61 protein-coding genes, 6 tRNA genes, 1 rRNA gene and 1 riboswitch (1 of these 69 running past the window's edge) are annotated in these 57,671 nt (G+C 33.9%); of the genes, 60 read left to right on the top strand and 8 right to left on the bottom strand.

Features of this window, described 5'->3' with window-relative positions; genetic code table 11:
- The first annotated feature begins 10 nt into the window (after nt 1-10).
- The 12 genes from rrf to HS848_RS11490 all read left to right on the top strand — a co-directional run bounded on the left by rrf (nt 11) and on the right by HS848_RS11490 (nt 7,493).
- Nucleotides 11-125, top strand: a 5S ribosomal RNA gene (gene rrf, locus HS848_RS11435).
- Nucleotides 126-137: 12 nt separating this feature from the next.
- A tRNA-Asn gene (locus HS848_RS11440) sits at nt 138-212 on the top strand.
- Nucleotide 213: 1 nt separating this feature from the next.
- A tRNA-Glu gene (locus HS848_RS11445) sits at nt 214-288 on the top strand.
- A gap of 7 nt (nt 289-295) precedes the next feature.
- Nucleotides 296-371 (top strand) — tRNA-Val (locus tag HS848_RS11450).
- Nucleotides 372-381: 10 nt separating this feature from the next.
- Nucleotides 382-465, top strand: a tRNA-Tyr gene (locus HS848_RS11455).
- A gap of 9 nt (nt 466-474) precedes the next feature.
- Nucleotides 475-549 (top strand) — tRNA-Gln (locus tag HS848_RS11460).
- A gap of 3 nt (nt 550-552) precedes the next feature.
- Nucleotides 553-625, top strand: a tRNA-Lys gene (locus HS848_RS11465).
- A 159-nt stretch (nt 626-784) separates the two neighbouring features.
- A complete protein-coding gene (cdaA, locus tag HS848_RS11470; RefSeq protein WP_198612420.1) occupies nt 785-1,591 on the top strand; it encodes a diadenylate cyclase CdaA in 807 nt (268 codons plus the stop codon).
- Nucleotide 1,592: 1 nt separating this feature from the next.
- Entirely contained in the window at nt 1,593-2,525 is a 933-nt protein-coding gene (locus HS848_RS11475; protein WP_198612421.1) for a CdaR family protein, read from the top strand.
- A gap of 28 nt (nt 2,526-2,553) precedes the next feature.
- Complete coding sequence (gene glmM, locus HS848_RS11480; RefSeq protein WP_198612422.1) at nt 2,554-3,906, top strand: phosphoglucosamine mutase; 1,353 nt, start codon at nt 2,554-2,556, stop codon at nt 3,904-3,906.
- 713 nt (nt 3,907-4,619) lie between these two features.
- Nucleotides 4,620-6,425, top strand: a complete 1,806-nt coding sequence (glmS, locus tag HS848_RS11485) for a glutamine--fructose-6-phosphate transaminase (isomerizing) (RefSeq protein WP_198612423.1) — start codon at nt 4,620-4,622, stop codon at nt 6,423-6,425.
- A 207-nt stretch (nt 6,426-6,632) separates the two neighbouring features.
- On the top strand, nt 6,633-7,493 hold the full coding sequence (locus HS848_RS11490) for an HAD family hydrolase (RefSeq protein ID WP_198612424.1): 861 nt from the start codon (nt 6,633-6,635) through the stop codon (nt 7,491-7,493).
- Nucleotides 7,494-7,596: 103 nt separating this feature from the next.
- Here the strand turns inward: HS848_RS11490 and HS848_RS11495 are convergent, their stop codons facing one another.
- Nucleotides 7,597-8,721: a DUF6681 family protein gene (locus HS848_RS11495; RefSeq protein WP_198612425.1), complete on the bottom strand. Its 1,125-nt coding sequence runs from the start codon at nt 8,719-8,721 to the stop codon at nt 7,597-7,599.
- Between the two features lie 131 nt (nt 8,722-8,852).
- Between HS848_RS11495 and HS848_RS11500 the strand changes: the two genes are divergently transcribed.
- Nucleotides 8,853-9,584: a metallophosphoesterase family protein gene (locus HS848_RS11500; RefSeq protein WP_198612426.1), complete on the top strand. Its 732-nt coding sequence runs from the start codon at nt 8,853-8,855 to the stop codon at nt 9,582-9,584.
- A gap of 49 nt (nt 9,585-9,633) precedes the next feature.
- On the opposite strand, the gene czrB is transcribed toward HS848_RS11500, so the two are convergent.
- Entirely contained in the window at nt 9,634-10,584 is a 951-nt protein-coding gene (gene czrB, locus HS848_RS11505) for a CDF family zinc efflux transporter CzrB (protein WP_232806182.1), read from the bottom strand.
- A 1-nt stretch (nt 10,585) separates the two neighbouring features.
- Nucleotides 10,586-10,906: an ArsR/SmtB family transcription factor gene (locus HS848_RS11510; RefSeq protein WP_198612428.1), complete on the bottom strand. Its 321-nt coding sequence runs from the start codon at nt 10,904-10,906 to the stop codon at nt 10,586-10,588.
- Nucleotides 10,907-11,052: 146 nt separating this feature from the next.
- Here HS848_RS11510 and HS848_RS11515 point away from each other — a divergent pair, with 146 nt between their 5' ends.
- The 6 genes from HS848_RS11515 to HS848_RS11540 all read left to right on the top strand — a co-directional run bounded on the left by HS848_RS11515 (nt 11,053) and on the right by HS848_RS11540 (nt 16,179).
- Nucleotides 11,053-11,709: an NAD(P)-binding oxidoreductase gene (locus HS848_RS11515; protein ID WP_198612429.1), complete on the top strand. Its 657-nt coding sequence runs from the start codon at nt 11,053-11,055 to the stop codon at nt 11,707-11,709.
- Nucleotides 11,710-12,020: 311 nt separating this feature from the next.
- The gene (locus tag HS848_RS11520; protein WP_198612430.1) at nt 12,021-12,953 is read left to right on the top strand and encodes a type I phosphomannose isomerase catalytic subunit; all 933 of its coding nucleotides are present in this window, start codon (nt 12,021-12,023) and stop codon (nt 12,951-12,953) included.
- 54 nt (nt 12,954-13,007) lie between these two features.
- The gene (locus tag HS848_RS11525) at nt 13,008-13,241 is read left to right on the top strand and encodes a hypothetical protein (RefSeq protein WP_107508501.1); all 234 of its coding nucleotides are present in this window, start codon (nt 13,008-13,010) and stop codon (nt 13,239-13,241) included.
- 363 nt (nt 13,242-13,604) lie between these two features.
- Nucleotides 13,605-14,978 (top strand): EVE domain-containing protein, encoded by a 1,374-nt coding sequence (locus tag HS848_RS11530; RefSeq protein ID WP_198612431.1) that lies wholly within the window; start codon nt 13,605-13,607, stop codon nt 14,976-14,978.
- Between the two features lie 124 nt (nt 14,979-15,102).
- Complete coding sequence (locus HS848_RS11535; RefSeq protein ID WP_198612432.1) at nt 15,103-15,498, top strand: thiol-disulfide oxidoreductase DCC family protein; 396 nt, start codon at nt 15,103-15,105, stop codon at nt 15,496-15,498.
- Between the two features lie 240 nt (nt 15,499-15,738).
- Nucleotides 15,739-16,179, top strand: coding sequence for a Dps family protein (locus HS848_RS11540; protein ID WP_107508498.1), 441 nt, complete (start codon nt 15,739-15,741; stop codon nt 16,177-16,179).
- Between the two features lie 418 nt (nt 16,180-16,597).
- Here the strand turns inward: HS848_RS11540 and deoD are convergent, their stop codons facing one another.
- Nucleotides 16,598-17,308 carry a purine-nucleoside phosphorylase gene (gene deoD / locus HS848_RS11545; protein ID WP_107508497.1) on the bottom strand — a complete coding sequence of 237 codons (711 nt, stop codon included), beginning with the start codon at nt 17,306-17,308 and terminating at the stop codon, nt 16,598-16,600.
- A gap of 165 nt (nt 17,309-17,473) precedes the next feature.
- Between deoD and deoC the strand changes: the two genes are divergently transcribed.
- The 4 genes from deoC to HS848_RS11565 are packed head-to-tail and all read left to right on the top strand — an operon-like array spanning nt 17,474 to nt 21,040.
- Nucleotides 17,474-18,136 (top strand): deoxyribose-phosphate aldolase, encoded by a 663-nt coding sequence (gene deoC, locus HS848_RS11550; RefSeq protein WP_198612433.1) that lies wholly within the window; start codon nt 17,474-17,476, stop codon nt 18,134-18,136.
- A gap of 52 nt (nt 18,137-18,188) precedes the next feature.
- Nucleotides 18,189-19,490, top strand: coding sequence for a pyrimidine-nucleoside phosphorylase (locus tag HS848_RS11555; RefSeq protein WP_198612434.1), 1,302 nt, complete (start codon nt 18,189-18,191; stop codon nt 19,488-19,490).
- Nucleotides 19,491-19,502: 12 nt separating this feature from the next.
- Nucleotides 19,503-20,690: a phosphopentomutase gene (gene deoB, locus HS848_RS11560; protein WP_198612435.1), complete on the top strand. Its 1,188-nt coding sequence runs from the start codon at nt 19,503-19,505 to the stop codon at nt 20,688-20,690.
- Nucleotides 20,690-21,040 carry a DoxX family protein gene (locus tag HS848_RS11565; protein WP_198612436.1) on the top strand — a complete coding sequence of 117 codons (351 nt, stop codon included), beginning with the start codon at nt 20,690-20,692 and terminating at the stop codon, nt 21,038-21,040. The genes deoB and HS848_RS11565 overlap by 1 nt, the downstream gene beginning before the upstream one ends.
- Nucleotides 21,041-21,198: 158 nt before the next feature.
- On the opposite strand, the gene HS848_RS11570 is transcribed toward HS848_RS11565, so the two are convergent.
- Entirely contained in the window at nt 21,199-21,669 is a 471-nt protein-coding gene (locus HS848_RS11570; RefSeq protein WP_107508492.1) for an S-ribosylhomocysteine lyase, read from the bottom strand.
- A gap of 295 nt (nt 21,670-21,964) precedes the next feature.
- Between HS848_RS11570 and HS848_RS11575 the strand changes: the two genes are divergently transcribed.
- The 3 genes from HS848_RS11575 to HS848_RS11585 all read left to right on the top strand — a co-directional run bounded on the left by HS848_RS11575 (nt 21,965) and on the right by HS848_RS11585 (nt 25,258).
- A complete protein-coding gene (locus HS848_RS11575; RefSeq protein WP_107508491.1) occupies nt 21,965-23,149 on the top strand; it encodes a M20 family metallopeptidase in 1,185 nt (394 codons plus the stop codon).
- Nucleotides 23,149-24,339 carry an L-aspartate--L-methionine ligase LdmS gene (gene ldmS, locus HS848_RS11580; RefSeq protein ID WP_198612437.1) on the top strand — a complete coding sequence of 397 codons (1,191 nt, stop codon included), beginning with the start codon at nt 23,149-23,151 and terminating at the stop codon, nt 24,337-24,339. The genes HS848_RS11575 and ldmS overlap by 1 nt, the downstream gene beginning before the upstream one ends.
- 253 nt (nt 24,340-24,592) lie before the next feature.
- A complete protein-coding gene (locus HS848_RS11585; protein WP_107508489.1) occupies nt 24,593-25,258 on the top strand; it encodes a DUF2750 domain-containing protein in 666 nt (221 codons plus the stop codon).
- Nucleotides 25,259-25,389: 131 nt separating this feature from the next.
- Here the strand turns inward: HS848_RS11585 and coaW are convergent, their stop codons facing one another.
- Entirely contained in the window at nt 25,390-26,190 is an 801-nt protein-coding gene (gene coaW / locus HS848_RS11590) for a type II pantothenate kinase (protein ID WP_107508488.1), read from the bottom strand.
- A gap of 190 nt (nt 26,191-26,380) precedes the next feature.
- Here coaW and HS848_RS11595 point away from each other — a divergent pair, with 190 nt between their 5' ends.
- The 3 genes from HS848_RS11595 (at nt 26,381) to HS848_RS11605 (ending at nt 29,697) form a co-directional block, all read left to right on the top strand.
- Nucleotides 26,381-27,241, top strand: a complete 861-nt coding sequence (locus tag HS848_RS11595; RefSeq protein WP_198612438.1) for a GNAT family N-acetyltransferase — start codon at nt 26,381-26,383, stop codon at nt 27,239-27,241.
- Nucleotides 27,242-27,355: 114 nt separating this feature from the next.
- Complete coding sequence (gene rpoE / locus HS848_RS11600) at nt 27,356-27,892, top strand: DNA-directed RNA polymerase subunit delta (protein ID WP_107508009.1); 537 nt, start codon at nt 27,356-27,358, stop codon at nt 27,890-27,892.
- A gap of 197 nt (nt 27,893-28,089) precedes the next feature.
- The gene (locus tag HS848_RS11605; RefSeq protein ID WP_198612439.1) at nt 28,090-29,697 is read left to right on the top strand and encodes a CTP synthase; all 1,608 of its coding nucleotides are present in this window, start codon (nt 28,090-28,092) and stop codon (nt 29,695-29,697) included.
- 73 nt (nt 29,698-29,770) lie between these two features.
- On the opposite strand, the gene HS848_RS11610 is transcribed toward HS848_RS11605, so the two are convergent.
- Entirely contained in the window at nt 29,771-30,292 is a 522-nt protein-coding gene (locus tag HS848_RS11610) for a DUF2529 family protein (RefSeq protein ID WP_107508007.1), read from the bottom strand.
- A 205-nt stretch (nt 30,293-30,497) separates the two neighbouring features.
- Here HS848_RS11610 and fdaB point away from each other — a divergent pair, with 205 nt between their 5' ends.
- The 27 genes from fdaB (at nt 30,498) to fabZ (ending at nt 54,419) form a co-directional block, all read left to right on the top strand.
- Nucleotides 30,498-31,355 (top strand): class IIb fructose-bisphosphate aldolase FdaB, encoded by an 858-nt coding sequence (gene fdaB, locus HS848_RS11615; RefSeq protein WP_103166228.1) that lies wholly within the window; start codon nt 30,498-30,500, stop codon nt 31,353-31,355.
- A 378-nt stretch (nt 31,356-31,733) separates the two neighbouring features.
- Nucleotides 31,734-33,005: a UDP-N-acetylglucosamine 1-carboxyvinyltransferase gene (locus HS848_RS11620; RefSeq protein ID WP_198612440.1), complete on the top strand. Its 1,272-nt coding sequence runs from the start codon at nt 31,734-31,736 to the stop codon at nt 33,003-33,005.
- A 128-nt stretch (nt 33,006-33,133) separates the two neighbouring features.
- Nucleotides 33,134-33,469 (top strand): winged helix-turn-helix transcriptional regulator, encoded by a 336-nt coding sequence (locus HS848_RS11625; RefSeq protein ID WP_103166226.1) that lies wholly within the window; start codon nt 33,134-33,136, stop codon nt 33,467-33,469.
- Nucleotides 33,470-33,688: 219 nt separating this feature from the next.
- Nucleotides 33,689-35,116, top strand: coding sequence for an aldehyde dehydrogenase family protein (locus tag HS848_RS11630; RefSeq protein ID WP_198612441.1), 1,428 nt, complete (start codon nt 33,689-33,691; stop codon nt 35,114-35,116).
- A gap of 267 nt (nt 35,117-35,383) precedes the next feature.
- A complete protein-coding gene (gene rho, locus HS848_RS11635) occupies nt 35,384-36,700 on the top strand; it encodes a transcription termination factor Rho (protein ID WP_103166224.1) in 1,317 nt (438 codons plus the stop codon).
- Nucleotides 36,701-36,820: 120 nt separating this feature from the next.
- Complete coding sequence (locus HS848_RS11640; RefSeq protein WP_103166223.1) at nt 36,821-37,078, top strand: type B 50S ribosomal protein L31; 258 nt, start codon at nt 36,821-36,823, stop codon at nt 37,076-37,078.
- 232 nt (nt 37,079-37,310) lie between these two features.
- Complete coding sequence (locus HS848_RS11645; protein ID WP_198612442.1) at nt 37,311-37,910, top strand: thymidine kinase; 600 nt, start codon at nt 37,311-37,313, stop codon at nt 37,908-37,910.
- Nucleotides 37,910-38,986, top strand: a complete 1,077-nt coding sequence (gene prfA / locus HS848_RS11650) for a peptide chain release factor 1 (protein ID WP_107508002.1) — start codon at nt 37,910-37,912, stop codon at nt 38,984-38,986. The genes HS848_RS11645 and prfA overlap by 1 nt, the downstream gene beginning before the upstream one ends.
- Entirely contained in the window at nt 38,973-39,809 is an 837-nt protein-coding gene (gene prmC / locus HS848_RS11655) for a peptide chain release factor N(5)-glutamine methyltransferase (protein ID WP_198612443.1), read from the top strand. Before prfA ends, prmC begins: the two co-directional genes overlap by 14 nt.
- A 91-nt stretch (nt 39,810-39,900) precedes the next feature.
- Nucleotides 39,901-40,944, top strand: coding sequence for an L-threonylcarbamoyladenylate synthase (locus tag HS848_RS11660; protein ID WP_198612444.1), 1,044 nt, complete (start codon nt 39,901-39,903; stop codon nt 40,942-40,944).
- Nucleotides 40,941-41,357 carry a low molecular weight protein arginine phosphatase gene (locus HS848_RS11665; RefSeq protein ID WP_198612445.1) on the top strand — a complete coding sequence of 139 codons (417 nt, stop codon included), beginning with the start codon at nt 40,941-40,943 and terminating at the stop codon, nt 41,355-41,357. Before HS848_RS11660 ends, HS848_RS11665 begins: the two co-directional genes overlap by 4 nt.
- 109 nt (nt 41,358-41,466) lie before the next feature.
- A complete protein-coding gene (locus HS848_RS11670; protein WP_198612446.1) occupies nt 41,467-41,991 on the top strand; it encodes a TIGR01440 family protein in 525 nt (174 codons plus the stop codon).
- A 24-nt stretch (nt 41,992-42,015) separates the two neighbouring features.
- A complete protein-coding gene (gene glyA / locus HS848_RS11675; RefSeq protein WP_198612447.1) occupies nt 42,016-43,254 on the top strand; it encodes a serine hydroxymethyltransferase in 1,239 nt (412 codons plus the stop codon).
- A 28-nt stretch (nt 43,255-43,282) separates the two neighbouring features.
- Nucleotides 43,283-43,912, top strand: coding sequence for a uracil phosphoribosyltransferase (gene upp, locus HS848_RS11680; RefSeq protein WP_107507996.1), 630 nt, complete (start codon nt 43,283-43,285; stop codon nt 43,910-43,912).
- An 18-nt stretch (nt 43,913-43,930) separates the two neighbouring features.
- Nucleotides 43,931-45,064 (top strand): non-hydrolyzing UDP-N-acetylglucosamine 2-epimerase, encoded by a 1,134-nt coding sequence (gene wecB, locus HS848_RS11685; protein WP_198612448.1) that lies wholly within the window; start codon nt 43,931-43,933, stop codon nt 45,062-45,064.
- Nucleotides 45,065-45,222: 158 nt separating this feature from the next.
- Complete coding sequence (locus HS848_RS11690) at nt 45,223-45,573, top strand: ATP synthase subunit I (RefSeq protein WP_107507994.1); 351 nt, start codon at nt 45,223-45,225, stop codon at nt 45,571-45,573.
- Between the two features lie 26 nt (nt 45,574-45,599).
- Nucleotides 45,600-46,325, top strand: a complete 726-nt coding sequence (atpB, locus tag HS848_RS11695; protein ID WP_103166212.1) for a F0F1 ATP synthase subunit A — start codon at nt 45,600-45,602, stop codon at nt 46,323-46,325.
- A gap of 29 nt (nt 46,326-46,354) precedes the next feature.
- Nucleotides 46,355-46,567 (top strand): F0F1 ATP synthase subunit C, encoded by a 213-nt coding sequence (gene atpE / locus HS848_RS11700; protein WP_011275238.1) that lies wholly within the window; start codon nt 46,355-46,357, stop codon nt 46,565-46,567.
- An 86-nt stretch (nt 46,568-46,653) separates the two neighbouring features.
- Entirely contained in the window at nt 46,654-47,184 is a 531-nt protein-coding gene (locus HS848_RS11705; protein ID WP_198612469.1) for a F0F1 ATP synthase subunit B, read from the top strand.
- Nucleotides 47,184-47,723, top strand: a complete 540-nt coding sequence (locus tag HS848_RS11710) for a F0F1 ATP synthase subunit delta (protein WP_198612449.1) — start codon at nt 47,184-47,186, stop codon at nt 47,721-47,723. The genes HS848_RS11705 and HS848_RS11710 overlap by 1 nt, the downstream gene beginning before the upstream one ends.
- A 21-nt stretch (nt 47,724-47,744) precedes the next feature.
- Nucleotides 47,745-49,253 carry a F0F1 ATP synthase subunit alpha gene (gene atpA, locus HS848_RS11715; RefSeq protein ID WP_107507991.1) on the top strand — a complete coding sequence of 503 codons (1,509 nt, stop codon included), beginning with the start codon at nt 47,745-47,747 and terminating at the stop codon, nt 49,251-49,253.
- Nucleotides 49,254-49,284: 31 nt separating this feature from the next.
- The gene (atpG, locus tag HS848_RS11720) at nt 49,285-50,151 is read left to right on the top strand and encodes an ATP synthase F1 subunit gamma (protein ID WP_198612450.1); all 867 of its coding nucleotides are present in this window, start codon (nt 49,285-49,287) and stop codon (nt 50,149-50,151) included.
- A gap of 20 nt (nt 50,152-50,171) precedes the next feature.
- Nucleotides 50,172-51,584: a F0F1 ATP synthase subunit beta gene (gene atpD, locus HS848_RS11725; RefSeq protein WP_107507989.1), complete on the top strand. Its 1,413-nt coding sequence runs from the start codon at nt 50,172-50,174 to the stop codon at nt 51,582-51,584.
- A 21-nt stretch (nt 51,585-51,605) separates the two neighbouring features.
- Nucleotides 51,606-52,007, top strand: coding sequence for a F0F1 ATP synthase subunit epsilon (locus HS848_RS11730; RefSeq protein ID WP_107507988.1), 402 nt, complete (start codon nt 51,606-51,608; stop codon nt 52,005-52,007).
- Nucleotides 52,008-52,271: 264 nt separating this feature from the next.
- Entirely contained in the window at nt 52,272-52,502 is a 231-nt protein-coding gene (locus HS848_RS11735) for a DUF1146 family protein (RefSeq protein ID WP_103166205.1), read from the top strand.
- A gap of 98 nt (nt 52,503-52,600) precedes the next feature.
- On the top strand, nt 52,601-53,866 hold the full coding sequence (murA, locus tag HS848_RS11740) for a UDP-N-acetylglucosamine 1-carboxyvinyltransferase (protein WP_198612451.1): 1,266 nt from the start codon (nt 52,601-52,603) through the stop codon (nt 53,864-53,866).
- A gap of 115 nt (nt 53,867-53,981) precedes the next feature.
- Entirely contained in the window at nt 53,982-54,419 is a 438-nt protein-coding gene (gene fabZ / locus HS848_RS11745) for a 3-hydroxyacyl-ACP dehydratase FabZ (protein ID WP_103166203.1), read from the top strand.
- 100 nt (nt 54,420-54,519) lie between these two features.
- On the opposite strand, the gene HS848_RS11750 is transcribed toward fabZ, so the two are convergent.
- Nucleotides 54,520-54,963 (bottom strand): YwpF-like family protein, encoded by a 444-nt coding sequence (locus tag HS848_RS11750; RefSeq protein ID WP_107507986.1) that lies wholly within the window; start codon nt 54,961-54,963, stop codon nt 54,520-54,522.
- Between the two features lie 187 nt (nt 54,964-55,150).
- On the opposite strand from HS848_RS11750, the gene HS848_RS11755 reads away from it, so the two are divergent.
- The 4 genes from HS848_RS11755 to thiD all read left to right on the top strand — a co-directional run.
- Complete coding sequence (locus HS848_RS11755; RefSeq protein WP_107507985.1) at nt 55,151-55,549, top strand: single-stranded DNA-binding protein; 399 nt, start codon at nt 55,151-55,153, stop codon at nt 55,547-55,549.
- A gap of 355 nt (nt 55,550-55,904) precedes the next feature.
- On the top strand, nt 55,905-56,654 hold the full coding sequence (locus HS848_RS11760) for a transglycosylase family protein (RefSeq protein WP_198612452.1): 750 nt from the start codon (nt 55,905-55,907) through the stop codon (nt 56,652-56,654).
- A 100-nt stretch (nt 56,655-56,754) separates the two neighbouring features.
- Nucleotides 56,755-56,855, top strand: a riboswitch (TPP riboswitch).
- Nucleotides 56,856-56,930: 75 nt separating this feature from the next.
- Nucleotides 56,931-57,620, top strand: a complete 690-nt coding sequence (tenA, locus tag HS848_RS11765) for a thiaminase II (RefSeq protein ID WP_107507983.1) — start codon at nt 56,931-56,933, stop codon at nt 57,618-57,620.
- Nucleotides 57,613-57,671, top strand: partial view of a bifunctional hydroxymethylpyrimidine kinase/phosphomethylpyrimidine kinase gene (gene thiD / locus HS848_RS11770; protein ID WP_198612453.1) — the 5' portion only. 763 nt of this gene lie beyond the right edge of the window; the window shows 59 of its 822 coding nt (coding positions 1-59); it begins with the start codon at nt 57,613-57,615; the stop codon falls past the right edge of the window. Before tenA ends, thiD begins: the two co-directional genes overlap by 8 nt.

The raw sequence follows: 57,671 nt of genomic DNA on the forward strand, positions 1-57,671 counted from the left end.
CATTCACTTGTCTGGTGACAATGGCAAGGAGGTCACACCTGTTCCCATGCCGAACACAGAAGTTAAGCTCCTTAGCGCCGATGGTAGTTGGATTTACGTTCCGCTAGAGTAGGACGTTGCCAGGCAATTCATATTATTCCGCAGTAGCTCAGTGGTAGAGCTATCGGCTGTTAACCGATCGGTCGTAGGTTCGAATCCTACCTGCGGAGCCATGGCTCCTTGGTCAAGCGGTTAAGACACCGCCCTTTCACGGCGGTAACACGGGTTCGAGTCCCGTAGGAGTCACCATTTTGTTGGAGAATTAGCTCAGCTGGGAGAGCATCTGCCTTACAAGCAGAGGGTCGGCGGTTCGATCCCGTCATTCTCCACCATTTATATGTCGGAGGGGTAGCGAAGTGGCTAAACGCGGCGGACTGTAAATCCGCTCCTTCGGGTTCGGCAGTTCGAATCTGCCCCCCTCCACCATTTTAATAATGGGCTATAGCCAAGCGGTAAGGCAACGGACTTTGACTCCGTCACGCGCTGGTTCGAATCCAGCTAGCCCAGCCATTAGAGCCATTAGCTCAGTTGGTAGAGCATCTGACTTTTAATCAGAGGGTCAGAGGTTCGAATCCTCTATGGCTCACTCATTAGCACTCCTATATGGGGTGCTTTTTTTTATTTATTTTGTATAAATGTCTTTATTCAAAGCATTTTTTTTAATACAATTTATTTGTTCATATGACAGTTATAGTTATCATTGGTATAATTATGTCTATGGAAAAATATATTCGGAGGAGATGTTATGGATTTTTCCAACTTTTTTGATAATCTGAGTACATTAAAAATTATCACAAGTGTACTAGATTTACTTATTGTATGGTATGTCCTTTATCTTCTCATAACTGTATTTAAGGGAACCAAAGCTATACAGTTACTTAAAGGTATTTTATTTATAGTAATTGGGCAACAAGTGAGTAAAATTCTAAACTTAACTGCTACCTCTAAATTATTTGATATTGTTATCCAATGGGGAGTGTTAGCGCTTATAGTTATATTCCAACCGGAAATCAGACGCGCGCTTGAACAGTTAGGGCGTGGAAGTTTATTTAAACGGTATACTAATACTTACAGTCATGATGAAGAGAAGTTGATTCAAGCGGTATCCAAAGCTGTGCAATACATGGCTAAAAGACGTATTGGCGCGCTTATCGTTTTCGAAAAAGAAACAGGCCTGCAGGATTATATTGAAACAGGTATTGCAATGAATTCTGAAATATCTCAAGAATTATTGATAAATGTTTTTATTCCAAATACGCCTTTACATGATGGGGCAATGATAGTCCAAAATTCTAAGATTGCTAGTGCAGCAAGTTATTTACCTTTGTCAGATAGTGCTAAAATATCTAAAAGTTTAGGTACTCGACATAGAGCGGCCGTTGGTATCTCGGAAGTGTCAGATGCGTTCACAATAGTAGTTTCAGAGGAAACAGGATCTATTTCAGTTACATTTGATGGTAAATTAAGAAGAGATATTTCTACAGAGGTATTTGAAGAATTATTGGCTGAACATTGGTTTGGAACGCACTTTCAAAAGAAAGGTGTGAAATAACATGCTTGAGAGTAAGTGGGGGCTTAGATTTATAGCTTTAATATTAGCTATATTTTTCTATTTATCTGTTAATAATGTATTTGGTAATGTTTTTAGTAATGATAATTTATCACAGAACTCCTCTAAAACTATAGAAGATGTTCCAGTTGAGATACTGTATGACTCTAAAAATCTTCATGTTACTAAAGCACCTGATACAGTTAATGTTACAATTTCAGGACCACAGTCTAAGCTATTAAAAATTGAAGACGCTGATGATATAAAAGTTGTCGTTGATTTATCCAATGCTAAGGCAGGTAACTATAAAGAAGATTATGTTCTTAAAGGTCTTAGTAACGACATTAATTATAATGTTAAGCCTAAGCGAGCTTATGTTACTTTAGAAAATAAAAAGACAAAAACGATGCATGTTCAAGCAGATATCAGTAAAAATGACATTGACCCAGATTATAAAGTTAAACATAGTTCCGTCGAACCTGATTCTGTTAAAGTCACAGGGGGTAAAGAACAACTAAATAAGATTGCGTATTTAAAGGCTGCCTACAAAGATGCTACTAAAATAAGTGAAGATACTTCAGATGTAGCAGATGTGATAGCCTTCGATAAGCAGCTCAACAAATTAGATGTTAAAGTACAACCAGACGAAGTAAAGTTGAATGTGCAATTAGAACCTTATAGCAAAAAAGTTGATGTCAAAGTTCATACAAAGGGTAGCCTACCTAATAACAAAAGCTTAGATGACATTACTTTAGCTGATAAAGAAATAGAACTATATGGTAATAGAGATGAATTACAAAATGTAAATGAAATTGAAGGAACAGTCGACTTAGATGATGTCACTGAATCAACCGAGAAAAAAGTGGATTTAAAGTTACCTAGTAACGTTAAAAAAACTGAACCTGAAGAAGTAACAGCATATATTAATTTGAAATAAATACACATTATATAAAGGAGTATTAAAAATGGGAAAATATTTCGGTACTGATGGAGTTAGAGGTGTTGCTAACAAAGAATTGACACCTGAATTAGCATTTAAACTAGGTCGTTATGGCGGTTACGTATTAGCGCATAATAAAGGAGAACAAAGACCTAGAGTATTAGTAGGTAGAGATACACGTGTTTCAGGCGAAATGTTAGAATCAGCTTTAATCGCCGGCTTAGCTTCAATTGGTGCAGAGGTTATGCGTTTAGGTATTATATCTACTCCAGGAGTAGCGTATTTAACACGTGAAATGGGCGCTGAATTAGGCGTGATGATTTCAGCTTCACATAACCCAGTCGCAGACAATGGTATTAAATTCTTTGGTGGAGATGGTTTTAAATTATCAGATGATCAAGAAAATGAAATTGAAGTATTACTTGATCAAGAGAACCCAGATTTACCTCGACCAGAAGGTAAAGAAATTGCACACTTCTCAGATTATTATGAAGGTGCTCAAAAATACTTAAGTTACTTAAAGTCTACAATTGATGTAGATTTAGAAGGCTTAAAAATTACATTAGATGGTGCAAACGGCTCAACATCAGCACTAGCTCCATTCTTATTTGGCGATTTAGAAGCTGACACAGAAACTATAGGTTGCAGTCCTGACGGCTATAATATTAATGATAATTGTGGCTCAACACATCCTGAATTATTAGCTGAAAAAGTATTAGAAACTGAAAGCGACTTTGGTTTAGCCTTTGACGGAGATGGAGATCGCTTGATTGCCGTTGATGAAAAAGGAAACATTATTGATGGTGACCAAATCATGTTCGTTATTGGTCGTGAAATGCATAAAAATCATGAATTAAATAATGATATGATTGTATCTACTGTAATGAGTAACTTAGGTTTCTATAAAGCACTTGAAAATGAAGGTATTAAATCTAACAAAACCAAAGTTGGCGACAGATATGTTGTAGAAGAAATGCGTCGTGGAAATTACAATTTAGGTGGCGAACAATCAGGCCATATTGTTATGATGGATTATAATACTACAGGCGACGGTTTGCTTACTGGCGTGCAACTTGCTGCAGTAATTAAAATGACTGGTAAACCTTTAAGTGAATTAGCAGCACAAATGAAAAAATATCCTCAATCATTAATTAATGTTAAAGTTACTGACAAACATCACGTTGAAGAAAATGAAGATGTTAAACAAGTGATGAATGAAGTTGAAACAGAAATGAATGGTGAAGGAAGAATTTTAGTTAGACCTTCAGGAACAGAACCATTAGTACGTGTAATGGTGGAAGCAGCTACAGATGAAAAAGCACAAGATTACGCTCAACGTATTGCTAATGTAGTTGAGGAAAAAATGGGATTAGAATAATTATTTAGAAATAGAGAAGGCTGAGTCGTTTATATATAAATGACTCAGCCTTTATTTTTGTCTATAGTCGTCTGAAATGATTGTGCGTTCGAGCTTTATTTTCTCCATTTTTATCAGGACGACTTCTATTTTTATTATATAAAAACGCTTACATATAAACTAAATTTACTTTTTGGTTTTCAAAAAATATAATAATTTCAATCAGTTAATCATTTAATATAGTTATATACCGCATATTGTTTAAAAAAATATAAAATAAATGTGAAAGTATTTGCATTCGTTTGTTTGAAAAGTGTAAAATAAATAATATTGAAAGGAGGAAAAATAAATAAATAACTAAAGCGCCAGGGCAATTAATTGGTGTATCAATCATTAAGGATTAAATATGAGAATTCTTATAGATTATCCATTTAAATTGCAGACGAGGAGAATAGTCATCGAATATATCGGCGGGTGCTATTCCGGATGAAGGCACATTCGTAAGCTTATTAATTAAAACATTTAGGTGACTAAATGCACAAAAATAATAAGAATGCCTATAATAAATAAATTTTATAGAACTAAAAATGGTTAAATAGGGTAAGGAAGTTAGAGATTTAAATTAAAGTATAACTAAATTTTATTAAACAACTCTAGAATCTCTTATCAAGTAAAATAATAATTTTATATAACAGATAAAATTATTATAGCCATTAAATATGGAGGGAAATTTTATGTGCGGAATTGTAGGATATATTGGGTATGATAATGCCAAAGAATTATTATTGTCAGGTTTAGAAAAATTAGAATACAGAGGTTATGACTCTGCTGGTATTGCTGTAGCAAACGATGAAGGTACTACAGTATTCAAAGAAAAAGGTCGTATTGCTGAATTAAGAGGCGTTGCAGACAATAACGATACTGATGGACACGTTGGTATCGGTCACACTCGTTGGGCAACACACGGTGTGCCAAGTACAGTCAACTCTCATCCACACCAATCAACTAATGAACGTTTTACATTAGTTCATAATGGTGTTATCGAAAACTACGAAGAGTTAAAAAATGAATATTTATCAGATGTAACATTCCAATCTGAAACAGATACTGAAGTTATCGTTCAATTAGTTGAACACTTTTCAAATGAAGGTTTAGAAACTGAAGAAGCATTTACTAAAGTAGTATCATTATTACATGGTTCATACGCTTTAGGATTACTAGACAATCAAGACAACGATATTATTTATGTTGCTAAAAATAAATCACCATTATTAGTTGGTGTAGGCGAAGGATTCAATGTTATCGCATCAGATGCTTTAGCAATGATTAAAGTAACTAATAAATACAAAGAAATTCATGACCATGAAATTGTAATTGTTAAAAAAGATAGCGTTACGATTAAAGATCAAGAAGGAAATGTTCAAGATCGTGACATATATACTGCACAAATCGATGCATCAGATGCTGAAAAAGGTATTTATGATCATTACATGTTAAAAGAAATTAACGAACAACCAGCAGTAATGCGTCGTATTATCCAAGAATATGAAGATGATAATGGCGATTTAAAAATTGATCCAGAAATCGTTAAAGATGTAGCGGCGGCGGATCGTATTTACATCATTGCTGCAGGTACAAGTTACCATGCTGGATTAGTTGGTAAAGAATACCTTGAAAAATGGGCTGGCGTACCTACTGAAGTACATGTAGCTTCAGAATTCGTATATAACATGCCTTTATTATCTGAAAAACCATTATTCATCTATATTTCACAATCAGGTGAAACAGCAGATAGCCGTGCTGTATTAGTTGAAACAAACAAATTAGGTCACAAATCATTAACAGTGACAAACGTAGCAGGTTCAACATTATCACGTGAAGCGGATCACACATTACTATTACATGCTGGTCCAGAAATCGCAGTTGCTTCTACTAAAGCATATACTGCTCAAATTGCTGTATTATCTATCTTATCTCAAGTAGTTGCTCAAGCGCATGGTCGCGATAATGATATCGACCTACTTAGAGAATTAGCTAAAGTTACTACAGCGATTGAAACAATCGTTGATGATACGCCTAAAATGGAACAAATTGCTAAAGATTTCTTAGAAACTACACGCAATGCATTCTTTATCGGACGTACAATGGACTATAACGTAAGTTTAGAAGGTTCATTGAAACTTAAAGAAATTTCATATATTCAAGCTGAAGGCTTTGCAGGTGGCGAATTAAAACACGGTACAATTGCTTTAATTGAAGATCAAACACCTGTCATTGCATTATCTACACAAGAAAATGTGAACTTATCAATTCGTGGTAACGTTAAAGAAGTAGCAGCTCGTGGTGCTAACCCATGTATCATCTCTATGGAAGGTTTAGAGAAAGAAGGAGACACTTACGTTATCCCTCACGTTCATGAATTATTAACACCATTAGTTTCAGTAGTTACTATGCAATTAATTGCCTACTATGCAGCATTACACAGAGGCTTAGACGTAGATAAACCACGTAACTTAGCTAAATCTGTTACAGTTGAATAATATTGTTTTAACTAAAGGTCTAGGGCATTTAATCAATGCTCTAGGCTTTTTTTATCTAAATTAATAAGTGAGTGTTAAATATAGTCTTTAGTGTTGCACCTATTTTGGTTTTAGAAAAATTAGTTTATTTTAAAATAATATTGTAATTGCACTTTTAGTCAAATAGTGCCACAATTTTAAGAAAGATAAGTAAAGGAGAAGACAAAGATGACATTAGAACATATAAAAGCAATATTTTTAGATATGGATGGTACAATCTTGCATGAAGATAATAAAGCATCTAATAAAACTAAATCTGTCATTGATCAATTAAGAGAAAAAGGATATAAAGTATTTCTAGCTACAGGACGCTCATATTCTGAAATCCATAACTTAGTTCCTGAAAATTTCGAAGTTGATGGAATTATAAGTTCTAACGGTACAAGCGGAGAAATTAATGATAACAATCTATTTAAACATAGTTTAACTACAGAAAATGTGAAGCGCATTGTATCTTTAGCTCAACAACAAGAAATTTATTATGAAGTATTCCCATTTGATAAAACTAGAATTTCACTAAAAGAAGATTACCCATGGATGGATAATATGATACAAGGAGCAACACCTCCGAATAATGTTAGTGAGAGTGAATGGAAATCACGTTTAGATGCTATGGCAGGGAAGATTAATTGGCGAGACGACATTCCTGAAGATGACTATGCTAAAATTTACTTATTTACTACTAACTTAGAGAAGATTACTAACTTTAGAGATGAACTAATTCAAAATCAAGTGTTATTAAATATTAGTGTATCAAACTCATCACGTTTCAATGCTGAAACAATGGCGTATAACACTGATAAGGGTACAGGTATTAAAGAAATGATTGATCACTTTGGAATTAAACAAGAGGAGACACTTGTCATTGGCGATAGTGACAATGATAGAGCAATGTTTGCCTTTGGTGGTTATAGTGTAGCAATGAGTAATGCTAGACCGGAAATTAAAGCTATTACAGATGAAGCCACACAGTTTACTAATGAAGAAGACGGGGCAGCATTGTATTTAGAAGATAAATTTTTGAAATAACTAGTCCGAACTAATTTTACCTAAAAGCAAATTAAAAATATCCCTCAAATGATCTTTTAAGTTATCATTTGAGGGATATTCATTTAAGTTAATCTTTTATATTCTATTTATCTTTATTCATATGATTATCAACTTGATTTTTAACATCATCAGAATAATGTTTTGCTTTATCAGTTGCATCACTTGCTTTAGTGTGAACATCATCTTTAACGCTAGATGACGTTTTAGTAGTACGATTGTTTGCTTCGTTATTAGTTAGTGTATCTTTATTTTCTTCTACATCGTGTTTAGCTTTTTTGCCTTTTTTCTTAGTTTTAGAAGTTGGATTTAACTTTTCACCACGTTTTACGAAGTAATAAACGATACCCATTATAATAATATAGTATAGAATGAAGCGTAAAATAACGATAACAATTTGAGCGACATATAAGATGACTTGCGCAACTTTTTGAGACATATTACCAGTTGCCATTGAAATTAATGTACCAAGTGGTTGAGTAATAAGGATAATGATTAAATTAAGCAAGATTACTGCAATAAAGAATTTTAACCACGTTTTATGTCCATTTTTGATACCTTTGAAACCATCTTTGAAATGATCTAACGCTTTTGAATGGCCATCTTGAGCTAATGATACTGTATAATTAATCATTAATATAAAGAAGAACCAAGATACTAATGATGTGATTAAGCCCATAATAACTACCAGAATAATTTGCACTGTTAATAAGATAGCGATAGCATTATCTGATGAACTTACTGCTGATTGAACAGAAGTAAATAATGGCGTAAGTGCAAGGTTAAATAAGTAGTTTAAAGCCATAATAAGTAAGTACATAATTACAAAGATTACTATTGAAATAAGCGCTAAAATAATGCTTTTGCCATATTTACCTTTTTTAAAGGCGAAAAATAAATCAGTAAATTGAACTTTTTCTTTTTTAACAGCTTTAGCGATAACGTTAATTGCGCCAGCAAGTAATTGGTAACCTGCAAATATGAAGAATAATAACCCTATGAGTAGAGCTAATATCATTATAAATAAGTATGAACCTGGTGACTGTTGTAATTGCGCTGCTAGTTGCATTTGCATAAAGTACTGCATAAAGATTGTTTTAGCAACAACAAAAACCGCAAATACGACTATAAAGCTTACTATACTAAAAAGAATAGTCTTTAAAATTTGCGACATAGCATTTTTTAATGCCGAACTATGATATTTGAACAAAGATAAGCACTCCTTTTCTGTAATATAAATACAATATCAAAATTTATGATTTTTTTAAAACAATATCTAACATATTGGTGAATTAAGTGTTAAAATATGCTAATGATTAAAATTTGAAAGGAGGCATCATCATGAAATTTGCGATTATAACAGATGTACATGGTAATTTTGATGCGTTACAAACCGTTTTAGACGATATTGATAATAGAGAAGATATCGATAAGATTTATAACTTAGGGGACAATATTGGAATCGGTCATGAAACAAACAAAGTATTAGATTTAATTTTTGATCGTGATGATATGGAAATTATTGCTGGAAATCATGATGAAGCGGTCATGTCACTCGTAAATGACACTCCTTATCCTGAAGATTTAAAAGATAAGTTCTATGAGCATCATCAATGGATTGAAAGTCATATGGACGAAGACTATTATGATCAAATTAATCTTCTTCCTAGATATATTGAAAAAACAATCTGCGGTAAAAAAATATTATTTATCCATTATGAAATTGAAAATGATAAATTAGATAGTGGAATTGAAGATCAACCGTTCAGTCCAATTGTTAGCAATAGTAAAGAAGAGATAATTGACTTATTTAAAGACAAAGAAGCGGATTTAATTGTTTTCGGACATAATCATCAACTCCATTTATACGATGACAATGAAACAATTTATTTTAACCCAGGAGCTGTAGGGCTTAATAACGGGGCTAATGCAGTGTATGGCATAGTCACTATCACTGAAAATGGTTGCTCAGTAGAAAGAGTTAAACTTCCGTATGACAATGAAGAATATCTTCAAGGGTTTGAAGAAAAGCAAGTACCAGCAAAACAATTTATTTTTGATAATTTCTTATAATATAGGTAAAGCCGATTGGAGCATTGTTAACTCCAATCGGCTTTTAATATTAATGATGGTGATGGTCGTCATGATGATGGTGAACGCCTGAACATAAAATGGATTCATCATGATTATGCTTAGGTGTTTCAAGTTGGATTGTCATATGTTGAATATTTAAATGTAGCAGATCATGTTCAATAGATTCTAAAACATGTTCGCATTTATCAACAGTGAGTGATGGGCTAACGACCGCATGACAACTTAGTGCATTCATGTCATTAGAAATAGTCCAAACATGATAATCATGCACATTTTGAATTTCTTTATGATTCATAATCGCATTTATAATTTTGTCCAAATCGATGTCTGCCGGTGTACCTTCCATTAAAATATTTAAAGATGACATGGTGATACCATAAGCACTTTTCAAAATTAATAAAGAGACTAGTATGCTAGCAATCGGATCAGCTATCGTGAAATTGAAGCCCCAAATTAACAATGCAGCAATAATAGCGCCCACCGAACCTAATAAATCGCCAAGGACATGAATAAAAGCACCACGCATATTTAAATTATGAGAGGTGTCTCCGCCTCTAAACATTATTAAAGCAACGATAATATTAACTACTAATCCGACGACACTAATAATAAACATTTCAGTAGATTGTACTTCAGACGGAACAAAGAATCGTTTAATGGCTTCAATAATAATAATGATGCTAATAACAAATAATGTGACCCCGTTGAAGAGGGCTGCAAGCACTTCAAAGCGTTTATAACCAAATGTTTTAGTAGTCGTCGCATTTCTTTCAGCATACACGAAAGCAATTAACGCGACGCCAAGTGAAACAGTATCGCTAAACATGTGCAGACCGTCAGATAATAAAACTAAGCTATTAGCAATAAAGCCTCCAATAATTTCGACAATCATAAATAAACCGATAATCGCAAAAGAAATGGCTAATGTTTTTTTATTATTCGTATGTACGTGATGATGTGCGTGTGCATGATTTGACATATTAAAATTCACCTCTTAGATGTGTAGCATGTGAAATGGCTTGTTTAAATAGATTAGAAATGTGAGTGTCATCAATGGAATAAATCATAGATTGACCTTGTCTTGAAGCCTTAACAATTTGTGCTTGTTTTAATATCTTAAGCTGGTGAGAGACATTTGACTGAGTTAAATCTAGAGAATGCGTAATGTGACCCACGCTTGCTTCGCCATCTTGTAACAATTCCACAATTCTTAATCTATTGTAATCACTTAATGCTTTAAAGATTTCAGTTACATGTATTAATGTTTGATCTTCTATTTCTTCGGAAAAATGATTTTTCATAATAATTCCCTCTCATTAATATATGAATATATTTTCATATATTAATATATAGTAACTTTTAAGGTATGTCAAAGTTATAGTTAAGTTTAAGGGAAATTAAATGTGGTATGTAACCTTTAGGATAAAAATGAGGAGGTCGTTAAATTATGAGTATTTTAGTAATAGGCGCTAATGGTGGCGTAGGTTCTAAATTAGTTCAGCAATTAAAAGCAGATAACGTCGATTTTACTGCAGGCGTACGTAAGGAAGAACAAGTAGAACAGTTAAAAGGTCAAGATGTTAAAGCAACTTTAATCGATGTTGAAACTGATGGAATTGAAGACTTAACTAAAAAATTCAATGGCTTCGATAAAATTATCTTTTCAGTAGGTTCTGGCGGTAGTACTGGTGCTGATAAAACAATTATCGTTGATTTAGATGGAGCGGTAAAAGCAATTGAAGCAAGTAAAAAAGCCAATGTAAATCACTTTGTTATGGTATCAACTTACGATTCAAGACGTGAAGCATTTGATCCAAGTGGTGATTTAAAACCTTATACTATCGCAAAACATTATGCCGATAATCATTTAAGAGAATCAAATCTAACATATACAATTGTACATCCAGGCATGTTACAAGATGAAGAAGGCACAGGAAAAATTGAAGCGGACCTTTATTTCGAAGGTAGAGGATCTATTCCAAGAGAAGATGTTGCTAGTGTCTTAAAACAAGTTGTAACTACAAAAGATAAATATCACAATCAAGAATTCCAAGTTGTAGCGGGTGAATATACGGTTCAAGACGCACTATCACGTTTTGAATAAATTAATAAATTCTATGGCATATGCCAAGGCGGAACAATGAAATCTACGAACTCATATTAGATTTCTGTTCCGCTTTCTTGTTATTATAGTAATAGTTTCTATTAATGAGATATAAAAATTGATATAATAATGTTATGAGAAATTTTATTAATGAATAAATCTTATATTTTTTTAGAGCTAAAAGACGACTTATCAGTATTCAAATGACAAGTCAGAAAGTAACGTTATTTAATATACATACTTAAGTTGAAAATTTAAATAAACTTTAAAAATAAAGAATAAAGCTATAACCGGTTTCAGGGGGTGCAACTATGCCGTTATTTTTAAAGCCTATTTTTCATGAAAAAATTTGGGGCGGTAACAAATTAACTCGATTTAATTATGATATACCAAGCCAACATACTGGAGAATGTTGGGGGATATCAGCGCACCCTAATGGAAAAAATGTCATTACAAATGGGACCTATGCCGGCCAAACACTCGACCAAGTATGGCAAAATCATAGAGAATTGTTTGGTGATTTTCCGAGCAAAGATTTTCCTTTGTTATGCAAAATAGTAGATGCAAATGAACCATTATCCATTCATGTTCATCCAGATGATTCTTATGCATATGAATATGAAAGCGGCCAATATGGTAAGTCAGAATGTTGGTATATTATTGATGCACAAGAAGATGCTGAAATTATTATGGGAACGTCTATCGATAGTAGAGAAGACTTGCAACAACAACTAGACCAAGATGATTTATTGCAATCAGTAAGAACGATTAAAGTGAAACCAGGTGAGTTTTATTTTGTTCCAGCAGGCACGATTCATTCAATTGGTGCTGGTGTAATGGTGTATGAAACGATGCAGTCATCAGATATATCCTATAGATTGTATGATTACGACCGTCAACGTAGTGATAACCCTACGCTTGATATTGATAAGGCACTAGATGTAATTCAGTTTACAGCGGACATACCTAATATAAGTCCTGAAAATGAAATTATTGAAAATCATAAATGTAGCCATATCGTATCAAATGACTTTTTTACTATGGTTAAGTGGGAAATAGATGGAACGTTAAATTACATGAAACCTAGAGAGTTTTGCTTGGTCTCCGTTTTAGAAGGAGAAGGTCATATTATTACTGATGGCGAAATTTTCGAAATTGAAAAAGGATCGAATTTTATTTTAACATCTGAAGATTTAGATAGTGTGTTCGAAGGAAATTTTACCTTAATTATTAGTTACATCTAAGAGAAAGTAATAAAAATAGAAGTTTAGTAACAAGATAGTTTAGGAGTGTCACAAATGAAGCAATTTCTATATATTTCTTTAGTTTGTGGTGTGATTGCTGGGGCGGGCATTTTCTTCAATATGCCTCAATACCCCACGCCATTTATCCCGCGATTAGTTTCAATTATTGGTATGATAAGTGCCATTATTACTTTTAAAGACAAAGAGATAAGTGGACTACTTAAACTCGGAGGAATTATGATTAATTTAATGCCTTTGTTAGGAAGTTTATTAGTCTCTCATCAATAATATTTAGAACAAGTGTTCATAATTAGCTTAGAACTAAAGTGAATTATAAAGACTTGTTCTATTTTTTTGAAAACTGAAACGACGAAATTATTAAAATTTATGAATAAAAGTATCTTAAAAATATGATAGAATAAATAGAAAAATAAAAGCTAATCTAGCATTGATATGTTAACATTTAAAGCATAACTTATTAAATTTCAGGTGGACTAAGTCGATAACGTTTTAAGATATTTACCTATGTTTAGATAACTATGAGAGAAAATATAGTCTTCACTCGTTTTGCTCAAATTTAAGTCTGTTAGTCTAACCTCATTATACATACACGAATTAGTCTTTAATTAAGAAATTAAAAGGAGATTTACTATGGTAGAAGAAGTGAATTACTTTTGGCTCAACTGTGGTTATACAAGATGGAACCACAACGAACCTTTAGTAGGACAAACTACATTATTTGAATCAGGAGCCCAGTTTAATCCTACTCAAGGCTTTCGCGCTTTTAAAAAAGCTAAAACCGGCGATCAAGTTATATTTTATCAAGTCCAAACAGATACCGGATTATTAGGTATTGGGGAAATTACGAGTGTGCAAACTGGCGCACAAAATAAAATTAGAGTTGAATTTAAATTTAATGAACTATTAAAACCATTAACAACTGATTACCTAAAGAGAAGTGAAGTATTAGATTTTCGTATGAATAATATGCGTGAAACGCTAATCAATCAACTTACTCATGAAGAATTCGAACTTATCGTCGCTTTAGGTAAAGGCCAGAAAAAACTTCCTCGTTACTTCTTCTTATCTGAAAGTGAGGATTTTGAGCCTAAGGAATATTACACTATTTACACACATACTTATAATGGTATTAAACGTAATGGCTACCATTTCTATAATCAATTAGAAGTGGGCGATAATCTTATTTTCTATAATAAAAATAATGAGCAATCTGTTGTAGGTATTGGAGAAGTCTCACGTCATATACATGAAAAACCGCCAGTTGCTGGACGTACAAATAGTACTGCAATTGAAATTTACTACGATAAAGATATTACTCCTGTCACATTAGGGGCATTAAATAAACACCCTAAACTGAAAAACTTATATTTTTTACAAGAAAATGCTAAGCAAGCCATTGCTAGTTTGAGTCAGACTCAATATGACGCAATTCTTGATATGAGTGAAAATGATGGCGTTAAATCTCCATTTGAAACCATTAATAAATCCGAACTTGCTTCCCAAGACAATGATGAAACCATTAAACCTTTTATTTTATTAGTAGTGGATAAACGGGAAGAAGGATTAAAAGCAGCAAGTAATTTATTACAAAAAACTAATGCTAATCCTGTCATTACTACAGGGCATCCTGATTTTTCAGAAGATATGTTATATGGTAAATACTTACCCAATGAGACTGGAGCACTATACTACCGTGAGGGATTCATTACACAATTAATGCCTAAAAATGATAAAAGTTATTTAGTGATTGACAATTTCAATAGAATTGACCCAGATATTTTCCAAACTTATATTAACGTTTTAGAAGGATATGAAGTTACATTGCCAAGATATAATAAAGAAGGCAATATGGTTAAATGGTCACGCGAAAAAGATTCTTATTATCATTTTAATCCTAACTGGCATATTATAGGTGTAACATATGATAGCCTTGAAGAGCTTAAAGTGAAATATTCAGAGCAATTCTTAAAATATACACGTATTGTAAAAGTAAATCATGAATAATGTATGTATCAAGCACTATCAAAAGTCATAGTATTGTGACTTTTGGTAGTGCTTTTGTGTTTAGAAGAATAGGTTAAAAGGAATATAACGTATATACAAGAAATATATAGGAAGGTGACATTGAATGCCAATTATTTATTATGACGGAAATTGTGTGTATTGTTATAACTGTTGTATTTGGTTGATTCAACATGGATTACCAAAAAGTTATGAAATTGCGACTTTAAAAGGACAAACTGCGCAAAACTTCTTCAAACAGTATCCGGAAGCTAAAAATAAAAATAGCGTCATCTTACAAAAAGGGAACCATTTAGAATATAAATCAACGGCAATAGCTACATTGATTAATACGCTACCAAATTATAAATGGTTAGGCATGTTAATTAAAATTGTACCACGTCCAATTAGAGACTTCTTTTACAATTTATTTGCTGACAATCGTAATAGAATGTGGAAAACGCATTGGCACCAGCCTAATGAATACGAAAAATCATTCTTTATTGATGATGAGCGAGGATAATTGATAAAATTATTTGATAGTTGATAATTTAAACTTTATTAATTGATAATAAAAGAGACTTTATTGAAAATATTTTCTAATTATATACGTTGTAAAGACTGTTTTTTAACGTTAATCTCTAATGATTAGATTATAATGATTATAAATAAAAAGTGGTTTTTCTGTTTACAGATTATAATAATTATAATATAATGAATAATGTAGATAAGAGAAATAAATCATTTTAAAGGAGCGAATCATATGACTCAACAAGATGTAGTAAAAGAATTAAACCAACAAGTTGCAAACTGGACAGTAGCATTTACAAAATTACACAATTTCCATTGGTACGTTAAAGGCCCTAATTTCTTCTCATTACACGAAAAATTTGAAGAATTATACAATGAAGCTAGCCAATATATTGATGATTTAGCTGAACGTATTTTAGCAATTGGTGGTAACCCAGTTGGTACTTTAAAAGAAAGTTTAGATATTTCTATCGTGGAAGAAGCAGGTAAAAATTATACTGCTGAACAAATGGTTGAAGAATTTTCAAAAGATCTAACAAATATTTCTAAACAATTAGAAACTGCTATTGAAGTAGCTGGTGACGCTAAAGATGATGTATCTGAAGATATGTTCATCGGTATGCAAACATCAGTAGATAAACATAACTGGATGCTTAAATCATATTTAGTATAATAACAGCTAGCTATATAGAAAGAGATTGGGACATAAATCCCAATCTCTTTTTTATCTATACTTCGTATTGTTTGGTTCGCATTTCCTTGGGGGAGCGAGACAGAAATCTAATGCAATTTCTAAGATTTCGTAGTCCCGCCCCGGCAAGGTTGACTAGAAATGAAGGAAGTGAGGATCGAACGCATCTTCATTTCAGACAACTACTGCCAAGTCGAGCCACGGTCTCGACGCTCATCCTATTCCCTCAGGAGTCTCGCCAACAATACTACGTTATATACATGTACTTTTACATTAAAATACTTTTGAAAATAAGACGTTTTCGTATTATTTAATAAACACCATTAAATTACACTAATAAGATGGTCGGACAAAATTTTGTCCGACCTTTTTTTAATATCTCTTTTATTTAACGATGACTTTAATCAGCAATTTCTAAAGCAATTTCCATCATTTGAGTGAAAGAAGTTTGACGTTCTTCGGCAGATGTTGCTTCATCTCTTAAAATGTGATCACTTACTGTAAATACGCCTAGTGCTTTTTTGCCTGCATTAAGCGCGTTTAGATATAAACCAGCTGATTCCATTTCAATACCTAAGATGCCCATTTTATGCCAACTATCATTAAATGTTGCATCAGCATTATAGAAAGTATCTGAAGATAACACATTACCCACGTGACTTACTGCACCAATTTCATCTGCTACTTTTTTAGCTTTAGTAATTAACTCAAAATCAGCGATAGGTGCAAAATGACCTGGAATATTAAATTGATCCACATAATTTGAGTTAGTTGAAGCGGCTTGAGCAATAATTACATCATATAAATTAACATCTTCTTGTAATGCGCCACATGAACCTACACGGATAATTGTGTCAACATCAAAGAAATTATACAGTTCATACGAATAAATCCCAATACTTGGAATACCCATACCTGAACCCATTACTGAAATTTCTTTGCCTTTATATGTCCCAGTGTAACCAAACATATTTCGAACTTCATTAAACTGTTCAACATTTTCTAAAAAGTTTTCGGCAATATACTTAGCACGTAATGGATCTCCAGGCATTAGAACTGTTTTTGCAATTTTTGTCCCATTAGGTTGAATATGAGGTGTGCCATTTGTCATAAAAATCTTCTCCTTAACATTCATATTTAAAATTAAGATAACATTTGTTTAACTTTTTTGCGAATTTTTGTACTATATAAGTGAACGGGCTATATTAAAATTAAATATAAAATAGTTTAAAGTTGAATATTATTTCATTTAAACAACACATTGGAGGACGCTATAATGAATTACGCAAAATTTATTGATCACACATTATTAAAGCCTGAGTCTACACGCGAGCAAATAACTAAAATTGTTGATGAGGCTAAGGAATATGGTTTTAAATCGGTTTGTGTCAATCCGAAGCATGTAAATTATGCTGCCAAAGAATTAAAAGATTCAGATGTATTGGTATGTACAGTTATTGGATTTCCATTAGGGGCAACAACTACTGAAGTTAAAATGTTTGAAACTGAAGACGCTATTAAGAATGGTGCTTCTGAAATAGACATGGTAATTAATGTAGGTGCGCTCAAGGATGGAAGATATGAAGACGTACAAAAAGATATCGAAGGTGTAGTAGGCGCTGCTAACGGTAAAACTGTAAAAGTAATTATCGAAACAGTCTTACTTACTGACGAAGAAAAAGTAAAAGCTTGTGAACTTGCAAAAGAAGCAGGAGCTGACTTCGTGAAGACATCTACTGGATTTGCTGGTGGGGGAGCTACGCCAGAAGATGTGAAATTAATGAAAGATACAGTGGGGAATGATCTAGAAGTTAAAGCATCTGGAGGAGTCCGTAATCTTGAAGATTTTAATAAAATGATTGAAGCGGGTGCCACACGTATCGGTGCTAGCGCTGGTGTACAAATTATTCAAGGTTTAGAATCTAACTCCGATTATTAACCTTATCACACAGCAGTTGAAATAACTTTTAAATCGAAAGGGGTTCAGAGTTATGAGAATGGTAGATATTATTGAAAAGAAACGCGACGGTAAAGCACTCACACAAGAAGAAATTGAATTTTTCATTAATGGTTATACCAAGGGAGACATTCCAGATTATCAAGCATCTAGTTTAGCAATGGCGATATATTTTCAAGATATGAACGAAAAAGAACGTGCTAATTTGACTATGGCTATGGTAAATTCAGGCGACGTTATTGATTTATCACTTATTAATGGGATTAAAGTAGATAAACATTCAACTGGTGGTGTAGGCGATACGACGACACTTGTATTAGCGCCATTAGTTGCAGCGGTCGGCGTTCCAGTAGCGAAAATGAGTGGTCGAGGTCTAGGCCATACAGGTGGTACAATTGATAAACTTGAATCTATTAAAGGTTTTCATGTCGAAATTTCCGAAGATGAATTTGTTAAATTAGTTAATGAAAATCAAGTAGCTGTAATAGGACAATCTGGAAATTTAACGCCAGCGGATAAAAAGCTATATGCCTTAAGAGATGTTACTGGCACAGTAAATTCAATTCCATTAATTGCTTCATCTATTATGAGTAAAAAAATCGCTGCTGGGGCAGACGCAATCGTTTTAGATGTTAAAACAGGTAATGGCGCCTTCATGAAAACATTAGAAGATGCTGAAAATCTAGCGCACGCTATGGTGAGTATCGGTAATAATGTTGGTAGAAATACAATGGCGATTATTTCAGATATGAGCCAACCACTTGGTCGCGCTATAGGTAATGCTTTAGAATTAAAAGAGGCTATTGATACGCTTAAAGGCGAAGGCCCAGAAGATTTAACTGAATTAGTCTTAACACTTGGTTCACAAATGGTAGTACTTGCTGAGCAAGCTAAAACATTAGATGAAGCACGCCAACTATTATTAAATGCCATAAATGATGGCACGGCTTTAGCTAAATTTAAAGTCTTTTTAGAACAACAAGGTGGCGATGCAACAGTAGTAGACGACCCTGATAAATTACCAACTGCTCAATATAAAATTGAGTATAAAGCAAAATCAAACGGTGTCGTATCTGAATTAATTGCCAATGAAATCGGCGTTGCCTCTATGATGTTAGGCGCTGGACGTCAAACAAAAGAAGACGAGATTGATTTAAGCGTAGGTATAGTGTTGCATAAAAAAGTTGGTGATACGGTTCAAGTTGGAGAACCCTTACTAACAATTCATAGTAATCGTCAGAATGTGGACGATGTCATCGATAAACTTGACCAAAGCATAACTATACAAGAACATAGCGAAGCACCGACTTTAATTCATAAAATAATTACAGAGTAGGAGTGGGTAAATATGACTACACCATTTAAAAGAGTACATCTAATTGTCATGGACTCAGTAGGTATTGGTGAAGGCCCAGACGCAGCAGCTTTTAATGATGAAGGTTCACATACTTTAAAACATACATTAGAAGGATTTAAACAAGACTTACCTAATTTAGAACGTTTAGGATTAGGTAATATTGAGGACTTGCCAGTAGTTAAGAAAGTTGACCAACCTGGAGCTTTCTATACAAAATTAAGTGAAGCCTCAGTGGGTAAAGATACTATGACTGGACATTGGGAAATTATGGGCTTAAATATCATGCAACCATTTAAAGTTTATCCAAACGGTTTCCCAGATGAATTAATTCAAGAAATTGAAGAGATGACAGGCCGTAAAGTGGTTGCAAATAAACCAGCCTCAGGTACTGCAATTATCGATGAGCTGGGCGAACACCAAATGAAGACTGGAGATTTAATCGTCTACACTAGTGCTGACCCAGTTCTACAAATTGCGGCGCATGAAGATATCATTCCACTTGAAGAGCTTTACGATATTTGCGAAAAGATCCGTGAATTAACGAAAGACCCTAAATATTTAATTGGACGTGTCATTGCTCGACCATATGTCGGCGAGCCTGGAAACTTCACACGTACATCTAATAGACATGACTATGCTTTAAAACCATTCGGTAAAACTGTTATGAATACGTTAAAAGAGAACGATTATGACGTTATTGCCATTGGTAAAATTAATGATATTTATGACGGTGAAGGTGTCACTGAAGCAATCCGTACTAAAAGTAATATGGATGGTATGGATCAACTTATTAACGTGGTTAAGAAAGACTTCAACGGCATTAGCTTCTTAAACTTAGTAGATTTCGATGCGCTATATGGTCATCGTCGTGACAAAGAAGGTTATGCTCAAGCTATTAAAGACTTCGACGAACGTTTACCAGAACTTATCGACAATCTTCAAGAAGATGATTTAGTCATCATTACAGCAGATCATGGTAACGATCCAATTGCAGATGGTACGGATCATACAAGAGAATACATCCCTGTCCTAATGTTTAGTCCGAAAGTTAAAAATTATCATGAGCTATCAGGAGATACTACATTTAGCTCAATTGGGGCTACAATAGCTGATAATTTCAACGTAGAATTGCCGGAATTCGGTAAAAGTTACCTAAAAGAAATGGGAGTTGAGCATTAATGAAATTAATGAGATATTTACTTGGCTTAGGCTTTGGCACAGCCGGCGTACTTCATTTTACAAATGAACGTCAATTTAGAAATATTGTGCCAGATTATTTACCATTACAAAAAACAGCAGTCCTAGTTACAGGCGTTTTTGAAATATTCTTCGGAGCGATGTTACTCGTTAAACGTCCTGCTAGCTGGTTGAAAAAAGGAATGAATCTATTCCTACTTGCTGTGTTCCCAGCTAATATTTATATGGCTCGTAAAGAATTACCATTAGGTGATAAACAAGTTCCAAAATGGGCTTTATATTCAAGATTACCTATGCAATTCGTACTAATGGGTCTAATTAAAAAATTATAATCTCGTAGAGCTAAGATAGACTCAAACGAATCATATCAAACGTAGAACGTAATAAAAAACTCGAAGATGATTTCATTGTTACAGCGTGAAATCGTCTTCGAGTTATTTTTATGGAGTAGTTTCCAATTTATTTAAATAAAGTTACTTATTAGTGAGAATTATTTATTTTCACCAAAGATATCATTCCATTGGTTACGTTTATTTAAGAATTCTTGGGCAATTTCTTTTGCACCTTCTAGAGAATGGCTAGCTGCCCATCCACATTGAACTTCATTACAAGCTGGTACTTCAGTAGCTTGTAGAACATCGTTTAATGTTTTTTCAATAATATCTAATACTTCATCATAGTTATCGTGATTAATAAATGAAACATAGAAACCTGTTTGGCAACCCATAGGACTTAAATCAACTACTTTGTCAGTATGATTTCTAATATTTTCAGCCATTAAATGCTCAAGTGAATGTAATCCTGGCATTTCCATATGTTCTTTGTTTGGTTGTTTAAAACGAATATCATATTTTTTAATAACATCGCCATTTAAACCTTCCATTGTGCCAGCTAATCGTACGAATGGTGCCACTACTTTAGTGTGATCTAAATTAAAACTTTCAACGTTCATTTTTGTCATAAGACATCCTCCTTAGATAGCTCTTAACTCTATGCTAAATCAATAAATTGATTGTAACAAGAGTTTTACTTATTTACAATTTTTCACAATTTAAAATATCGAATAAGAAGGTGAGTAACCGGGTAGTTAAATTATTGTTAGAAAATTTTGTAAATAAGACAAAATTTAATGACAACCTCTTTTAAATCCGATAAAATAGGTAATAATTAATTTTGAACAATTTAACGAATGACTAAGACAACCTAATTTTTAAAAAGTAAGGTTAATTATTGAGTATAAAAGGGAGTTATGATTTATGAGCAATACACAAGGGATTTTAGATTATATTGAAAATAAAAAGTATGATTATGTTGAAATTAGTCATCGCATACATGAACGTCCTGAGTTAGGGAACGAAGAAATTTTCGCATCAAGAACGTTAATAGATAAATTAAAAGAGAATGACTTTGATATTGAAAATGATATAGCTGGCCATGCGACAGGATTTATTGCAACGTATAGCTCGGAGAAAGAAGGGCCTACTATCGGTTATTTAGCTGAATACGATGCATTACCAGGCTTAGGACATGCCTGTGGTCATAACATTATTGGAACGGCGAGTGTGATGGCTGGCATCGCATTAAAGCAAGTGGTTGATAACGTTGGAGGCAAGGTTGTTGTGCTTGGATGCCCAGCCGAAGAAGGTGGGGAAAATGGGAGTGCGAAAGCCTCTTACGTTAAAGCAGGTGTCATTGATGACATAGATGTAGCCTTAATGATACATCCAGGTAACGAAACATATCCTACTATTAACACGTTGGCTGTAGATGTCTTAGATATTAAATTTTACGGTAAGAGCGCTCATGCTTCTGAAAATGCTGACGAGGCATTAAACGCTTTAGATGCTATGATTTCTTACTTCAATGGCGTAGCTCAACTTAGACAACATATTAAAAAAGACCAAAGAGTTCATGGGGTTATCTTAGATGGCGGTAAAGCAGCCAATATTATCCCCGATTTTACACATGCAAGATTTTATACGCGTGCCACGTCACGTAAAGAGTTAGATATTTTAACGGAAAAAGTGAACCAAATCGCTAGAGGTGCAGCAATTCAAACAGGCTGTGACTACGAATTTGGACCAATCCAAAATGGAGTTAATGAATTTATAAAAACGCCTAAGCTTGATGAACTTTTCGAGAAATATGCGAAAAGTGTCGGCGAAGAAGTGAGTCACGATGATTTTGGTTTTGGCTCTACAGATACGGGTAATGTCAGTCATATAGTACCTACCATCCACCCGCATGTGAAGATTGGTTCTAGAAATTTAGTTGGTCATACGCATCGTTTTAGAGAAGCAGCTGCTAGTGTACACGGTGACCAAGCGTTAATTCGAGGTGCCAAAATCATTGCACTAATGGGATTGGAATTAATTGAAAATAAGGGATTGTTTGATGAGATCGTTCAACAACATTCTCATATAAAGGGGCAAACGAAATAATGACAGAAAACTCAAAAAACTCAACGCTAACCTTAAGCGATTTATATGATGAGACAATAGTATATAATTCTAGACCTTCATACGTGTCTAATCCTTGGTTAAAACCAGAAGAACATCAATCGAACTTTTTAACAGGTCGTGAAATGATTATCTCAAATAAAATGCCAATGATTGTTCATGAAGCGAGCGTTACTGATAGATTACAGCAATTATTTGAGATTGTGGGAAGATCAATTCCAAGCCATATTTATAAATTTCATAACCGAGAAACATATGAAGAAGTCTTTAATCAAATTGTTAATAAAGAGAAGAAAAAAATATATTTTCAATATATCCATAGCGAAGATGTAATAACTGATGATTGTTACGCTGTTGATAAAGAGGTATTTGTGGCTTTAAATAATAAAGCGCGCATACCTGAATGGACAAATCATAAATATTTACCTGAACGTGAAATTGTTTCAATTAATGATTTTAAGGCACGTATTAAAGATTGGTCATTTCCATTTGTCATTAAACCAGGAGATGACTTACCTACCGCTGGCGGCTATGGCGTGATGATTTGCTACAACGAAGAGGATTTAGAAAAGGCTACACAGCGAATATTTGAAGCTAGCGATGCAACGGATAACTTGATTATTGAACAAAAAATTGAAGCGGTTAAAAACTTTTGTGTGCAATATGCATATTCTGAAGAGCTTGGAATTCAATATTTAGGTACGGCTCACCAAATTACAAATGAATATGGATTTTACGCCGGAAATGAAAATGTTCATGATGTTCCTCAACAAGTGATAGATGCTGGCAGAGAAATTATGGAAAATGGGGTAAAATTGGGATTCTTCGGTGTCGCAGGTTTTGATTTACTTTTAGATGAACACGGAGACGTGTTTGCAATTGATTTAAACTTTAGACAAAATGGTTCAACTAGTATGTTGCTCCTACAAGATGAACTAAATCCAAATTATCAAAAGTTTTATAGCTACTTTTCAAAAGGAGATAATGAAAAGTTCTTTAATACTATTCTAAAATACGTAAAACAGGGAGTACTTTATCCACTTTCTTATTATGATGGTGATTGGTATGGTAAGAATGAAGTTAACTCTCGTTTCGGTTGTATCTGGCATGCTAATTCGAAAGAAGAGGTTGAACAGTTAGAACAAGCATTTATTTCCGAACTTGAAAAATAAGAGTGAGCCATTAATAAAAAAATGGTTTAGCCTATAGTTATGGCAGTAGTTGGCTGAAATGAAGATGCGTTCGAGCCTCACTTTCTTCATTCCTAGTCAACCTTGCCGGGGCGGGACTACGAAATCTTTGAAATTACATTAGATTTCTGTCCCGCTCCCTTAATATTTAGCTATCCTGTATAATTCATTTGACGATAAATAGTTATTAATTTAGTATTTTAAGTGATAAAAATACAGGAATAGAGGGTTGAACATGTCTTATAAAAATACTGACTACTTTAGAGATATATTAATCAATGAGGTCATTTATGTAGCGAGTAAGAATAAAAAGTTAGTACGTCTTCAAGTAGAGGATAATGAATATATCGCCGTTTGGACACAAAAAGAACAAGCAGAAAGCTATTTGAAGAATTCAGAGATTTCTTATGATCGAGTTATTGAAATCGACATAGACACTTTTGTAACATATGAATTAGACGATATATTTGATGAAAATGATCAAGTGATTATTAATTCAACATCTGAAGAAAATGGAACGCTTGTCAACGTAGTGGATATGAGTAATCAATTGATGTCTGAACTTGATAAAATTCGTACTAAAGAATTTGTAAAAGATGTAGCTAAAGATGACCAAGTATTCGGTTTAACGCGTCAAGGAGAGAAACACTTCATTCTAATTAGTGACGATAAACATCAAAAACCTCATATCATGCCAGTTTGGAGCTTGAAAAGTCGTGCCCGCAAAGTACGCGATGAAGACTTCGAAGAATGTGATTTAATTGAAATTGAAGGTAGTGTATTTAGTGACTGGCTTGATAAATTGCGTGACAATGATCAAGCAGTAGCTATTGATTTAAAACCTGGAGTTGTAGGAACAGTGATTTCAGCTCAAAGACTTTCCGATGAACTTACTTTTTAAAAATATATGATTAATAAAACCTGGAGCATTCACAATGAAATGCTCCAGGTTATTTTAGTTCGTAATAGATTATGAAATAGATGTTACTTAATCCTACTTAGCTAGCTATTTATGCTAACGGTAGTTTGTAATTAACTTAAATAAATAGCACCTAATGCACCAGAAAATGCGCCATTTTCAATATAGAATGGTTTAAATCCTCTTAAAACGGTATAATCTTCAATTACTTCACGGAGTAACGGGTTATTGTTGAAAGATGAACCAATGTATACAACGTTCTCAGTGTGATTTTCGCGGGCTACTGTAATAGCCATAGTCGTAATAACTTCTCCGACTACGCCAACTACAGAGGCTAATTTATTGGCAGGTGTAAAATCAACATCTAAATGATGAAGTACATTACCAAAGTTAGCTGCAGTTAGTTCACCAGGAATAGGCGGTTCAGTATCTTTGTAAATGTGCTTTACTTTTAAATCAATGGTATCTCTATCACCAGATTGCGCTAAGTTTGTTAAGTCTTCGTAGTTTGAAATTTGTGTGAGTAGGAAACCAAGTCCTTGAATCATACCGCCACCAGTGCCAATCCCTCCGACACGACGTTGTTGTTCACCATCAAAGAAGTGTAAAGAAGTGCCTGTCCCTACATTTGCAAAGATATATTCAGTAATGTCATGTCCTTGCTCTTTAAGTAATATACTTAAACCTTTTGATGAAGCATCAAATTCAACAAATGTTTGAGTAGTTGTGTTAAGATTTTCGGCAATAACGCCTGCATTTCCTCCTGTTAAGCTGATCGATTCAAAAGAACCTTCATTCAACCATTGAATTACTTTATGTATATCAGTCGTTAATTCAGTATGGTATGTACGTTCATTTTTAGATTCTTGCACGATTTTGATTAAAGTGCCTCCCGCGTCAATACCGACTTTCATTCTTATTCACCTCTAGATTTTATATGTCATATTTATAGTAAAGGAAATTGATTGAATTACAATAGATTAATTTTAAAAAGCAGAAAATTTTTCACACAAGATTAATTATGAGTGAATTATAATTTGATAAGTGTAAAAAAACAATTATAATATTAACTAAATAACTTTAAAAGTATAGGGGATAACTTTTATGACTGTAAAACAACAATATGATAATATTACTATTCAAGAATTTGAAGAACAATATAGACAAGATGTTTTAAATTTTCAATTAAGTGAGCGTCAACAAATCTATTCTTCATTACCTAAGTCTGTTTTAGAGGAAGCACTTAATGATGAGGATAGAATTGCTAATATTGCAATTAATGAAGAGGGGGACGTAGTAGGGTTCTTTGTACTACATCAATATTATCAACATGAAGGCTATGATACACCTGAAAATGTCGTTTATGTAAGATCATTATCTATTAATGAGAAGTTTCAAGGGAATGGCTATGGCACTACGATGATGATGCATTTACCACAATATGTACAAGAAGTCTTTCCAACATTCAATCATCTATATTTAGTAGTAGATGCTGAAAATAAAGGTGCCTGGAATGTATATGAACGTGCAGGTTTTATGCATGCAGCTACAAAAGAAGAAGGACCGATAGGTAAAGAACGCTTATACTATTTAGATTTAGACTTAAAGCACGTATCTTCATTGCAATTAGTTGAGAATTCGCCTTCTAGTATTGCATCATACAATATTGTAGATTTGTTAAAAGACAATAACAAAGTAGGCTTTATAGCACTTGAACAACATAGCAATAAAGTTAATATAGCAGCGATTGAAGTTTATAAAGAACAACGAAAAGAAGGTATCGCTGAAAGTGCATTAAGACAATTAGCAACATATGTACGCAAACATTTTAAACAAGTCAACACATTAAGAATTACGTTGTTTGGTGAAAATAATGAACTTAAATCATTATGCATTAATAGTGGATTTGTAGAAATAGATCAATCAGATGATTTAATTATTTTCGAAAAATATCTAAATTACTAATGTAATAGCAATTGCGAAATCACCTATTGTCCTTTATAATTTATCTTTGTTATTATTAATTAATGAAATTTAGCGATATATTAAGAAAATCCTTTGAAAGGAAGTATAAATATAATGAAGATCCAAGATTATACTAAAGAAATGGTCGATGAGAAATCATTTATCGACATGGCTTATACTTTATTAAATGATAAAGGCACTACTATGAATTTATACGATATTATCGATGAATTTAGAAACCTTGGTCATTATGAATACGAAGAAATTGAAAATCGTGTGGTTCAATTCTACACAGACTTAAATACTGATGGACGTTTTTTAAATGTTGGAGAGAACCAATGGGGATTACGTGATTGGTATTCAGTTGATGATATTGAAGAAAAAATCGCACCAACTATCCAAAAATTTGATATTCTTGATGACGAAGATGAAGAAGATAAAAACCTTAAATTATTAGGCGAAGATGAGATGGATGATGATACTGATATTCCAGCTCAAACAGATGATCAAGAAACGTTAGATGATAGTGAAGATGAGCAAGTAGAAGATGAAATTGCTGAATCTGATCTTGTTATTCAAGAAGACGACGAAGATCTCGATGATGAAGAAGATGAACTTGACGAAGAAGAAGATAAAGATTTTAATAACTAAAATTTAGTTTTGATTGACTTTTATTAAAAAGATGATAGAATTTTATTCGGGCTCCTTTAAATAGGACACGTGTATAAATTCTATACGCTCCCCTTACAGTTATGTGAGAGGGAGCGATTTTTTTATTTAATAAATCTTAAAAATATAAATAATTGTTGAGCAAGGAAGCATCCCTTTATAAACTAGGAGGTCAAGAAATGACAAAATTTATTTTTGTAACAGGTGGAGTAGTGTCGTCATTAGGTAAAGGTATTACTGCCGCTTCTCTAGGAAGATTATTAAAAGATAGAGGTCTTAAAGTAACAATTCAAAAATTCGACCCATATTTAAACGTTGATCCAGGTACGATGAGTCCATATCAACATGGTGAAGTATTTGTTACAGACGATGGCGCTGAAACTGATTTAGACTTAGGACATTATGAACGTTTTATCGATATTAATTTAAATAAATACTCTAATGTGACAGCTGGTAAAGTGTACTCACATGTTTTAAAGAAAGAACGTCGTGGCGATTATTTAGGTGGAACAGTGCAAGTTATCCCACACATTACTAATGAAATTAAAGAGCGTTTATTATTAGCTGGTGAAAGTACAAATGCCGACGTGGTTATCACTGAAATTGGTGGTACAACTGGAGATATTGAATCTTTACCGTTCATAGAAGCGATTCGTCAAATTAGAAGTGACCTTGGTCGTGAAAATGTGATGTATGTACATTGTACATTATTACCATACATAAAAGCGGCTGGTGAAATGAAGACTAAACCAACACAACACAGTGTTAAAGAATTACGTGGCTTAGGTATTCAACCAGATTTAATTGTTGTGCGTACAGAATATGAAATGACTCAAGACTTAAAAGATAAAATTGCGTTATTCTGTGATATTAAAAAAGAAAGCGTTATTGAGTGTAGAGATGCATCTTCTTTATATGAAATTCCATTACAATTAAGCGCTCAAGACATGGATGACATTGTTATTCGACGTTTAGATTTAGATGCCAAATATGATACGCAATTAGATGAATGGCAATACTTATTAGACACAGTGAATTCATTAGATGGCACGATTACTATTGGTTTAGTAGGTAAATACGTTAGCTTGCAAGATGCGTATTTATCAGTAGTTGAATCATTAAAACACGCTGGTTATCCATTGAAAAAAGATGTAGTTGTAAAATGGATTGATTCAAGTGAAGTGACTGATGAAAATGTCGCTGAATACTTAAGCGATGTTGATGGTATTTTAGTGCCAGGTGGTTTCGGCTTTAGAGCAAGTGAAGGTAAAATTTCTGCGATAAAATATGCTCGTGAAAATAATGTACCTTACTTCGGTATTTGTTTAGGTATGCAATTAGCAACGGTTGAATTTGCACGTAATGTATTAGGTTTAGAAGGTGCACATTCAGCAGAATTAGATTCAAATACACCGTATCCAATTATAGATTTACTTCCTGAACAGAAAGACATCGAAGATTTAGGTGGTACGTTACGTCTTGGATTATATCCATGTGCCATTAAAGAGGGTACGTTAGCACATCGAATTTATGGTGAAACAAGCATTGAAGAAAGACACCGTCATCGTTATGAATTTAATAACGAATTTAGAGAACAATTAGAAGAGAATGGTATGGTCTTCTCAGGTACTAGCCCAGATGGTCGATTGATTGAAATTGTAGAAATTCCTGAAAATGATTTCTATCTAGCTTGTCAATTCCACCCAGAATTCTTATCAAGACCTAATAGAGCACAACCTATTTTCAAAGCATTTGTAGAAGCAGCTTACAAACATCAAAATAAATAAAATATAAGAGGTTGGAACAAAACGTTTATGATTTGTACATAAACGGCTAAAGTTCCAACCTCTATTTTTTATGTTATAAATCTAAATCACGTGTCATTTCTATCATCTGTGTATATATCTCATAGTAAATATAATTAAATGCCATTGTATGAGGTTGCACAATTTTATCATAGTCTTCCGTATAAACAATCGGACGTGGCGTTGATAAATTAACGAAATGCATAAATTGCTCAGGAAAATCATCTTCTTTAGGATGATTACATATTAATACAAAATCTATGTCATTAGCGATTAACGCTTTGACATCTTGAGCAACGTCATCCGTATAAAATGGTGAAAATAGAAAAACACGATCAGTTGAATCAATCTCACTAAAAGATTGAAGTGATGATAATTGTTTACTAGATTTGAGTTTTTCTTCGCTCTCTAAAATAAACGATTCAAAGAATTTTAAATCACCATAACCTTTAACATAGACATAGCCTTCGCCGCCAATTGCTTGCATTAAACACTGGCCGGCCATTTGTATATCAAGTGCTTGATTTTCTAAACGGTTAAAGACACCGATAAGTTGAGTATGTAATATTTTAGACATGATTATCCTCCATTTCATAAGTATTGTAATGAAACATAACATTTAATGCAATGTCCTACTATTACCTAAATAATTAATAATTTTGCCTAATACACTCTATATAACTTAAGTTTTAATTTTTTAAATGGGTATAAACATGCAATTAAAAAAATTTTCTGATATAATGATTTAAAAATCGTGCACTTGCACACAAGGAGGAACTTTCATGCCATTAGTTTCAATGAAAGAAATGTTAATCGACGCGAAAGAAAATGGTTATGCGGTTGGTCAATACAATTTAAATAACTTAGAATTTACACAAGCTATTTTAGAAGCTTCTCAAGAAGAGAACGCTCCAGTTATCTTAGGTGTATCTGAAGGTGCTGCACGTTATATGAGCGGCTTCTACACAGTAGTCAAAATGGTTGAAGGTTTAATGCATGACTTAAACATTACTGTACCAGTAGCTATTCATTTAGATCATGGTTCAAGCTTTGACAAATGTAAAGAAGCTATTGATGCTGGTTTCACATCAGTAATGATTGACGCTTCACATAGTCCATTTGAAGAAAATATTGAAATTACTTCAAAAGTAGTTGAATATGCACATCAACATGGTGTATCTGTAGAAGCTGAATTAGGAACAGTAGGCGGACAAGAAGATGACGTAGTTGGCGGTATTATTTACGCTGATCCAAAAGAATGCCAAGAATTAGTTGAAAGAACTGGTATCGACACATTAGCACCTGCTTTAGGTTCAGTTCATGGTCCATACAAAGGCGAACCTAAATTAGGATTTAAAGAAATGGAAGAAATTGGTGCATCAACTGGTTTACCATTAGTATTACACGGTGGTACTGGTATCCCAACTAAAGATATCCAAAAAGCTATCCCTTATGGTACAGCTAAAATCAACGTCAACACTGAAAACCAAATTGCTTCTGCTAAAGCAGTAAGAGACGTTTTAAATAACGATCAAGATGTATACGATCCACGTAAATATTTAGGACCTGCTCGTGAAGCAATTAAAGAAACAGTTAAAGGTAAAATTAGAGAATTTGGTACTTCAAACCGCGCTAAATAAGTATCATTAAATAAATCTTTTAGTATCAGCCTAGGACATAAATAGATGTCTTAGGCTTTTTTGTTGCGGTAAAAACTCAGATAAAGTTTTTATAGTATAGAATAATTTTGAAAGAAAGATACAAGATTTTAATTTACCATTAAGATTTAATCTATATTTTTTAACAATCCAAGAACTCTTGATTAATTATTTTCTAAAAATGTTTTATAATATTTATATATCTTGTTTTATTAGCGTTCAATAGAATTTTTCCGTTAAATTTAAAAGCTAAATGCATCTACGTGTCGACATGATTAACATTTTACAAATAAAGATTTTTTATCTTATAATGCTAATAATATATAATTTTAAAAATGAGAAACAAAGGAGAAAAGACTTATGACTCAAGAGGTAATAAAAATCCGAGGTGGTCAGACGCTTGAAGGAGAAGTCACAATCAGTGGTGCTAAAAATAGTGCTGTAGCGATTATTCCGGCAACGTTACTAGCTCAAGGTCAAGTGAAGTTAGATGGCTTACCACAAATTTCTGATGTAGAGACACTAGTCAGTTTGTTAGAGGATTTAAATATAAAAGCGCGTTTAGATGGCAAACAGTTAGAAGTCGATACTACCGAAATTCAAAATGCGCCACTACCTAATAATAAAGTGGAATCCTTACGTGCATCATATTATATGATGGGAGCGATGTTAGGACGCTTTAAAAAATGTGTGATTGGTTTGCCAGGCGGTTGCCCATTAGGACCTCGTCCAATTGATCAACACATTAAAGGGTTTAAAGCTTTAGGTGCTGAAATTGATGAGTCAAGCGAGACATCTATGAAGATTGAGGCTAAAGAATTACATGGCGCTAATATTTTTCTTGATATGGTAAGTGTAGGTGCCACAATCAATATTATGCTTGCTGCTGTCCATGCTAAAGGTCAAACAATTATTGAAAATGCAGCGAAAGAGCCAGAAGTTGTAGATGTTGCTAACTTTTTAAATAGTATAGGTGCAGAAATTAAAGGTGCAGGAACAAGTTCATTAAAAATTAATGGAGTAGAAGAATTACACGGCACTGAATATAGTGTCATCCCTGATCGTATTGAAGCAGGAACATATATGTGTATCGCTGCTGCGGTAGGCAAAGAGATATCAATTAATAATATTGTGCCAAAACATGTCGAAGCGTTAACGATGAAATTGAAAGAACTAGGTGCTAACATTGAAATTGATAGCGATGCTGAAAAAGTAATTATTAAACGTCAATCATCATATAAAAACGTTGATATTAAAACATTAGTTTATCCTGGCTTCGCTACAGATTTACAACAACCAATCACGCCGTTATTATTTATGACAGACGGGCCATCATTTGTAACAGAAACAATTTATCCTGCACGTTTCAGACACGTAGATGAATTGAAAAAAATGGGTGCAGATATTGAAGCGGACATGACTGTAGGAACGGCTACTATTAAACCTTCTAAATTACATGGCGCAGAAGTTTATGCAAGCGATTTACGTGCAGGTGCGTGTTTAATCACGGCCGGTTTATTAGCTGAAGGTATTACTACAGTATACAATGTTAAACATATTTACAGAGGATATACTGATATAGTTAAAAATTTAAAAACATTAGGCGCAGATATTTGGACTGAACAAATATAAAGATATCTGGTATAATAATTATATTAGATACTAAAAGAGGTTGGCGAATGGTAGTTAAACGCGTGTAACTATGGCTAACCTCTGTAGTACCTACCATGTTTAAGATGTTTTGAATAGAGGTGAAGACAATGGAAATCTGTCCATATCTTGAAGAAACCTTTAAAATTGTTGGTAGAAGTTGGAACGGTTTAATCATTAATTATCTATCTCGATGCACTGATTATACTGCGCACTTTTCCGATATGAAAAGGGATTTGAAGACGATTACCCCACGTGCATTAAGCATAAAATTAACTGATTTAGGTGAATGGGGATTAGTAGAAAAGAAAGTAGTTTCAACTAGTCCAGTATCCATCATTTATGAATTAACTGATAAAGGTAAGGCATTAGCTGAAGCTTTAGCGCCTATGGAAGAATGGGCTAGAAAATACGTTACTCTTGAAGAAGAAGTAAAGTCTAAATAATAGAGTGTTGAGACTGAGACATTTTTATAAAATGTCTCAGTTTTTTGTTGTGTTAGTAGTTGATTGAAAGAAATGAAAGTTCGAATTTCACTTTCTTTATTTCTGTCATCACTCCCTAAGTTTCTGCTCTGTTTTTTATTTCTTATTAAAGTGCTATGTTTAATTTTCAACAAAAAGGATACACATAGTATATAACGATTCTTAAGGAGTGAAGAATTGATGAGAAATTATACTCAACAATATATAAATGGCGAATGGATTGATAGCGAGAGCGGAGAAACAATTGACGTTATTAATCCCGCTACTGAAGAAGTTATCGGCAAAGTAGCTAAAGGTAATGAAAAAGACGTTGATAAAGCAGTAGAAGCTGCTAATGACGTATATTTAGAATTTCGCCATAGCTCAGTAAAAGAAAGAAAAGAACTATTAGATAAAATCGTAGAAGAATATAAAAATAGAAAACAAGATATTATTGAAGCCATTACAGATGAATTAGGTGCACCACTTACTATTTCTGAGAATGTGCACTATCAAATGGGCTTAAATCATTTCCAAGAAGCTAGTAGAGCTCTAGAGTCATTTGAATTTGAAGAACGACGTGGAGATGCTCTAGTAACTAAAGAAGCTATTGGAGTAGCAGGTTTAGTTACACCTTGGAACTTCCCAACTAACCAAACATCATTAAAACTTGCAGCGGCATTTGCAGCAGGTAGTCCGGTTGTACTTAAACCTTCTGAAGAAACACCATTTGCAGCGGTAATCTTAGCTGAAATCTTTGATAAAGTAGGCGTGCCTAAAGGCGTATTTAACTTAGTTAATGGTGACGGTGAAGGTGTAGGTAATCCTTTAAGTGAACATCCTAAAGTAAGAATGATGTCATTTACTGGTTCAGGCCGTACAGGTTCTAAGATTATGGAAAAAGCTTCTAAAGACTTCAAGAAAGTTTCACTTGAATTAGGTGGTAAATCTCCATATATCTTATTAGATGATGTAGATGTTAAAGAAGCAGCGAAAGCAACTACTGGTAAAGTAGTTAATAATACTGGACAAGTTTGTACAGCTGGTACACGTATTTTAGTTCCAGAAAGTAAAAAAGAAGAATTCTTATCTGCATTAAAAGAAGAATTTAGTAATGTCAAAGTTGGTAACCCTCGTGAAGAAGGTACACAAGTAGGACCAATTATAAGTAAAAAACAATTTGACACAGTGCAATCTTATATTGATAAAGGTATAGAAGAAGGTGCTGAATTACTTTACGGTGGTCCAGGTAAACCAGAAGGCTTAGACACTGGTTACTTCGCAAGACCAACAATCTTTATCAATGTAGATAATGATATGACAATTGCTCGAGAAGAAATTTTCGGACCAGTTGCTTCAGTCATTACTTATAACGATTTAGACGAAGCAATTAAAATCGCTAATGATACTGAATATGGCTTAGCTGGTTATGTCATTGGTAAAGATAAAGACACACTTCAAAAAGTAGCACGTTCAATTGAAGCTGGCAGAATAGAAATTAATGAAGCTGGTGCTCAACCTGACTTACCATTTGGTGGTTATAAACAATCAGGTATCGGTCGTGAATGGGGCGACTATGGTATTGAAGAATTCTTAGAAGTGAAATCAATAGCTGGTTATTTTAAATAATTTAAGCAATTAATTAATATATCAAATATAACAGTGCATGGGACCTATATAGTTCCATGTGCTGTTTTATTTTTTGAAATTTATTAAAATCATTTTGTATTTAAATTGAAAATTTGCTATATTAATTCTAGTATTTAAGACTTTTAATAATTAAAAAATTGTACTGTGCATTATTCGATTTTGCATTTTCATAAAAAGACAATTAGAATAAACACTTACTGAATTATCAATAAGTCTTTAGAAAAATTTAAGAAATGGGTGCAGTTTATGCCTGAAAAAGAACGTACATCTCCACAATATGAATCGTTTCATGAATTATATAAAAACTACACAACTAAAGAACTGACACAAAAAGCAAAATCGCTCAAGCTTACAAATTATAGCAAATTGAATAAAAGTGAACTCGTTCTAGCTATTATGGAAGCTCAAATGGAAAAAGATGGCAATTACTATATGGAAGGTGTATTAGATGATATTCAACCTGATGGCTACGGATTTTTAAGAACCGTAAACTATTCAAAAGGTGAAAAAGATATCTATATTTCCGCTAGTCAAATCCGTCGTTTCGAAATTAAACGAGGAGATAAAGTGACTGGTAAAGTACGTAAACCTAAAGATAATGAGAAATATTACGGTTTACTTCAAGTTGACTTTGTAAATGACGAAAATGCAGAAGTAGTCAAAAAACGTCCTCACTTCCAAGCTTTAACACCTCTTTATCCTGAGGAAAGAATCGTATTAGAAACAGATCCCCAAAATTATTCAACACGTATTATGGATTTAGTAACTCCAATTGGTCTCGGTCAACGTGGGCTTATAGTTGCTCCTCCAAAAGCCGGTAAGACATCACTACTTAAAGAAATCGCCAATGCTATTAGTACTAATAAACCTGATGCAAAGTTATTTATTCTATTAGTTGGTGAACGTCCTGAAGAGGTAACTGATATTGAACGTTCAGTAGAATCAGCTGAAGTTGTGCATTCTACGTTTGATGAGCCACCTCAACATCACGTTAAAGTAGCAGAGTTATTACTTGAAAGAGCTAAACGTCTTGTTGAAATAGGTCAAGATGTAATTATTTTAATGGACTCAATTACACGTTTAGCGCGTGCTTATAACCTCGTTATCCCTCCAAGTGGTAGAACCTTATCAGGAGGATTAGATCCGGCTTCACTACATAAGCCTAAAGCATTCTTTGGGGCTGCACGTAATATTGAAGCTGGTGGAAGTTTAACTATTTTAGCGACTGCTCTAGTAGAAACTGGTTCTCGTATGGACGATATGATTTATGAAGAATTCAAAGGAACAGGTAACATGGAACTTCATCTTGATCGTAAATTATCAGAACGTCGTATCTTCCCAGCAATTGATATTGGTAGAAGTTCAACACGTAAAGAAGAATTGCTTATTAGTAAATCTGAACTTGAATCACTATGGCAGTTAAGAAACATGTTTACTGATTCTACGGACTTTACTGAACGATTTATTAGAAAATTAAAACGTTCAGAAAACAATAAAGAATTTTTCCAACAGTTACAGAAAGCTGCAAAAGAAAGTACTAAAACTGGCAAGCCGATTATCTAATGAATATCGGTTTGAGGGTTGCGTTTTAAAGTAATAACGATTATAATTACCAAGTATTGGGTAAAAAACTCACAAACAACTCTGTTCCGGATGGTTCAGGGCAAAGGAGCTGAAAATAAAATGAGACAAGGAATTCATCCTGAATACCACAAAGTAATCTTTTTAGATACTACAACTAACTTCAAGTTTTTAAGTGGTTCAACTAAAACATCTTCAGAAACTATGGAATGGGAAGATGGAAATGAATACCCAGTTATTCGTTTAGACGTATCTTCTGATTCACATCCGTTCTACACTGGACGTCAAAAATTCGCTGCTGCGGATGGTCGTGTGGAACGTTTCAACAAAAAGTTTGGTCTCAAATCAAACAACAACTAATTGTAAGTTTAAACTGTCTGCCTAATCTATTGTATATAGAATTGTGTAGGCAGTTTTTTTATTTACCATATTTTTATTCGCAAAGTACTACATAACTATAAAAATATGACTAAGTTAAACTATTCAATTTATTATAATTTTCAGTCTGAATGAGTTATACATAAAGTAATTTATAATATATAGAAATATGATATAATTAAGCGATTATGTTTTGATAAAGGTGGAACTTATAATGTATGAAACTTACCATTCTGGCTGGATTGAATGCATTACTGGAAGTATGTTTAGCGGTAAATCTGAAGAGTTAATTCGCAGATTACGTAGAGGAATCTATGCCAAACAGAAAGTAGTAGTGTTTAAACCGGCTATCGACAACCGTTACCATAAAGAAAAAGTAGTCTCACATGATGGTAATGAGCTAGAAGCCATTAATATTTCATCAGCAAGAGATATTTTACTTCATGATTTAGCTCATGTAGATGTTATAGGTATAGATGAAATTCAATTTTTTGATAAAGAAATCGTTAATATTGTTGAAAAGCTCGCAGATGATGGGCATAGAGTGATTGTAGCTGGATTGGATATGGATTTCCGTGGAGAGCCATTTGAACCAATGCCACAAATTATGGCAGTAAGTGAACAAGTTACTAAATTACAAGCTGTATGTGCCGTATGTGGTGTTTCTTCAAGCAGAACTCAACGTTTAATCAATGGAGAACCTGCTAAAATAGACGATCCGACAATTTTAGTTGGTGCCAATGAAAGTTATGAGCCTAGATGTAGAGCACATCATATTGTTGCACCAAGTACTAACGATGAGGAGGAATTATAGTGTTTGATCAATTAGATATTGTTGAAGAAAGATATGAACAATTAAATGAAATGTTAAGTGATCCAGAGGTCGTTAATGATTCTGATAAATTACGTAAATATTCTAAAGAACAAGCTGATCTTCAAAAAACAGTAGATGTTTATAGAGATTATAAAAGTAAAAAAGAAGAGCTTGAAGAAATAGAAGAAATGTTAAATGAAACAGACGATAAAGAAGAAATTGATATGTTAAAAGAAGAAAGCTCAAGTTTGAAATCAGCTATTCCAGAACTTGAAGAAGAGCTTAAATTCTTATTAATCCCTAAAGATCCAAATGATGACAAAGATGTTATCGTTGAAATTAGAGCAGCAGCAGGTGGAGACGAAGCGGCCATCTTTGCTGGAGATTTATTAAGAATGTATACAAAATATGCCGAGTCTCAAAATTTCAAAACTGAAATTGTAGAAGCAGCTGAAAGTGATCATGGCGGTTACAAAGAAATTAGTTTCTCAGTTTCTGGAAACGGCGCTTATAGTAAGTTGAAGTTTGAAAATGGCGCACACCGTGTACAACGTGTACCTGAAACTGAATCTGGTGGCCGTATTCATACGTCAACTGCTACAGTAGCAGTATTACCTGAAGTTGAAGACGTTGAAATTGAAATTCGTAATGAAGATTTAAAAGTTGATACGTATCGTTCAAGTGGCGCGGGCGGTCAGCACGTCAATACAACAGACTCTGCTGTACGTATTACCCACTTGCCAACGGGAGTTATTGCGACGTCATCTGAAAAATCTCAAATTCAAAACCGTGAAAAAGCGTTAAAAGTATTAAAAGCACGTTTATATGACATGAAATTACAAGAAGAACAACAAAAATATGCGGCACAACGTAAGTCGGCTGTAGGTACAGGTGACCGTTCTGAACGTGTAAGAACATACAACTATCCACAAAGTCGTGTCACAGACCACCGTATTGGATTAACATTACAAAAGTTAGACCAAATTATGGAAGGTAAGTTAGATGAAATTATTGATGCATTAACACTTTCAGAACAAACTGATAAATTGAAAGAATTAAATAATGGCGAGCTTTAAAGATAAACTGCATCAAGCCATTGGTTTAGCAACTGAAAAAGGTTACGAGCAAGCTCGGGCAGAATGGTTAATGCTAGATTTATTTGGATGGTCAAGAACGGACTATTTAATTCATATGTATGATGAAATGACAAAAGCTGAAGAAGCGAAGTTTTCACTTGCTTTAGAACGCATGTTAACAGGTGAACCGATACAATATATTGTTGGATTTCAATCGTTTTATGGCTATCGATTTCAAGTGAACCAGCATTGCTTAATTCCTCGCCCAGAAACTGAAGAAGTGATGCTTCACTTTTTGGAAAATTGTAAAGACCAAGCGACTATAGCTGATATAGGGACAGGAAGTGGCGCAATAGCGCTTACTTTAAAAAAATTGAATCCTAGTTTAAACGTTATTGCTACAGACTTAGTTCAAGAGACGTTAGACTTAGCAATAGATAACGCCTATGATTTAAATGTCGATGTTGATTTTTTAAAGGGAGATGCTTTGAAACCACTGATTAAACGTAATATTAAATTAGATGGTTTAATTTCAAATCCACCTTATATTAATTTTGATGAAAAAGATGATATGGTAGATACAGTAGTTAAATATGAACCACACGTGGCTTTATTCGCGAAAAATAAAGGCTATGCTATTTATGAAGCTATACTTGATGATTTACCAAAAGTATTAAATGACAATGCATACGTAACATTTGAGATTGGTTACAATCAAGGCGAGAGATTAAAGGAAATCATTTTAAATAAATATCCGAATATTACTGTGAACGTGATTAAAGATATTAATGGCATTGATAGAATTGTGTCATTTAAATGGTAAACAGAGTGAAGTTACTTATCTAATTGAAAATGTTGGGTGAGTAACTTCTTGTTATATTAAATAATAATATGGGAGGAAAGGAGCACAGGTTATGCAAACAACGATTTGGGATATGCGCGAATATAAAGAAATGCCATTGACGTTCTCCGGATTAAAACGCATAAAAGAAATTTATGAGCAGGGCGGTTTAGTTGCGATTCCCACTGAAACTGTATACGGCCTGGGAGCCAATGCTAAAGATGAGCAAGCAGTGACACGTATTTATGAAGCAAAAGGGCGACCATCAGATAATCCATTAATTGTACATATACATAGTCAACAACAATTAAAAGATTTTGTGGCTGAGGTTCCTGAAGAAGTGAAGAAATTTATGGATGTATTTTGGCCTGGACCTATTTCATTTATTTTACCGCTAAAAAAAGGCTATTTGTGCGAGAAAGTCACAGGAGGATTAGACTCTATAGCAGTACGTATGCCTAGTCATCCTATTGGGCGAGCTATTTTACAATACGTTAATCTGCCTATCGCTGCTCCTAGTGCTAACTTAAGTGGTCGACCATCACCTACGACGTTCCAACATGTATATAATGATTTGAATGGAAAGATAGAGGGGATTGTTAATGGGGATCAAAGTGAAGAGGGTTTAGAAAGTACTGTGCTTGATTGTACTCGTTATCCATTTAAAATCGCGCGTCCTGGTGCTATTACTCAAACTATGTTAAACGAAGTCATACCTGATAGTGTTATTTATTACAATTATAATTCTATCGATAATCCAATTGCACCAGGCATGAAGTATAAGCATTATTCTCCAGAGACGCCTATTTCTATGGTGACTAACTTAACCCAACCCATTGGAAATGATAAAGATTGGACTAATGTAGCTTTTATTTTGCCAAAAACATTGAAACAATTTATGCCACAGGATGCGATTTTTATCCCTTTATGCGAAGATGAGAATGACATTAAAGGCGCTAATCATAATTTATATCATATCCTTCATATTATTGATGAGGATCCTTCAATTCATAAGGCATTTGTTTATGCTTTTAATGATGAAAATGACTCAGAAGCAATTATGAATCGTATGACTAAAGCTACAGGTAATCATATAGTTAGAGGTGAAGATTTATGAAAATAACATTTGTATGTACCGGTAATACATGTCGCAGTCCAATTGCAGAAAGTATAGCAAAGCGATTATTGAAGAATGACGAAGTTAATTCTAGAGGACTATTTGCTTCTAATGGACAAGCAATCACGCCTGAAGCATTAGAAGTTATTTTAGAAAATGATTTACCAGAACCTTCAACAGCACAACAATTTAGTGAAGAAGATTTGCAAAGTGATTTAATTCTTACAATGACAGAAAATCATAAACAACAATTGAAAAGTCTCTATGGAAATCAAGCCCATATTTATCAACTAAGTGAATATGTCGGCGAAACAATGGACATTGATGACCCATTCGGAGGTAGTATTGACACGTATCGTGAAACCTTCAATCAATTATATTACTTAATTGATAAATTAACTCATGTTTCATAAAGCGAAATATTATACAAATAGTATATGTCACGTTCTAAATACGTTATAATGAAGAAGTATAGTTAGTTTGCTATGCTTCTTTTAATATGTAATCAAGGGAGAGATGAATATGCAAGAACTTACAACTTTGTTAAATGAATTGAAAGAACAATCATTTTTTAAAGAAGGTGAAATTTGCCTAATTGGATGTTCGACTTCTGAAGTGATAGGTGAAAAGATTGGTTCAGTTGGTTCAATGGATATTGCTAAAGATATTTTCACTTCTCTAGAAGAGGTGAAACAAGGCACGGGCGTCTCTTTTGCATTCCAAGGTTGTGAACATATCAATCGATCAATCACTATTGAACGAGAAGATTTCAATCCGTTAACGATGGAAGAAGTCACAGTTGTACCAGATGTGCATGCAGGTGGAAGTCTTGCAACATATGCGTATCAACATATGAAAGATCCAGTAGTTGTTGAGCATATCACTGTTCCTAAGGGTATTGATATAGGCCAAACATTGATTGGAATGCATATTAAACACGTTTGTGTACCGATTAGAACTAGTGTTAAACAAGTAGGCGAAGCTATCGTTACTATTGCCACTTCTAGACCTAAAAAAGTCGGTGGTGAGCGAGCTAAATATGAGTAGTTTCTAAAAATAGGGGGAATTTTTATGTCATATATCAAAGATCAAGATAAAGTTATTTATGAGGCCATTCAAAATGAGTACAATAGACAAAACAATAATATCGAACTTATAGCATCTGAAAACTTTGTTTCTGAAGCGGTTATGGAAGCACAAGGTTCTGTAATGACTAATAAATATGCTGAAGGCTACCCTGGACGTCGTTACTATGGTGGTTGTGGTTATATCGATGTTTCTGAAACAATTGCGATTGAACGTGCTAAAGCTTTATTTGGAGCTGAACATGTCAACGTACAACCACATTCAGGGTCTCAAGCTAATATGGCAGTTTACTTAGTAGCATTAGAAATGGGCGATACAGTGCTAGGTATGAATTTAAGCCATGGAGGCCATTTAACACATGGTTCACCAGTGAATTTTAGTGGTAAATTTTATAATTTTGTAGAGTACGGTGTAGATAAAGAAACAGAGAAAATTGATTATGAAGAAGTTCGTAAATTAGCACAACAACATAAACCTAAATTAATTGTTGCGGGTACTTCAGCTTATTCTAGAGAACTAGACTTTAAAAAGTTTAAAGAAATCGCTGATGAAGTTGGTGCTAAATTAATGGTCGATATGGCACATATCGCTGGTTTAGTAGCTGCTGGTTTACATCCTAATCCAGTTGAATATGCTGACTTTGTGACAACGACTACTCATAAAACGTTAAGAGGACCTCGTGGAGGCTTAATTCTTTGTAAAGAAGAATATAAGAAAGAAATTGATAAAACAATTTTCCCTGGTGTCCAAGGCGGGCCTTTAGAACATGTTATAGCTGCTAAGGCAGTAGCGTTTGGTGAAGCGTTAGAACAAGATTTCAAAGCCTACCAAGAACAAGTTATTAAAAATGCTCAAGTTTTAGCCAAAACATTACAAGAAGAAGGCTTTAGAATTGTTTCTGGTGGAACTGAGAACCATCTATTGTTAGTTGACGTTAAAAACTCTGTGAATGTAACAGGGAAAGAAGCAGAAGCTACGTTAGATTCTATCGGTATTACGTGTAATAAAAATACTATTCCATTTGATCAAGAAAAAGCTTTCGTTACAAGTGGTATCCGATTAGGTACGCCAGCTGCAACTACTAGAGGCTTTGATGAAGAAGCATTTAAAGAAGTTGGACGTATCATTAGTTTAGCATTGAAAAACCCAAATGATGAGTCAAAATTAAAAGAAGCTAGAGAAAGAGTAACTAGTTTAACTTCGAAACACCCATTATATGAATAAGTGTATTTAAATTGGAGGAAAAGTAATAATGAGCAAAGTACATGTATTTGATCACCCATTAATTCAACACAAATTAAGTTACATTCGCGACGTAAATACTGGGACTAAAGTATTTAGAGAACTTGTCGACGAAGTAGGCATGCTAATGGCTTACGAAGTAACTAGAGATTTAGAACTACAAGACGTTGAAGTTAAAACCCCTGTAACTACTATGACTGCTAAAAGATTAGCAGGTAAAAAACTAGCTATCGTACCTATCCTTAGAGCAGGATTAGGAATGACAGATGGTGTTTTAAGCTTAGTTCCAGCAGCACGTGTTGGCCATATCGGTTTATATCGTGACCCTGAAACTTTAAAAGCCGTTGAATATTTTGTGAAACTTCCACAAGATATTGACGAAAGACAAATCATTGTAGTTGATCCTATGTTAGCAACTGGAGCATCAGCTATTGAAGCGATTAATTCACTAAAAAAACGTGGCGCTAAAAACATTAGATTTATGTGCCTAATTGCAGCACCTGAAGGCGTAGAAAAAATGAAAGAAGCTCATGATGATGTAGATATTTATATAGCAGCATTAGATGAGAAACTTAATGATAAAGCATACATTACACCTGGATTAGGTGATGCTGGAGACAGACTATTCGGCACTAAATAGTGTTAGGAGAATTAAGATATGAGAAAGATTATGACAGTCTTTGGTACAAGACCAGAAGCAATTAAAATGGCACCATTGGTAAAAGCACTAGAAAATGATTCAGTGTTGGAACCAATGATTGTTGTAACTGCTCAACATCGAGAAATGTTAGACTCTGTACTTCAAACTTTTGATATCAAGCCACATTATGATTTAGATGTTATGAAAGAAGGACAAACACTTTCAGAAATTACATCTAGAGCGATGAATCAACTTGAACTAATTATCAAAGATGAACAACCAGATATGGTATTGGTACATGGAGATACAACGACTACATTTTCTGGAGCACTTGCTGCATTTTATAATCAAGTCTCAGTAGGGCATGTGGAAGCAGGATTAAGAACACGTGATAAGTACGCACCTTTTCCTGAAGAGATTAATCGCCAAATGGTAAGTAACATCGCTGACTTACATTTTGCTCCAACTGCTCGTGCAGCAATGAATTTAATTAATGAACAAAAACGTCAAGATTCAATCATTGTTACTGGCAATACAGCTATCGACACCTTAAATCTGACAATTAAAGATGATTATACATCTGAAGTATTGGATGAACATAAGGATAAACGGATTGTCCTATTAACAGTACATCGCAGAGAAAACATTGGACAACCAATGGTTAATGTTTTTCGAGCAATTCGAAAATTAGTAGATGATTATGAGGATATAGTGGTAGTTTATCCTATTCATTTAAATCCTAAAGTAAGAGAATTATCTAAAGAATTCCTGGGAGAACATCCACGTATTAAGTTAATTGAACCTTTAGATGTCGTTGATTTTCATAATTTTGCTAGTAAAGCATATCTAATTTTAACGGATTCAGGTGGAGTTCAAGAAGAAGCACCATCTTTAAACAAACCGGTACTTGTTCTTCGAGATGTAACTGAAAGACCTGAAGGGGTAGAAGCGGGCACATTAAAAGTAATTGGTACCAACTTAGATAACGTCTATTCTGAAACTAAGAAATTATTAGACGAGCCAACTACGTATCAAACTATGGCCATGACTCAGAACCCTTACGGTGATGGAGAAGCTTCAATTAGAATATGTGATAGTATTAAATATTATTTAGGCCTCTCAAATAAACAACCTAAAGAATTCAAAGGATAAAAGTTAACCTAAAATAAGAACATCTTGTGACGAAATAGCTTTTAAATTGTGCAATAACTTGAATAAAATTGACACACTATATCCCCTATATTATTATTGAAATTGTATGAGTGGAACGGTTTACGTGGTTGTCATAAGTAAATTTGGAGGCATAAATAATGGGGCGTTTCAGCATCATATTTAAACAATTCATTCAATACTATATTTACTTTATTATATTATTGGCTGTTTTGTACGTTATTATTCCTAATCCTTTCATATTGGGATTAATAATAGGATCATTAGGCTCTTTAATTAATACATACATCTTTGAGCTTTACTTATCTCGGGCTAAACAACCTGATAATCTACATATTTCTACGGGCAATATTTGGAGATACTTAGTCGCTATTATTGCGTGCTTAATATGGTTTTTCTTTAAAGATGATGTGAATATTATTGGAATAATTATTGGTCTCATGATTTCTTATGTAATAATCATTGTACGGCCCTTATTACACAGGGAGTAAAATTCTATGAAGAAAGAGGTGAGTATATGGATCACAAATCACCACTCACAAGTTTTAATTTGTTCGGGTTTGATATTGTTTTCAACATGGCAAGTATCCTAATGTTAGTCATTACTGCAGTTATAGTCTTTTTAATCGCTATTATTTGTACGCGTAATTTGCAAAAGAGACCTTCAGGTAAACAAAACTTTATTGAATGGATCTTTGACTTTGTAAGAGGAATTATTGAAAGTAATATGGCTTGGAAAAAGGGTGGTCAGTTCCACTTTTTAGCAGTCACATTGATTCTGTTCATTTTTGTAGCTAATATGTTAGGTTTACCATTTGCTATAGTGACACATGACCATTATTTATGGTGGAAATCACCGACCGCTGATGCGACGGTAACATTAACACTATCAACAATGATGATCTTGCTAACACATTATTACGGTGTGAAAATGCGTGGTACTAAAGCATATGTAGGAAATTACTTTAAACCTTTCTGGCCATTAGCAATTATTAATGTATTTGAAGAGTTTTCTTCAACATTAACGCTTGGTCTACGTTTATACGGTAATATTTTTGCCGGCGAATTATTACTTTCATTACTAGCAGGCTTGTTTTTCCAAAGCGGCTGGGGTTGGATAATTAGTATCCCAGGTTTATTAGTATGGCAAGGTTTCTCAATCTTCGTCGGTTCAATCCAAGCATATATCTTTATTATGCTTTCAATGGTTTACATGTCCCACAAAGTAGCGGACACACATTAATTTAAAAAAATTTAGGAGGAATTATTAATATGGGTTTAATAGCAGCAGCAATTGCAATCGGTTTATCAGCACTAGGCGCAGGTATCGGTAACGGTCTTATCGTATCTAGAACAGTTGAAGGTGTAGCACGTCAACCAGAAGCACGTGGTCAATTAATGAGTATTATGTTCATTGGTATTGGTTTAGTTGAGGCACTTCCAATCATCGGTGTTGTAATCGCATTCATGACACTTTTCCAATAAGAAAATTTCATGGCGAAGTCTCTCGGACCTTCGCCGTTCGTTTTATTTAATGACAAAGTGATGATTAATAATGAAAGGAGTGTCATATACCAGTGAATGCATTAACTAATTCATTCGTTTTAGGCGCAGCAAGTGGTGGCGTTGAGTGGGGTACAGTATTCGTTACTTTAGCTACCTTTATTATTCTATTAGCGTTATTGAAGAAATTTGCTTGGGGTCCATTAAAAGAAGTAATGGATAAACGTGAACGCGATATTAATAGAGATATTGACGAAGCTGAAGAAGCAAAACTTAACGCTCAAAAACTTGAAGAAGAAAATAAAAAGACACTTAAAGAAACACAAGATGAAGTTCAACGTATTCTCGAAGATGCTAGAGTGCAAGCACGTAAACAACAAGAAGACATTATTCATGAAGCTAACATTCGTGCTAACGGCATGATTGAAACAGCACAAAGTGAAATCAATAGTGAAAAAGAACGAGCACTTGCAGATATCAATAACCAAGTTTCTGAATTATCAGTATTGATTGCTTCTAAAGTCTTACAAAAAGAAATTTCTGAACAAGATCAAAAAGCACTAGTTGATAAGTATCTTAAAGAGGCAGGCGATAAATAATGGCAAACGTAGCAAACAAATACGCTAAAGCATTATTTGACGTATCGCTTAAGAAAGAAAACTTAGATTTAATGTATGAAGAATTAGAAGTAGTAAATCGTGCTACTCAAGACTATAGTAAAGATTTAAAAGCCATTGATTCAAATCCTAATCAACCGGCATCTCAAAGACGTCAGTTTGTTGAGCAAGTATTTGGTGAGGCGAATGACTATTTAAAAAATATGTTAATGATTCTTGCAAACAACCGTCATTTAGAACTTATTAGTTCGATTTTCAAAGAGTTTAAAAGTTTATACAATGAACATTACAATCAAGACTCAGCTGTCGTTGAATCAGTTTATCAATTAAGCGACGAAGAACTTGAAAGAATTAAAGCATTAATCATTAATAAAACAAAATTATCACAAGTACATATTACGACTAAAATCAATCCAGACTTAATCGGTGGATTTAGAGTGAAAGTCGGCACAACTGTACTAGATGGTAGTGTTAAAAAAGATTTAGAACAAATTGAACGTAAATTTAAAAGAGTTAACTAAAATAAAAGAGGAGTGACATAGATGGCCATAAAAGCTGAAGAAATCAGTGCTTTACTGCGCTCACAAATTGAAAATTATGAGTCTGAAATGTCTGTAACTGATGTTGGTACCGTTCTTCAAATTGGTGACGGTATTGCATTAATTCACGGATTAAATGACTGTATGGCTGGTGAGCTTGTAGAGTTCTCAAATGGTGTTCTTGGTTTAGCACAAAACCTTGAAGAATCAAATGTGGGTGTAGTTATTTTAGGACCATATAGTGAAATTACTGAAGGCGACGAAGTTAGACGTACTGGACGTATTATGGAAGTTCCAGTGGGTGAAGAACTTATCGGTCGTGTAGTAAATCCACTTGGTCAACCTATTGATGGTCAAGGACCTATCAATACAACTAAAACACGTCCAGTTGAACAAAAAGCAACTGGAGTAATGGCTCGTAAATCAGTAGATGAACCATTACAAACAGGTATTAAAGCGATCGATGCCTTAGTACCAATTGGTCGTGGTCAACGTGAGTTAATCATTGGCGATAGACAAACTGGTAAAACGACAATCGGTATTGATACTATCTTAAACCAAAAAGGCTTAGATACAATCTGTATTTATGTTGCGATTGGTCAAAAAGATTCTACAGTTAGAGCAAACGTTGAAAAGTTACGTCAAGCTGGTGCGCTTGATTATACAATTATTGTATCTGCATCAGCATCAGAACCATCACCATTACTTTATATCGCTCCATATTCAGGAGTAACAATGGGTGAAGAATTTATGTTTAATGGTAAACATGTTCTTGTGGTTTATGATGATTTAACTAAACAAGCAGCTGCTTACCGTGAATTATCATTATTATTACGTAGACCACCAGGTCGTGAAGCTTACCCAGGTGACGTATTCTACTTACATAGTAGATTATTAGAAAGAGCGGCTAAATTGAACGATTCTTTAGGTGGCGGTTCAATTACTGCATTACCTATCATTGAAACGCAAGCCGGAGACATTTCAGCTTACGTTCCTACTAACGTTATTTCTATCACTGACGGTCAAATTTTCTTACAATCTGATTTATTCTTCTCTGGTGTAAGACCAGCCATTAACGCAGGTCAATCTGTATCACGTGTAGGTGGTTCAGCACAAATTAAAGCTATGAAGAAAGTAGCCGGTACGCTACGTTTAGATTTAGCCTCATACAGAGAATTAGAATCATTTGCGCAGTTCGGTTCAGACTTAGATGAATTTACTGCTAAGAAATTAGAACGTGGTAAACGTACGGTTGAAGTCTTAAAACAAGACCAAAACAAACCATTACCAGTTGAGAACCAAGTTTTAATTATTTATGCATTAACTAAAGGTTACTTAGACGATATCCCAGTAGAAGATATCACTCGTTTCGAAGAAGAACTAAATAGTTGGGCTAAATCAAATGGTTCAGAATTATTAAGTGAAATCAGAGAAACTGGTGGCTTACCATCTGACGATAAATTTGATGCAACACTTAGTGAATTCAAGAAAAGTTTTAGCAAATCTGAATAATTAAACTTTAAATCGAAAAGGTGGTGAGATAATGGCTTCTCTAAAAGAAATTGATGGTCGTATTAAATCGACTAAAAAAATGAAACAAATTACCAAAGCAATGAACATGGTATCAAGTTCAAAATTACGTCGAGCTGAAAAGAATACGCATCAATTTGAACCATATATGGAAAAGATGCAAGATGCTATTACAGCTATAGCTGGAGCAAGTAAAAACTCTAGCCATCCAATGTTAAGACCTAGACAAGTTCAACGTAGTGGCTACTTAGTTATTACAAGTGACAAAGGTTTAGCAGGTGCATATAGTTCAAATGTGCTTAAACGACTCATCGAAGATATTAAAGAAAAACATACAAGCAGTGATGAATATAGCATTATTGTGCTTGGTCAAACTGGTGTTGATTTCCTTAAAAATAGAGGTTATGAAATAGAGAATTCACTTGTTGATGTTCCTGATCAACCTTCATTTAAATCAATACAAGCTGTTGCAAAACATGCAGTTGACCTTTTCAGTGAAGAACATATTGATGAATTGAAGATTTACTACAGTCATTATGTTAGTGTTCTTGAAAATAAACCGTCTACTAAACAAGTTCTTCCATTATCTCAAGAAGATTCTAGCCAAGGTAAAGGTCAAATGTCTTCATATGAATTTGAACCAGACAAAGAATCAATCCTAAGTGTTATTCTTCCTCAATATGTTGAAAGTTTAATTTATGGAACGATTCTTGACGCAAAAGCTAGTGAACATGCAGCTCGTATGACTGCTATGAAAAATGCTTCTGATAATGCAACTGAACTTATTGATGACTTATCATTACAATACAATAGAGCAAGACAAGCCGAAATCACACAACAAATTACTGAAATTGTGAGTGGTTCCGCAGCATTTGATTAATATTTAAAGGAGGAAACAACATGGGTATTGGCCGTGTAACTCAGGTTATGGGTCCTGTAATTGACGTTCGCTTTGAACATAATGAAATACCTGAAATAAACAACGCCCTAATCATTGACGTACCTAAAGAAGATGGCACTTTCGAATTAACATTGGAAGTTGCATTACAATTAGGTGACGACGTGGTACGTACGATTGCCATGGATTCAACAGACGGCGTTCAACGTGGTATGGAAGTTAAAAACACTGGTGAAGATATCAGTGTCCCTGTGGGCGAAGTAACATTAGGACGCGTATTTAATGTTTTAGGAGATACTATTGATTTAGATGGAGAATTAGATAGTACAGTTAGACGTGATCCTATTCACCGTCCTTCACCAAATTTTGATGAATTATCTACAGAAGTAGAAATTCTTGAAACAGGTATTAAAGTTGTAGATTTATTAGCCCCTTACATCAAAGGTGGTAAAATTGGTCTCTTCGGTGGTGCCGGAGTAGGTAAAACCGTTTTAATCCAAGAATTAATTAATAACATCGCCCAAGAACATGGTGGTATTTCAGTATTCGCAGGTGTCGGAGAACGTACACGTGAAGGTAATGACTTATACTACGAAATGAAAGATAGTGGCGTAATCAAGAAAACAGCGATGGTCTTCGGTCAAATGAACGAGCCACCAGGTGCTCGTATGCGTGTAGCTTTATCAGCATTAACGATGGCTGAATATTTCCGTGATGAACAAGGCCAAGACGTACTATTATTTATCGATAATATTTTCAGATTCACTCAAGCCGGTTCTGAAGTTTCAGCTTTACTAGGTCGTATGCCTTCAGCCGTAGGTTACCAACCAACATTGGCAACTGAAATGGGTCAATTACAAGAACGTATTACATCAACAAATAAAGGTTCTGTAACGTCTATTCAAGCAGTATTCGTACCAGCGGATGACTATACTGACCCAGCGCCAGCAACTGCATTCGCCCACTTAGATGCGACTACTAACTTAGAGCGTAAATTAACTGAAATGGGTATTTATCCAGCGGTAGATCCGTTAGCATCAACTTCAAGAGCTTTAGAACCATCAATTGTTGGTCAAGAACATTATGAAGTTGCTCGTGACGTTCAATCTACACTTCAAAAATATAGAGAATTACAAGATATCATTGCTATTCTTGGTATGGACGAGTTATCTGAAGAAGATAAACTTACAGTAAGTCGTGCACGTAGAATTCAATTCTTCTTATCTCAAAACTTCCACGTTGCTGAACAGTTTACTGGTCAAAAAGGTTCATACGTACCAGTTAAAACTACAGTAGCTAATTTCAAAGATATTTTAGATGGTAGATATGACCATATCCCAGAAGATGCGTTCCGTTTAGTAGGAAGCATGGACGACGTAATTGCTAAAGCAAAAGATATGGGTGTTGAAGTCTAAAATAATTAGGAGGTATAGATAATGAGTACATTAAATCTTGATATTGTCACTCCTAATGGTTCAGTCTACGAAAAAGATGAAGTTGAACTAGTTGTCTTTCAAACAACAGCTGGTGAAATGGGTATCATGAGTGGACACATCCCGACAGTTGCCGCATTAAAAACAGGCCATGTAAAAGTTAATTTTAGAAATGGCACTGAATATATAGCTGTTAGTGGTGGCTTTGTTGAAATTAGACATCATAAAGTAAGTGTTATTGTCCAAACAGCTGAAACAGCTAGTGAGATTGATGTTGAAAGAGCGAAATTAGCGCGTCAAAGAGCAGAATCTCATTTGGAAGACGAAGATAACAGTGATATTTACCGTGCTCAGCGAGCATTAGCAAGAGCTGAAAATCGCTTACGTGTAGCTGAATTAAAATAAATTAAAAATAAAGAGACTAAGCTATTTCTATATAAAGGCTTAGTCTCTTTTTTGGTATGAAAGTAATTGTATGAAATGCATGTGTATAGAAGCTCCATTAAATCTCTCTGTGAAGAAAAACCACTAAGACTAAACTACAAAATCTTAGAAAAGATAATAGATATTATCTCACTTCTTTTTTGTAGGTTTGATGGTTATCATTAGTATCATTCTCCACCTATTTAAGGTACAATATAATACAGTAATCTCTAAGGAGAGTAAGATATGGATTATATTGGACAATTTGCAGTTATACGTTTAATTTTATATGTGATTTGTATTTGTATTGCTTATTGGGCATTAAACTCTCTTAAGTTGGATAATCTCTTTAAAAAAGGGTATACTACTCAAGTTCAAGTTTGCTTGATTTTTTTAGCAATCTTATTAGGAACAGCAGTAACCAACTTTTTAGTTGATTTATTACAGTATTCTACGCAAGTAAAATATTTATTTTGATAACTGTAATTTAATTTAAAAAATGGATATAATTAGTAAATAATTATTTAAAAAATGGGAAATGGTAGAAGTAATAGGAGTTAAAGTGGAGGATTAAAATGGATAAAATAGTAATAAATGGAGGCAATCGCCTTACTGGAGAAGTTAAAGTCGAAGGTGCAAAGAATGCAGTATTACCTGTTTTAACTGCATCATTATTAGCATCTGAAGGAAAAAGTAAATTAACAAACGTTCCAGATTTAAGCGATGTCGTAACAATTAATAATGTATTAAAAACTTTGAATGCTGAAGTTGAATACAATAAAGAGGATGGCGCTGTAACAGTAGACGCATCTTCAACACTTAACGAGCAAGCACCATATGAATATGTTAGTAAAATGAGAGCTAGTGTATTAGTAATGGGACCTTTATTAGCACGTTTAGGTCACGCTATCGTTGCGCTTCCTGGAGGTTGTGCAATTGGTGCCCGTCCTATTGAACAACATATTAAAGGGTTTGAAGCGTTAGGCGCAGAAATTCATTTAGAAAATGGAAATATCTATGCTAGCACTAAAGATGGCTTACAAGGTGCAGATATTCATTTGGATTTCCCTAGTGTAGGTGCTACCCAAAATATTATTATGGCTGCATCATTAGCTAAAGGTAAAACAGTTATTGAAAATGTTGCTAAAGAACCTGAAATTGTTGATTTAGCAAACTACATTAATGAAATGGGCGGTAAAGTGACTGGTGCTGGTACTGATACGATTACCATTCATGGTGTAGAAAAATTAAAAGGTGTTGAACATTCTATTATTCCAGATAGGGTTGAAGCCGGAACATTAATTATTGCAGCAGCAATTACAAGAGGCGATGTATTTGTACGTGACGCTGTTAAAGAACATATGACAAGTCTAATTTATAAATTAGAAGAAATGGGCGTTAATTTAGATTTTCAAGAGGAAGGCGTACGTGTAACGGTTGATGACGAATTGAAACCTGTAGATGTTAAGACACTTCCTCATCCAGGATTTCCAACTGATATGCAATCACAAATGATGGCTTTATTACTTACAGCTGAAGGTCATAAAGTGATTACGGAAACTGTCTTTGAAAATCGTTTCATGCATGTTGCTGAATTCAGACGTATGAACGCTAATATTACTGTTGAAGGCCGAAGCGCTAAAATTGAAGGTAAAAGTCAGCTTCAAGGTGCTCAAGTAAAAGCGACAGATTTAAGAGCAGCCGCTGCCCTTATCTTAGCTGGATTAGTAGCTGAAGGTACTACTCAAGTAACTGAATTAAAGCATTTAGATCGTGGTTATGTTAATTTCCATGAAAAGTTAAAGTCACTAGGTGCCGATATTCAAAGAGTAAATGATTAATTATAATGAGCATAATGCTTAAATATATGATTTAAAAGAAGGTTGGGGCAATATGAATCAACTCCTAGAGTATGATTTTAAATGTCTCACCCTCTACTTTTGGAGGTAATTATTTATGGAAACAATTTTCGATTATAATCAAATCAAACAAATCATCCCGCATAGACAGCCCTTTTTATTAATCGATCGAGTTGTTGAGTATGAAGAAGGAAAACGCTGTGTTGGTTTGAAACAAGTTTCAGGTAACGAACCATTCTTCCAAGGTCATTTTCCTGACTATGCAGTAATGCCCGGCGTTTTAATTACAGAAGCATTAGCTCAAACAGGAGCTGTAGCGATGCTTAATAGCGAAGAGAACAAAGGTAAAATCGCTTTGTTTGCTGGAATTGATAAATGTCGTTTTAAAAGACAAGTTACTCCAGGCGATACTTTAATGTTAGAAGTTGAAATCACTAAAATTAAAGGTCCTATAGGTAAGGGCACAGCTAAAGCAACAGTCGATGGACAGCTAGCATGTAGTTGTGAACTTACATTCGCTATTCAAGACGCATAAGTTTATAATTCTAGTGGTTTTAACTACTTTTTATTTTAATTAGTTATAAGCCAAAAATAAGCCTTAGCCATTTTAAAAAATGACTAAGGCTTAATTAATGTTATTCTCGTTCAAATTTTTCTTCTTTTAACTTAGGTTTAGATTGCATCATGCGATTGAAAGTAACTTTTAATTCCTCACCTGATAAGCCTTCATCAATTAATTGCTCTAATAAACTTTCAGCATAAACTTGTCGTAAAGTATAAATATGACATTCAAAGACAATCGACATTGTTTTCTCATAAGTTGAGATATTTTTAATCGTAGCATCAAATAAGGCAGGATCATTAGAAGGTCTTGTGATAACTACTCGAATATCTAATAACGTTTGTTCATCATAGTATGTCTTCATTGTTTCATAATGAGCGTTTGAAATTACAATTTCTAATAGCCACCCAGTGCCGCTATTTTCTTTATTGATAATAACGCCATCTTCCAATTCAAATTCAGTTATTCCACCATTTTCATTTATGATTTGGAAGCGTACCGCTTTAAACGTCTTCACTTTCTCACATCCCCAAATTATTTTAAATTATACAAAAATTTATGAATTACCAAATTTAGCAGTAATTTATTAACTATTTTCTTTAAATATATCAAATTTTGAGTATCAATAGGAAAGATTTTATTAAAAATAGGATTTTGACGAGAAACAAGCTAATGAATAATATAGAGATAGAAGGAGGTGAGATATGCTAAATAAGATAGTCATAGTTGGTCGCATGACCAAAGACGCGCAAATTTATGATAAAGAGGAGGTGAAAATCGCTACCTTCAGTGTTGCTACTGAACGTAATTATAAAGATGAAAACAATGAAATAGCTTGTGATTATATTTTTTGCAAAGCATTTGGCAAAACAGCAAGTAATATTGAAAAGTACACTAGTCAAGGATCACTTGTAGGTATAACGGGACAAATGCGTTCTCGTAAATATGAAAAAGACGGGCAAACTCACTTTGTAACGGAATTATACGTTGAAACAATTAAATTTATGTCTCCCAAATCTAAGAATAATGAACTACTCTCTTCCCTCACATATGATGAAGACACTTATCCCTTAAATAATCTTGAGATAACCAATATCAATTAAATTTCTATATTTTAACTCCAATTCTATCTATTCTATATATAACATCTTTCAATTATACTCAGAACCTCTCTTATTTCTTCCCAACAAAGTAAGGGAGGTTCCTAATTTTTGGGTTTAATTATCTGAAAGATTTCAATCGTATTACATAACAAAAGTATAAGATAATATCTTAAACACTGTCATGGAAGTTTTAAATTACTGAATTTAATTAATTTGTACCGTTATTCAATGTAATTTGTATGTAAAAAAGACCTTCCTTTTTTTATTTCACTGTAACCTACACTGCTTTTATGGATGTTAAAGTGTAACTTGTAAAATAATTTATGAACAAATTACGTAGGAGGATTTTTATACTATGAAAAAGACTATTATTGCTTCATCATTAGCAGTAGGCTTAGGAGTAGTAGCTGGTAATGCAGGTCAAGCTGATGCGAGTGAATCTCAAATTAACAAGGCAGAGTTAGCACAATTAGCAGAATCAAATGATCAATCATTAAACCAAGGTCCTATTCAAGAGGGCGCTTATGATTATCAATTCAACTTAAATGGTAAATCTTATCATTTCTGGTCAGATGGCACTTATTTCCAATGGGAATATCATCCATCTAATGGTGCAACAGTAGATAACACTGCTCAACAACAAGCATCAACTCAAGCAACTGGACAACAAGCTAGCACACAAGACACATCTTCTTACAATCAAGAAGCACCACAACAAACTAGTAACCAACAACAATCAAATACAACTCAACCAACACAAACACAACAAGCACCACAAACTGAGCAAACTCAACAACCACAACAAGCTACTTCAAACACTAATCAATCTAGTCAATCAAGCAGCGAAGCTTCAAGTGGTTCATCAGTAAATGTTAATAGTCATTTACAACAAATTGCTCAACGTGAATCAGGCGGCGACATCAAAGCTGTTAACCCAAGTTCAGGTGCAGCAGGTAAGTATCAATTCTTACAATCTACTTGGGACTCAGTAGCACCTGCTGAATATAAAGGTGTATCTCCAACACAAGCTCCTGAACACGTTCAAGATGCTGCAGCTGTTAAATTATACAACACTGCTGGTGCATCTCAATGGGTAACTGCATAATTTAAATATATAATATATTTTAGCTAAGGCATCTTTTAAAGGTGCCTTGGCTTTTTTATTTGCTAATTAATTACCAATTTGATATGGTGAAAGAAATAATAAAAGCTACTAGGGGAGCCTATTGATGGCTGAGATGAATGATTCGGACCCTTATAACCTGACTTGGTTAGTACCAACGTAGGAAAGTAGTGATGTGAACGTTTCATTCATGTTCTAAGAATGAAAGCTACATTTCTACGTTGAAATGTAGCTTTTTATTTTTAAGGAGGAAATGAAATGACTTTTTCAACTGAATTAAAAGAAGCTTCACAACCTATTATTGAGAAGATTTATAATGATGGGTTTATTCAAGATTTATTAAAAGGTAGTCTATCAAAGCAAGCGGTACGTCAATATCTACGTGCTGATGCTTCATATTTAAAAGAGTTTACTAACTTATATGCACTTTTAATACCTAAAGCACCAACTATGAAAGACGTTAAATTCTTAGTTGAACAAATCGAATTTATGCTTGATGGTGAAGTAGAAGCGCATGAAATTTTAGCTGACTATATTAATGAACCTTATGAAGAAATCGTTAAAGAGAAAGTTTGGCCTCCAAGTGGCGACCATTATATTAAGCATATGTATTATCACGCTTATGCGCATGAAAATGCAGCGTATACTATCGCAGCTATGGCTCCATGTCCATATGTGTATGAAGTTGTGGCAAAAATGGCATTAGAAGATGACAATTTAAATAGAGATTCAATTACAGCTAAGTGGTTTGATTTTTATAGTACTGAAATGCGTCCACTTATAGAAGTGTTTGATCGCTTATTAGATGAACTAACTGAAAATTGTACAGAACAAGAAAAAGCTGATATTAAAGAAAGTTTCTTACAAAGTACAATTCACGAACGTAACTTCTTTAATATGGCATATATAGATGAACAATGGAACTTTGGAGGCGCTAACCATGAATAAACCTAAAATTGCTTTAACTATTGCTGGAACAGACCCTACAGGTGGAGCAGG

Origin of the sequence: Staphylococcus caledonicus (genome assembly GCF_016238465.1) — a bacterium.
GTDB classification, from domain to species: Bacteria; Bacillota; Bacilli; order Staphylococcales; family Staphylococcaceae; genus Staphylococcus; species Staphylococcus caledonicus.

Excerpts from the sequence above, each read along its gene's own strand:
- cdaA (WP_198612420.1), top strand. The coding sequence starts at position 785 with ATGGATTTTTCCAACTTTTTTGATAATCTGAGTACATTAAAAATTATC.
- HS848_RS11475 (WP_198612421.1), top strand. The coding sequence starts at position 1,593 with ATGCTTGAGAGTAAGTGGGGGCTTAGATTTATAGCTTTAATATTAGCT.
- glmM (WP_198612422.1), top strand. The coding sequence starts at position 2,554 with ATGGGAAAATATTTCGGTACTGATGGAGTTAGAGGTGTTGCTAACAAA.
- glmS (WP_198612423.1), top strand. The coding sequence starts at position 4,620 with ATGTGCGGAATTGTAGGATATATTGGGTATGATAATGCCAAAGAATTA.
- HS848_RS11490 (WP_198612424.1), top strand. The coding sequence starts at position 6,633 with ATGACATTAGAACATATAAAAGCAATATTTTTAGATATGGATGGTACA.
- HS848_RS11500 (WP_198612426.1), top strand. The coding sequence starts at position 8,853 with ATGAAATTTGCGATTATAACAGATGTACATGGTAATTTTGATGCGTTA.
- czrB (WP_232806182.1), bottom strand. The coding sequence starts at position 10,584 with ATGTCAAATCATGCACACGCACATCATCACGTACATACGAATAATAAA.
- HS848_RS11510 (WP_198612428.1), bottom strand. The coding sequence starts at position 10,906 with ATGAAAAATCATTTTTCCGAAGAAATAGAAGATCAAACATTAATACAT.
- HS848_RS11515 (WP_198612429.1), top strand. The coding sequence starts at position 11,053 with ATGAGTATTTTAGTAATAGGCGCTAATGGTGGCGTAGGTTCTAAATTA.
- HS848_RS11520 (WP_198612430.1), top strand. The coding sequence starts at position 12,021 with ATGCCGTTATTTTTAAAGCCTATTTTTCATGAAAAAATTTGGGGCGGT.
- HS848_RS11525 (WP_107508501.1), top strand. The coding sequence starts at position 13,008 with ATGAAGCAATTTCTATATATTTCTTTAGTTTGTGGTGTGATTGCTGGG.
- HS848_RS11530 (WP_198612431.1), top strand. The coding sequence starts at position 13,605 with ATGGTAGAAGAAGTGAATTACTTTTGGCTCAACTGTGGTTATACAAGA.
- HS848_RS11535 (WP_198612432.1), top strand. The coding sequence starts at position 15,103 with ATGCCAATTATTTATTATGACGGAAATTGTGTGTATTGTTATAACTGT.
- HS848_RS11540 (WP_107508498.1), top strand. The coding sequence starts at position 15,739 with ATGACTCAACAAGATGTAGTAAAAGAATTAAACCAACAAGTTGCAAAC.
- deoD (WP_107508497.1), bottom strand. The coding sequence starts at position 17,308 with ATGACAAATGGCACACCTCATATTCAACCTAATGGGACAAAAATTGCA.
- deoC (WP_198612433.1), top strand. The coding sequence starts at position 17,474 with ATGAATTACGCAAAATTTATTGATCACACATTATTAAAGCCTGAGTCT.
- HS848_RS11555 (WP_198612434.1), top strand. The coding sequence starts at position 18,189 with ATGAGAATGGTAGATATTATTGAAAAGAAACGCGACGGTAAAGCACTC.
- deoB (WP_198612435.1), top strand. The coding sequence starts at position 19,503 with ATGACTACACCATTTAAAAGAGTACATCTAATTGTCATGGACTCAGTA.
- HS848_RS11565 (WP_198612436.1), top strand. The coding sequence starts at position 20,690 with ATGAAATTAATGAGATATTTACTTGGCTTAGGCTTTGGCACAGCCGGC.
- HS848_RS11570 (WP_107508492.1), bottom strand. The coding sequence starts at position 21,669 with ATGACAAAAATGAACGTTGAAAGTTTTAATTTAGATCACACTAAAGTA.
- HS848_RS11575 (WP_107508491.1), top strand. The coding sequence starts at position 21,965 with ATGAGCAATACACAAGGGATTTTAGATTATATTGAAAATAAAAAGTAT.
- ldmS (WP_198612437.1), top strand. The coding sequence starts at position 23,149 with ATGACAGAAAACTCAAAAAACTCAACGCTAACCTTAAGCGATTTATAT.
- HS848_RS11585 (WP_107508489.1), top strand. The coding sequence starts at position 24,593 with ATGTCTTATAAAAATACTGACTACTTTAGAGATATATTAATCAATGAG.
- coaW (WP_107508488.1), bottom strand. The coding sequence starts at position 26,190 with ATGAAAGTCGGTATTGACGCGGGAGGCACTTTAATCAAAATCGTGCAA.
- HS848_RS11595 (WP_198612438.1), top strand. The coding sequence starts at position 26,381 with ATGACTGTAAAACAACAATATGATAATATTACTATTCAAGAATTTGAA.
- rpoE (WP_107508009.1), top strand. The coding sequence starts at position 27,356 with ATGAAGATCCAAGATTATACTAAAGAAATGGTCGATGAGAAATCATTT.
- HS848_RS11605 (WP_198612439.1), top strand. The coding sequence starts at position 28,090 with ATGACAAAATTTATTTTTGTAACAGGTGGAGTAGTGTCGTCATTAGGT.
- HS848_RS11610 (WP_107508007.1), bottom strand. The coding sequence starts at position 30,292 with ATGTCTAAAATATTACATACTCAACTTATCGGTGTCTTTAACCGTTTA.
- fdaB (WP_103166228.1), top strand. The coding sequence starts at position 30,498 with ATGCCATTAGTTTCAATGAAAGAAATGTTAATCGACGCGAAAGAAAAT.
- HS848_RS11620 (WP_198612440.1), top strand. The coding sequence starts at position 31,734 with ATGACTCAAGAGGTAATAAAAATCCGAGGTGGTCAGACGCTTGAAGGA.
- HS848_RS11625 (WP_103166226.1), top strand. The coding sequence starts at position 33,134 with ATGGAAATCTGTCCATATCTTGAAGAAACCTTTAAAATTGTTGGTAGA.
- HS848_RS11630 (WP_198612441.1), top strand. The coding sequence starts at position 33,689 with ATGAGAAATTATACTCAACAATATATAAATGGCGAATGGATTGATAGC.
- rho (WP_103166224.1), top strand. The coding sequence starts at position 35,384 with ATGCCTGAAAAAGAACGTACATCTCCACAATATGAATCGTTTCATGAA.
- HS848_RS11640 (WP_103166223.1), top strand. The coding sequence starts at position 36,821 with ATGAGACAAGGAATTCATCCTGAATACCACAAAGTAATCTTTTTAGAT.
- HS848_RS11645 (WP_198612442.1), top strand. The coding sequence starts at position 37,311 with ATGTATGAAACTTACCATTCTGGCTGGATTGAATGCATTACTGGAAGT.
- prmC (WP_198612443.1), top strand. The coding sequence starts at position 38,973 with ATGGCGAGCTTTAAAGATAAACTGCATCAAGCCATTGGTTTAGCAACT.
- HS848_RS11660 (WP_198612444.1), top strand. The coding sequence starts at position 39,901 with ATGCAAACAACGATTTGGGATATGCGCGAATATAAAGAAATGCCATTG.
- HS848_RS11665 (WP_198612445.1), top strand. The coding sequence starts at position 40,941 with ATGAAAATAACATTTGTATGTACCGGTAATACATGTCGCAGTCCAATT.
- HS848_RS11670 (WP_198612446.1), top strand. The coding sequence starts at position 41,467 with ATGCAAGAACTTACAACTTTGTTAAATGAATTGAAAGAACAATCATTT.
- glyA (WP_198612447.1), top strand. The coding sequence starts at position 42,016 with ATGTCATATATCAAAGATCAAGATAAAGTTATTTATGAGGCCATTCAA.
- upp (WP_107507996.1), top strand. The coding sequence starts at position 43,283 with ATGAGCAAAGTACATGTATTTGATCACCCATTAATTCAACACAAATTA.
- wecB (WP_198612448.1), top strand. The coding sequence starts at position 43,931 with ATGAGAAAGATTATGACAGTCTTTGGTACAAGACCAGAAGCAATTAAA.
- HS848_RS11690 (WP_107507994.1), top strand. The coding sequence starts at position 45,223 with ATGGGGCGTTTCAGCATCATATTTAAACAATTCATTCAATACTATATT.
- atpB (WP_103166212.1), top strand. The coding sequence starts at position 45,600 with ATGGATCACAAATCACCACTCACAAGTTTTAATTTGTTCGGGTTTGAT.
- atpE (WP_011275238.1), top strand. The coding sequence starts at position 46,355 with ATGGGTTTAATAGCAGCAGCAATTGCAATCGGTTTATCAGCACTAGGC.
- HS848_RS11710 (WP_198612449.1), top strand. The coding sequence starts at position 47,184 with ATGGCAAACGTAGCAAACAAATACGCTAAAGCATTATTTGACGTATCG.
- atpA (WP_107507991.1), top strand. The coding sequence starts at position 47,745 with ATGGCCATAAAAGCTGAAGAAATCAGTGCTTTACTGCGCTCACAAATT.
- atpG (WP_198612450.1), top strand. The coding sequence starts at position 49,285 with ATGGCTTCTCTAAAAGAAATTGATGGTCGTATTAAATCGACTAAAAAA.
- atpD (WP_107507989.1), top strand. The coding sequence starts at position 50,172 with ATGGGTATTGGCCGTGTAACTCAGGTTATGGGTCCTGTAATTGACGTT.
- HS848_RS11730 (WP_107507988.1), top strand. The coding sequence starts at position 51,606 with ATGAGTACATTAAATCTTGATATTGTCACTCCTAATGGTTCAGTCTAC.
- HS848_RS11735 (WP_103166205.1), top strand. The coding sequence starts at position 52,272 with ATGGATTATATTGGACAATTTGCAGTTATACGTTTAATTTTATATGTG.
- murA (WP_198612451.1), top strand. The coding sequence starts at position 52,601 with ATGGATAAAATAGTAATAAATGGAGGCAATCGCCTTACTGGAGAAGTT.
- fabZ (WP_103166203.1), top strand. The coding sequence starts at position 53,982 with ATGGAAACAATTTTCGATTATAATCAAATCAAACAAATCATCCCGCAT.
- HS848_RS11755 (WP_107507985.1), top strand. The coding sequence starts at position 55,151 with ATGCTAAATAAGATAGTCATAGTTGGTCGCATGACCAAAGACGCGCAA.
- HS848_RS11760 (WP_198612452.1), top strand. The coding sequence starts at position 55,905 with ATGAAAAAGACTATTATTGCTTCATCATTAGCAGTAGGCTTAGGAGTA.
- tenA (WP_107507983.1), top strand. The coding sequence starts at position 56,931 with ATGACTTTTTCAACTGAATTAAAAGAAGCTTCACAACCTATTATTGAG.